Source organism: Chloroflexota bacterium (assembly GCA_016219275.1).
Lineage (GTDB): Bacteria > Chloroflexota > Anaerolineae > UBA4142 > UBA4142 > JACRBM01.
In genome coordinates, this window is record JACRBM010000003.1 from 1 (window position 1) to 48,852 (window position 48,852).

Genomic DNA, 48,852 nt, shown 5'->3' on the forward strand with positions numbered 1-48,852 from the left:
AGGACGTGGCAAAATGTGGCAACACCGGTCTCGTCTTGCCATACGGGCTATTTCATTTTGCGTGTGATGCCAAGCTCGATGGCTTTTGATTCCACCGCGCTGACCGTGCGATTGAGTTGGGCGGCGATCTCGCGGTGAACGACTTTGTGGTACAACTTCTTCAACTGGGCGACTTCTTGTTTCGTCCAGGGTTTGTTGTGCTGGCTAAGTTTTGGCATGGAAACCTCTCCTGTTAGTATTTGGTTCCTAGTATAACACATTTTCCTGGGCTTGGCGAATGGCACATGGCGAATAGCGCGACCTAGGCGACGGGCTACTCTGGTTGACCCAGCCCGATGCGTGCGCGTTCGGCGTCCACAGCGAGAACAATCACGTCAATCACATCGCCGACGGTCAACGATGCTGCGCCGCGGCGCATTTGATTCCGGTGCAACAAGCCGTCGTGCTTGACGCCAATATCCACGAACGCGCCAAAATCCACCACGTTGCGCACCGTGCCCTTGAGCCGCATCCCCGTTTGCAAATCTTCGAGCTTGAGCACATCGCGTCGCAGAATCGGCTTGGGCAATTCATCGCGCGGGTCGCGTCCTGGACGCGCGAGTTGATCGAAAATGTCGGCGAGCGTCGGCTCACCGCAACCCAGGATTTGCGCGATGTCGCCGAGCGCATTGTGTTGACGAAATGCCGCGAGCCGCGCCGGCACATCGCGCGCGGCGCTGGGTGCGTCCATCAGCGTGAATAGATTGCGGACGACGGGGTACGATTCAGGATGGATCGCCGTGTTGTCGAGCGGTTCATCGCCGTCGCTCACCCGCAAAAAACCGGCGGCTTGCTCGAACGCTTTGGGACCCAACCCTTTGACCTTGCGGAGCGCCGCGCGATTCCAAAACGCGCCGTTCGCTTCGCGGTGCGCGACGATGGCTCCTGCCAATTTCGGACCAACGCCGGCGACGTAACGCAACAGCGCGGGCGATGCCGTGTTCACATCCACGCCGACCGCGTTCACGACCGATTCCACGACCGCGTCAAGCGCATCGCTCAATTGTTTTTCTTCGAGGTCGTGCTGATACAAGCCGACGCCAATCGAGCGCGCGTCAATCTTGACCAGCTCGGCGAGCGGGTCGAGCACGCGCCGCGCGATGGAAACCGCGCCGCGCAACGTCACGTCGAGGTCGGGCAGTTCTGCGCGCGCGAGCGACGACGCGGAATAGACCGACGCGCCTTGTTCGCTGACGATGAGATATTCGGCGCGCGCGCCCTCCGCAATCGTTTCGGCGACGAGTTGTTCGGTTTCGCGCGACGCCGTGCCGTTGCCAATCGCGTACAAGTCCGCGCCGGTTTTTTCGACGAGCCGTCGCAGAATCGCTTTGCTTTCGCTCCACTGCTTTTGCGGCTCGTGCGGATAGATCGTTCCCGTCGTGACCACTTTACCGGTCGCATCCACCACCGCGATTTTGCAACCCGTCCGAAAACCTGGGTCGAGTCCGATGATCGTGTGTCCGCGAATCGGGGGTTGCAACAAGAGCGCACGCACGTTCTCCGCGAACAGGCGCGTCGCGTGGGCGTTCGCTTCGTCCGTCACCATCCGCCGCACATCGCGTTCGACCGCCGGAAGCAGGAGGCGTTCACACGCGTCTTGGGTCGCGCGCGTCAGTTGTTCCGCGAGCGGCGACGCCGATTGTGCGCGATATTTTTGCGCGAGTCGCGCGAGAATCTCGCCGTCGGGCAAGGCGAATTGAACCTTGAGCGCGCCGGCTTGCTCGCCGCGATTGAGCGCGAGGATTTGGTGCGGACGCGCGCGCGGCAACGGCATCGTGAATTCATAGTACTGCGCGAAAACCTTGCGCGGGTCTTGCGCGGCATCCGCGCGCGCGCTGGTGATCGCGCTCCGCGCGCGCGCGATTGTTCGCGCCGCGCCGCGCAATTCGGGATCATCCGAAATCACTTCGGCGACGATGTCGCGCGCGCCTGCCCATGCTTGATCGGCGTCGGCAACGTCCGCGGACAAGAACGGCGCGGCGAGTTTCGCCAACGAATCGCGCGTGAGCGTCTGCGCGAGAATCAGCTGGGCGAGTGGTTCCAAGCCGCGTTCGCGCGCGATCATCGCGCGGGTGCGGCGTTTGGGTTTGAACGGCAGGTAGATGTCTTCGACGGTTTGCAGCGTCTCGGCAGATTCAATCGCGGTTTGCAGTGCGGGTGTAAGTTTGCCTTGTTCGGTGAGCGACGCGAGCACGCTCGTCTTGCGCTCGGCAAGGTTTCGCAAATAGGCGAGTCGTTCGGCAATCTGGCGCAGTTGCTCTTCGTCGAGCGCAGCGGTGACTTCTTTGCGATAGCGCGCGATGAACGGAATCGTGTTGCCGTCGTCGAGCAATGTGATGGCGGCTTGAACCTGGGTCAGGCGAAGTTTTAGTTCGTGGGCGAGTGTCGAGTCAATGTTCATAGGTGAGTGCGAGTATAGCATGGAGTTGGGAGACCGACAACCTGGCGCGAATTGATTTGCATGTCGCACCGCGCTGTATTATACTTGCCACGATTCAGCAAATCGCGCTGAAACCCAAGCGGCGTTGGATTTCGGTAGGAGTATCGGCACCTTCACAATCGTCATCATTGTAGATGTACGCCAGATATTCCTGCCGACGAATAGACGGTGATGCGATGCGATTTCCCTTTTTCACAAAGAAATTCTGGGGCTGTTGCCTGGTGCTATTGGCAATCATCGGGTTGAGTAATTGGACTCCGCCTCCTCCCAGGGTTGCCGTCGCGGCTTCAGGCAGCACGCTCTATTTGCCTCTGGCGCAGAAAAATATCATCACGAGCGCGCCGCTGTCCGGACCCATCGCGAATGCTCCCTACTTTGCGACTGCTTCGGTGACGCAAGATCGTTTCAGCGAAATGGGAATTTTTTGGTTCGGACGCGTGAGGCAACCGGAGAATTTTGTGGACGTACGAGTTGGCTACAACGACACGGACGTGTACATTTACTGGGCGATCTTCGATCAGTATTTTTGGTACAACCCATCGCCAACGCCCGCCGACCTCACGAACTGGGATGCGACGACGCTGTACCTCGACCTGAATGGAAACGGCAACACGCTTCCTGGGACAACGGCGTATCAATTTGTCAGTCAATTTAGTCAGCCGAGCACCAATCCGCAACCGACGCAATATCAGGCAAGTTATCGTGGTAATGGGTCGGTCTGGCAATCGGCGTCGGTACCCTTTGTAACGACGATCGGCGCGATGGGCGAAGGCGCGCCGAATAGTGGTAATTCCAGTCGCGGGTGGGCGGCATCGTACCGCATTCCATTCGCCAGTCTGGGATTGAGCGGCAAGCCGACAACGGGCACAATTTGGCGGATGGCGTTGATACAACACGACCGCGATGACGCGGCAGGCGCGACCAGAAATCAGCAGATTTGGTTCGACACCCAAGCGCCCGATAACTCGCGCACATGGGGACGTTTGCGATTCGGCGTGCCAACGTACACACCGCCCGCGTCAACGGGCGGCGCGACCGTTACGATTCGACATCGCTTGAACAACGCGGTGGTGCCTGACCTCGACATGGGCGGCGCGAATGATTGCGGCGACGGCTACGACTATTGGACGCAGTGGGGTGATCGAGTCCGTCCGAACGACGGTGATCTGGCGAGCGCCAATCAATCGAACATCGCCGATTGGCCCTGCTTCGGCAAAATCTACGTCACGTTTCCGCTCGATCAAGTGCCGACCAACTCGGTGATCGTCTCGGCGACGTTGACGCTCTATCAATTCGGCAACTCGGGCGATCTCAACTCGCCCAATCCGAATGATCGTCCGCAACCTTCGCCGATCCAGGTGCTCACCGTCGCGCAAGATTGGAATGACCAGACGCTAAGTTGGAACAACGCGCCGCGCGCCGTGGAAAATTTTAGCTACACCTGGGTGCCTGGACTAGCCGCGCTCCCAGGTTGGCCCGGTGTGCCGCGCGTGTGGGATGTGAGTTTGCCGGTCGCGCAGGCGCGCGCTGCCGGCGCGCCACTGCGACTGGCGATCTACACCGCGGACGGCAACTATCACACCGGGCGATACTTTGTTTCATCGGATACCGGCGATTGGAATGCAACCGGGCGTCCGACGTTACACGTGACGTGGGGAAATCCGCAATAGTTTCCGTCAGAATCAAATCAGCTACTGGTTGGGCGTGTACTTGGTCAATGTCAAACTTTGGTATTTCGCTACAGAACCACACGGAATTTCACAGAAATTTTTTATCCTTCTGTGTGTTTCTGTGGATATAAAAGAAATGCGACATTGCCAAAGTAGTAACCTGGTTTGACGTCATTCATATTTCCAAAACAGGAGATCACCCGAATGCCATCCAATTCCTCGGAACGTACGGACGACTCGATTTCTGCTGGCGCGGTCGAAATCAGATCGGTGACTCTATCGCCGACCACGCTCGACGCGGGCGGCGTGCTCAATATAGAGATCACGGTCTTTAACGGCACGACTGAAACACTGACCACGCAAGGTCCGAACCCAGGTTTTATTTACGATGAAGGCGACACGTTTCGCTCGCGCGGATTCACCGAAACGCCCGGCGTGTTTCGCGTTGGAATTGATTTTGATGGACGCGCCGGCGTTGACCATCCGTACCGCTGGGGGCTAGGGTCGCCGCTCGCGCCGGGACAAACCGTGACGATCACCGGCGCGATTCGATTGCGAACCGCGCGCACGATTCAGTACTGGGCGGGACTCGTGCATGAACTCGTCGCGTGGTTGCAGGACCGGCGGGGCGAGCAGACTATCGCGGTGAATCCTGGGGGAACCGTGACGATCACCAACGCGACGCTCGCGCCGACGATGGTAAGCGCGGGCGGATTGCTCAACGTCAGCATCATCGTTCGCAACGACTCGACCGAGACGCTGCAAACGCAGGGTCCCGAACCTGGGTTTATTTACGAGGAAGGCGATACATTTCGTTCGCGCGGATTCACCGAAACGCCCGCTACGTTCCGCGTTGGCATTGATTTCGATGGACGCGCCGGCGTTGACCATCCGTACCGTTGGGGCTTGGGCGCGCCGCTCGCGCCGGGACAAACCGCGACGATCACCGGCGCGATTCGATTGCGAACCGCGCGCACGATCCAGTACTGGGCGGGACTCGTCCACGAACTCGTCGCGTGGTTGCAGGATCGGCAAGGCGCGCAAACGATTACCGTGAGCATCAGCGGTGTGACGATCACGGATGTGACGCTCACACCAACCGCGCTCAGCGCGAATGGGTTGCTGAATGTGAGTTTGGTCGTTCACAACGATTCGCTGGAAACGCTTCAGACCCAGGGTCCTGAACCTGGATTCGTTTACGATGAAGGCGACACATTTCGTTCGCGCGGTTTCACTGAGACGAAAGACGCGTTTCGCGTCGGAATTGATTTCGATGGACGCGCCGGCGTTGACCATCCATACCGCTGGGGTTTAGGCGCGCCGCTCGCGCCGGGACAAACCGCGACAATCACCGGCGCGATTCGTTTGCAGACCGCGCGCGCGATCAACTATTGGTGCGGTTTGGTGCGCGAGCAAGTCGCCTGGCTGGCCGATCGCCAAGGCGCGCGCCTTGTCACCGTCACACCCGCGCCGACGATTTCGTTCAGCGCGACACCGGCTTCGATTTCGATCGGCGAATCGGCGATGTTGCAATGGCTCGTCACCGATGCCAGCGCGGTTTCGCTCGACGGCGAATCTGTCCAACCGGCTGGCTCGCGCGTTGTCACACCTCAGCAGACGACGACGTATGTAATGCGCGTTGATTTCCCCGATGGCACATCGCGCGACCTTGGCGCGAGCATCACTGTCACGCCGGTAAAAATCGCTTCGTTCAACGTCACTCCGAACACGATCACACCCGGCACATCGGCAGTATTGAATTGGAGTACGCAAGACGCCGACCAAGTAATGTTGGACGGCGAAAGCATCCCCGTTTCCGGCTCGCGCGTGGTCACGCCAGCGCAAACGACGGCGTACACGCTGCACGTGGTTTTCTCGGACGGGATTATCAAGGACTATACCGCGACGTTGGCGGTCGAGCAGAACGCGCTCGCGACGATGCTCCAATTCGAACGTTTACCTTTTCTCCGGTTCAACACGCTTGCCGGCGGACAATCGAGTTATGATCGAACTGGAGGCAATCAAGATTGGAACAATTTTCTCGCGCTGGATTCGCATGCAGACAATGTCCTGTTGGACTTGGCAGGGGTGGGCACGGTTTATCGCATTTGGGTAACCGGGAATGATCTCGACGCGGCGCGCATCAAATTTTATTTCGACGGCGAGACGACCCCGCGCGTGAATATGATGATGCGCGATTTGTTCGACGGCAAGACCGCGCCCTTTCTCGCGCCACTCGTTGGGAACGACGCCGTATCGAGTGGAGGTTATTATTGTTACGTTCCCATGTCGTTCAATCGCGGCATCAAGATTACGGCAAACGGTACGCGCGGCACGAATTTCTACTATAACATTGGCTATCATGTTTTCACTCCGGACACATCCGTCACAACGTGGACGACAACGGAAGACAGCTCGGCGGTGCGCGCGCTCTGGAATAAAGCGGGGCAAGACCCCAAGCGCGACAGCGACAACACGCGCGTTTCCGGATTCATCAACCTGGGCACCGGCGCGACCCAGACCATCTTCGATGTTTCAGGCGCGCGTTCCATTTCCTCGATTCGACTTGGCATTCCTGGGGTTGTGGCGCGTCCGTCTTCCGACGTGTACGATATTTTGAACGGTATTTTGATCCGGATTTATTGGGATGACGAATCGAATCCCAGTGTGTCCGCTCCTCTGGGTTCGTTCTTTGCGCTTGGGCAATTCGGAACCTGGCTGACGCGCGCGCTCGCGGCGGGCTTGGATGGTTCCAACACCTTGTACATGTACTTTCCGATGCCGTTTGAAAAACGCGCGCGCATCGAGTTGTTCAACTCGCGCGGCATTCCCACCAACGGCATCGCGTACGAGATCAAGCACAAGCCATTCGTCCTGCCCTTTTCCCAGGTCGGGTATTTCAAAACCCAGTTCGTCAACCAGATTCATACTTCGGGCGACGGCACGGATGTGAATTGTCTCAACATCGAAGGGACTGGACACCTTGTCGGCGTCGTGATCTCGATTCGCGGCGAAGCGAATCGTCTGTTCCTGGAAGGCGACGAACGAATCTACATTGATGATAGTCGAACGCCGGCGATTCACGGTACGGGGACGGAAGATTTTTTCAATGGCGGCTGGTATTTTCGGAGCGGCACCTTTTCGTTGCCGTTGCATGGACTGAGCGCCGATCTGCGGGATAGCAGTTTTGAAAGGATCGGCATGTATCGTTTGTTCTTGCAAGACGCGATCCCGTTCAACAAACATCTGACGGTCGGCGTCGAGCATGGTCCGATTAACGACGCAGACGAAGAAGCGTGGGCGCTCGCGTATTATTATCACAAACCAAAAGTCAGGGCGGTGCTGACCGACATCGTGGATGTTGGAAACGCCGCGAGCGAACAGAGCCACGCGTACGTGATCCATGATGCGACCTGGAACGGCGAGCGTTCTTTTTCGTATGAAGGTGTGAACGATGGAGTCAGTATTGGCGATACCGGGCGCGCGCATACCGGCTCCAGTCAATTTGAGTTGGCGATTCTACCCTCGAACGAAGGCGTCGTCTTGCGACGACGCATGGACTATGGTGTTGCCAATCAAAGTGCGGATGTGTTTGTGGATGGGGTGCGCGTGGGCACGTGGCATCGCGCCGGCAGCAACGGAATCCGTCGTTGGCGGGATGATGATTTTATGATTCCCGCGTCGCTGACCCAGGGGAAAAGCAAAATACTTGTTCGTATCGTTTTCAATTCGTCGGACGGCGATTGGAATGAATTCAATTACAGCGCCTATTCGTGGATCGCGCTGTGAGAGACTTTACCTTCACCAAAATGATTTCACCCCCTCAGACTTGCAAAGTTTTCAGAAACTTTGCAAGTCTGAGTAAACCGACGCGCGTGCGTCATCTTGCACTTGCTCCGCGTGTTCCGCCAGCCGCGCCAGACTCCGCAAGAATTTTTCCGCGCCACGCGACGCGCCGTGGTAAAATCCAATTAGCGTAGATTTCGGGCGCGAGATCGTCGCGGTACAGCTCAATCGCGTTCCGCCGCGCGGTCAAGTCATCGCTCGCCGCGAGTCGTTCGAATTCCCGGGCATCTACCCAGAGGTCAGCGCCTATGCGTAGCGCAATACACCCTTCCACAATCTCCAGCCAAGTGTCAATCGGCGGAGGAACATACGCGGCGTAGAGATTTGGAATACAAAACCATTTGCTCCATTCCTCCGTAAAATCCGGTAGATACCTTTCTTCGTTTCAGAATCACAGCAAACACAGCGGGCTACTTTACCAATGCGCGCACGCGCGATCACCCTTGAGAGAAATTAGCACAGAGTCGTCAGGCATGGTGTTCACCACCATGGATGAAAACAGCGCGGACTGACCTTCCAGGTTTCGCGCATGCGCCTGGAAAGTCTCGATAACCTATTTTCAATTCGGAAAGGAGGGATGTCTTTAAGAAGTGCCAAGAGTTTGCGTTGTGTCACGTTTTCAACTCGTGACGCAATTTGCGAATCACAGTAAAGGCAAATTGCGTCATTCACATACGGAAGGAGAAATTCGGATGTCTGCACGAACAATCCTGGCTCCCCTTTTCATTCTTGCGCTTGCCGTGCTATTGATTGCATCGAGCAGTCCAGTCGCGGCGGATGAAGGGCGCTCACTCAAAACGAAACTCACGGGCGCGGCAGAGGCGCCGACACCCGGCGACCCCGACGGCAAAGGCAAGGCAAAGGTCGTACTCAATTCGGACGATCAGACGGTCTGCTTTGATATCAAGGTCAAAAAGGTCGCGCCGATCACTGCCGCACATATCCACATCGCGCCTGTTGGCGTCGCCGGTCCCGTGGTCGTGAGCTTTAACGTCCCGGTGAACGGACTCGAAGGTTGTGTGGGCGGCGTTTCACCCACTCTGATCAATGCGATCCGTCAGAACCCATCGGCGTACTATGTCAACGTCCACAATGCCGATTTTCCGGGAGGGGCATTGCGCGGTCAACTTGGCAGAGAGGATGATGACGATTAATTGAGACAAGACCTTTCAGGTCCACAGAACCTGAAAGGTCTTGCTTTTTTCTTGCTTGACACCACGAGTTGATAACTGGAGAGACACTTGGTCGGCTATCAAAACCTGGTGTTGGGGCAACCCAGTCGGTTTGATTCCGACACAGTGAAATACGAGACCTCAAAAAAATGGACGCGGTTAAATTTCAACCGCGTTCGTTCCCTACTTTGCCGTCCACTTGCCGATGCGTGCTTTCCACGCGGCTTGCCAATCGTACTGCTTGACGCGCCACGTGCCGACGATGCCATACGGCACGAACAACACGAGCAAGATGTAGATCAAGCCGAACACCAACTGCCACACCGAGCCGAGCCACAGGTTGAGAAAGTATCCGAGCAGTTGCAAAACGCCCGCGCCCAACATCGGTCCGATGATCGTGCCGGATCCGCCGATGATCGCCATCAACAACGCGTTGATCGTCGTGCCCACTTCCATCGTCAGCGGCGTCGCGCTCTGATTCCACATCGCGTTCAACGCGCCGGCGAGCGCGGCGATGATGCCGGAGATGATCGTCGCTTGCACCTTGAAGACGAGCGTGTTGTAGCCAATCGAAGTCGCGCGCGCTTCGTTCTCGCGGATCGCCGCCCACACGCGACCCGACGGCGAATCCACAAACAGTTTCACGAGCAAAAAGATCGCGACTGCAAACGCGAGCGAGAGGAAATAAAATTCAGTGCGATGCAAAGTCGGGCTGATCGCATCGGGAATTGGAATGCCGTGCAGACCATCCTCTGCGCCCGTCCATTGTTTGAAATCGGTCGCCTCGACCAGGATGAACGCGACCGTCGCGAACGCGAGTGTGACCATCGCAAAGTAGACGCCGTGCACGCGCAACGACAACACGCCGATGATGAAACTTTCCACCGCGGCGATGACGATGACGGCGAAAATCGCAGCGGGCAACGACCACTGCGCGTACTTGACCAAGATGCCGAGCGCGTACGCGCCGGTGCCAAAAAATAAGGCGTGCCCGAATGACAGAATACCGGTGTGCCCCATTAAAATGTCATAACTCAACGCGAACACGGCAAGAATAAAGACCTGGATCATCAACCCTTGACTGAACAGCGGCATGCCCTTGTTCAACGGTTCGCCGGTCAGGAACGCGATGGCGAACGGAAACGCGATGAGAGCAGCGAGGAGGATGAACAAACCAATGTGGCTTTTCAGAATTTTTTGCATGGTGCCTCTATGGAAATGAGGGAAATGAGGGAAATGAAGGAAATGAGGTAAGTTTCTTCATTTCCTTCATTCCCCTTTTTTCCTTTTTTGCTTCCTTTCTTCAATCTTTCTTTCCAAAAATACCGGTCGGTTTCAAGAACAGCACGATCGCCATGATCAACACGGTGGAGGCGCGCGCAATTGCCGGCGAACCAGAAATCGAATCACTCATCCACGGCAGTTGAATGCCGGCGAGCACGATGTGATCGCCGTACGCGCGCGCGAGTCCGACGAGCAACGCGCCAATCGCCGCGCCCGGAATACTGCCCAAGCCGCCAATCACGACGACGATGAACGCTTGCAAGAGAAATTCCATCGCCATCCCAGGATACACGCCCAGGAACGGCGCGGCGACGACGCCGCCCAAGCCGGCGAGCGCCGCGCCAATCCCAAAAACGAGCGTGAACACGCGGCGCACATTGATGCCGAGCGCCTCGACCATCTCGCTGTCTTGCACGCCTGCGCGAATAATCATGCCAAAGCGCGTGCGTTGCAGCAAGAGCGCAATCGCCAGCACCATGATGACGCCAATCAGGATGATGAACAAGCGATAACTGGGGAACGGTCGCCCCATCACAAAAACCGAATCGCAGTGTTGCGAAAACCACATCAGCAAATTATCGGATGGGCAATCCTTGCTCGCCGTGTTGAACCATTTCGGAATCTCCATGAACGCGCCGGCGGGTCCCCACACGAATCGCACGACTTGATCGAATACAAACGTCAACCCGAGCGTCAACAAAATTTGGTAGATCGGTCGCGCGTAGAGCGGGCGAATCAAACCCCACTCCATCAACGCGCCGAGCGCGCCGCCCGTCGCCGCGCCGACGACAATCGCCAGCAGAAATCGCCAGTTGCTGTCGGTGTTCAAAATGATTTGCTCGCCCGCATCGCGCGCGAACAAGACGATCAACGCGGCGATGCCGAGTCCAACGACGAGCAACAGCGACTGCCGCGCCGGCGCTTGCAAGCGTTCGGCGGAACGCGTGGATGCGCCCGCGCTGGCAACGACGCCCGCCGCAAACACGCCGGCGATTCGCATGAGCATCGTCCCGAGCGGCTCTTGCGCTTCGGCAGTCGGAATGACCTTGCCTGTCATCGTCATGCCCATCGCGACGAGTTTGTCAATCGGAAAATCGCGCGCCGCGATCATCGCGATGACGAACGCGATGAGAAACGCCAGCCAACGCCCCCAACGCGGCAACGCGATGAATCGCGCGAGGATTGGACTGAGCGCGAAACCGGCGACGAGCGCGAACAAGAGCGGTCCCGTGTTGAAGAGCAAACGCGGATTGGTGTAGAACGTCCAGCCCGCGTACGCGCCCAGCATAAAGAGCGAGCCGTGCGCGAAATTCAACACATCCATCAAGCCAAAGATCAGCGACACGCCCGACGCGACGAGAAAGTACAACGCGGCGAGGGTGACGCCGGAGAGAATGATGCTCGACGCGGTCGGTCCACTCATTCCATTGAACATGAGCGCGAGGACGAGCACGACGATGAGTGCCGTGATTAACGTGTTTCGATTTTGTGTGATTAAAGTCATGGTTGGCTCACTGAACGATTCGTGATTCGTGGCACGTAAAATCACGAATTACGAATTACGCATTTACGCTTGCGCCGCGCCGAGGTAGCGCTGAATCGTCGCGCGGTCTTGTACCAATTCTTTCATCGCGCCGTGTTGAACCGACTTGCCGTCGTCAATCAAATAGTACGAATCGGCAAGCTGGCTCGCCATCCGAAAATTTTGCTCGACGAGCAAGATCGTCGTGTGCGCGCTGAGCCGGCGAATGGATTCCATCAACTGTTCGATCAAGATCGGCGCGAGACCTTCGCTCGGTTCGTCAATCAGCAACAAACGATTGTCCGGCACGAGCGCGCGCGCAATCGCGAGCATTTGCTGTTGCCCGCCCGATAATTGTCCCGCCGGTAGTTTCGTAAATTTCTTGAGATCGGGGAACAAGCCGAAAATCATGTCGCCGCGTTGCGCGAGGTCGCCTTTTTTGCGCTCGGCGATTTTCAAGTTTTCTTCGACGGTCAGCGCGCGAAAAATCGCGCGATTCTCCGGCACGTACCCGATGCCAAGCGCGGCAATGTCGTACGGGCGGCGTCCGCGAATATCCGCGCCGGCAAAGACCACCTTGCCTTCGCGCGGCGGGCGCAAGCCGATGATGGATTTCAGCGTCGTCGTCTTGCCCGCGCCGTTGCGACCCAGGAGCGCGGTGATGCTTCCTTCGGCAACCGACAACGTGATGCCTTCGAGAATGTGAAACTGACCGATGAAAGTTTGGATGGTGTCTAGTTCGAGAATGTTGGGCATTAGTGATACAACTCCCCCAAATACGCCTTCTGCACTTGCTCATTCGCGCCAATTTCCGTCGGCGTTCCTTCCGCCAGCACCTTGCCATAGTGCATCACCGTGATCGCGTCGGAGACATTCATCACGACATCCATGTTGTGCTCGACGAGAAGAATCGTCTTGTTGCCTTGTTGGCGAACCTCGGCAATGAGCGCCATGAGTTGCGGCACCTGTTCGGATGCCATGCCCGCGGTCGGCTCATCGAGCAAGAGCACCTGGGGATCCGAGGCAAGCAGGATGCCCAGTTCGAGTTTGCGTTTATCACCGTGCGGCAAAACACTCGCGAGCAAATCGCCTTTGCCTTTCAAGCCAACTTGTTCGACGATTCGCCACGCGCGCTCGGCGTACTTTTTGAAACTCGCCGCGGGCGCAAACAGATTCAGGTTATCGCGTCCCATCGCTTGCGCGGCAAGGCGAACATTTTCAAACACCGAGAGATTGGGAAAGACATTCGTGATTTGATACGAGCGACCGATGCCAAGATGCGCGATGCGATGCGGCGGTTGCGCCGTGATGTCGCGTCCGCGATAAATCACGCGCCCGGCGCTGGGCTTGAACACACCGCTCAACAAATTGAACAGCGTCGTCTTCCCCGCGCCATTCGGTCCGATGATCGAATGGAGCGAACCGGCGCGCACCTTGAGCGACACATCTTCGACGGCGACCAACCCGCCGAAATCTTTGCGGAGATGTTCTGCTTCGAGAATGATTGGATCGTCCATAGTAAATCCACAAGGATGAGGATGAAGGATGAAGGATGATACAATTCATCCTTCATCCTTCTGACTTTATCCTTTATTTTTTGGGACAGCGACTGGCGTACTCGCCTTCGAGCGTACAGGTCGGCGCGGTCTCTTCCGGTTTCAGATCGGACAAGAGTTCAAAGAATTTGAAATCGGCATCGGTCACATTGGTGAGTTTCGCGACGTACATATTTTGCAACATGACGTGATCGTAATCGCGTACGGTGTACTTGCCTTTTGGTCCGTCGAAACTCAGTTTCTCAAGCACCGGGATCAATTTGTCCGCCGTGGCATCGCCGTTCGTCGCCTTCAAGCCGGCGACGAGCATTTGCGCGGCAGTGAAACCGCCTTCGGTGAACAGGTCCGGCGCCGATTTGAATTTCTCTTTGTGTTTCTGGACGAGCCAATCGTTGATCGGATTTTTCGGCATGGTGTAGTGATAGACGATCAACCCTGACGCACCGGTCGCATTCGCGTAACCCGCTTTGAGCGTTTGATTATCGCCCATGCCGGTGTACACTTGCATCGTCTTGAACACGCCGAGTTGTTGCATCTGCGTAAAGAGCGGAACGAAACCTGCGCCCGCCCAAGTGACGATGAGCACTTCGGCTTTCGTGTCCAACACTTTTTGCAGATACGGCGTAAAGTCTTTGGCATCCTGCGGGATGTAGATCGCGCCGGCTTTGTCTTTCGAATCGTTGATCGCGAATGTACCGCCGTTCGCCTTCACGACATCGTAGAAACCGCCCGCCGAGCCATAGCCGAACGCATAGTCGGGCGCGATTTGTACATACGTCTTGCCGAGTTTCTTGAGCGCCGCGCCGCTGGCGAGCGCGTCTTGTACGCTCGTGCGCGATGTGCGGAAGACGTACGGATTGAAATTCTTGCCGGTCAAATCCGGCGACGCCGCCGGTTGCGCGATGTAAATCTTTTTGTTCTGCTTGGCGAGTTCCGCTACCGCCAGCGCGACGCCGGAACTGGGCACGCCGACGAGAACATCCACACCCTCTTTTTCGATCAGGTCACGCGCGACCTGGGTGCCGACATCGGTCTTGGACGCGGTGTCTTTGGTGATGATTTGAATCGGACGACCCGCGACATTGTTCTTGCCTTCGGTCGCGTATTCGAGACCGAGCGCAAAACCGTTCTCAAGCAACGGACCATAGATCGCAAGCGCGCCGGATTGATCGGTGAGCAAACCGATTTTGAGCGGCTTGGCTTCGGGGGCTTTGGTTGGTTCCGGCGCTTTAGTCGCGGCGGGCACGGCGGTCGCGACCGGCGCCTTGGTCGGTTCAACCGCGGCTTTGGTCGGTTGCGCCGGTACGGCGGTCGGTGCGGGTGGCTTGGTCGGCTCGGGCGTTGGTGAAGCGCACGCGACGACGATGAATGCCAGCGCGATGAGCGCGAGCAGTGTAAACTTTTTCATTTCTTCTCCTCCAGTTTTGGAAATTGGAAATTGGAAATTGGAAATTGGAAATTGGCTGATGCTTGTAATCACCTCCTCACTCACGATGCTGGGATAAAAATCCGAGAACGAGACTGTTGAACGTTTGCGCTTGTTCCCACATCACCGAGTGTCCCGCGCGCGGAATGATCGCGTACTCGGCGTGCGGAATTTCTACCGCGATTTTGTCCGCATAGCGACGCGGTTTCAATCCATCGTCTTCGCCGACGATCAACAAGGTTGGCGCGGTGATGCGATGCAGTTCCAACGTGATGTTCAAGTTGAGAAACGCTTGCGTGAGATTGACGACTGCATCGAAATCGAGACGCGCGTACCGCGCGCGCGCCTGTTCCAGCGCGGGCGCGTTGTCCGCGATCCAGCGCGCGCTAAAGTTGAACGGATACGTCACGCGAAAGAACAAGTCTGGGTCGTGACGCTTCGCCGCGTCGAGCCACATCTCGCCGATACCGCGCAGGACCGCGTCAATTTCGCTCACCGTCGCGGCGACGATCAGATTCGCCGTTTTCTGCGGATACCTGTACGCAAAAATCAAACTAATCTCCGCGCCGTACGATACGCCGCCGATGTGAGCGCGCGCGACGCCGAGCGCGTCGAGCAACGCGGCAAGATCGTCCGCGTGTTGCTCCATCGAGTATGGCTCGCGCGGATGATCCGATTGCCATTGCCCGCGACAATCGTACAGCAACACGCGGTACTGTTTCGCAAACGCCGATGTCTGGAATGCCCAACTTGCGGTGCTCATCAAAATCCCGTTCGACAAGATGAGCACCTCCGCGTTTTCCGGTCCGTGCCACTCGTAATAAAATTCGATTCCGTTCGCGTGAATCTTTGGCATAAGATATTTTTATCCCGCGAATCTCCGCCACTGTAGAGTCGCAACCGAGAATCTGGAATTCACCGCAGGCGCGGAGAACGCGGAGTTTTTTACATCAATTTCTCTGCGACCTCTGCGCTCTCGGCGACTCTGCGTAAAATTTTCGCAGCGAATTTATGTTACGCCACATCCTTGACGAGTACCAACGCTTCGCCCTCACACACACTTTCACCGCGCGCATTGATGCACATGGTCCGCAGATTCACCAACTCTTTGTCGGAGCGCACGCGCACGATCTCCACCGTCGCGGTGATTTCTTCGCCAACGTGCGCGGGCGCGGGAAACGCGAGTTTTTGTTTCAGCCAATTCGTGCCGCGTCCCGGCAACTCCGTGCCCATCAAACACGAGAACATGCCACTGAGCAAGGGACCTGGGATGGACGATACCTCGTTCGCCGCGATGCCCGCGAGCGACGCATACTCGGCGAGATCGTTTGCCGTGAATGTGCGTCGCAACGCCGCCGCTTGTCCGATTTGAAAATTCTTCATGGTGTTTCTTTGGTTTGTCATGGCGAGGGCGATTTTTGCCCGAAGCAATCCCCAACCCCACCCCGCCCTCCCCTTTGCAAGGGGAGGGTGAGGGAGGGGTCAACGTTTCTGCAAAAACTCCGCTATGCCTTGTTGCGCTTCGGGCGTCACGATTTGTTGAACGAATTCGCGCCGTTCCGCTTCCAGTCGCGCGGCGAGCGCGTTGACATCGCCCCATAGCAAGCATTTCGTCCGCTGGATGCTTCCCAGTTTTTTCGCGGCAATATCGTTTGCCACCGCGCGCGCTTCGTCACGGATTTTTTCGCTCGGCACGATTCCGTTCGCGATGCCCCATGCGACTGCCTGCTCGGACGTGATCGTTTCATTTCGCATCAACACGCGTGCGGCGCGCGGCGCGCCGATCTTGTTCGGCAACAGCGCGGTCCAGCCGCCGTCGGGGCTGAAACCGACGACGGAATAGTACGGCGTGAAACTCGCTTGCGGCGCGAGCAGAACCACATCGCACGCGAGCACGAGACCTACTGAGCCCCCGGTGACGATGCCGTGCACCGCGCCGACAATTGGTTGCGGCAGTGCGATCATCGCGACAATCACTTGATTGAGCGCGCCGACGATCTCGTTCGCGTACGGTTCGATGTTGTCGCGATGGTCGTAAAACGCCTGCACGTCGCCGCCAGTCGAAAACGAGCGACCGTTCGCCTGCAGAATCATCACGCGCGCGTCCGACTGTTTGATGTCATCAATCGCGGACAACATCGCGCGCAAAAATTCCGGCACAAGACTGTTGTGTCGTTCCATGCGATTCAGTGTTAGCGTTGCAATCGCGCCATCACGTTCAAGAAGAACATTCATCGGCATAATTATTTTCGCCCACGAAGGACACGAAGAGACACGAAATTATTTTTCGTGAACTTGGTGATCTTCGTGGGAAATTATTTTTTCCACGCGCCAGACCGCTTCGCCCTGCACGCCGAGTTCGCCGCTCGCTTTCGTCACCGTCGTCTCAAAGCGAATTGTGTCATTTTGGATTTCGAGCACACGTGCGCGAATCGTCACCTCTTCGCCGACGAGCGACGGCGCGGGAAACATCAACTCCTGGCTGACCTGGGTCGCGCCGGGAAATTGTTTAACGATGACGCCGCAGATCAAACTGTAGAGATACATTCCGTGCGCGACCGGTTTGCCAAAGCGCGTGCGCGCCGAAAATTCCGCGTCCACGTGAATCGGATTGTCGTCGCCGCTCAACGCCGCAAAGCGATTGAATGCGTCTTGAGTGAGTGTTTGCGTACTCGTTAGTGTTTGTCCAACTTGAATCATTGTTACATACCAGTGTTCACTGTTCACTGTTTACTGTTCACTGTTTACGGATCACCGTTCACTGTTCACTGTTTACGGATCACCGTTCACTGCCCACTGTATTTCTCCTTCAACTCGCCCCGACTCACCTTGCCCAGTGTGTTCCGCGGGAGCGCGTCCACAAACACGACGCGCTGCGGAATTTTGTAACGCGCCAGTTGTCCATCGCAAAACGCGATCAGGTCTTCGGCGGACGCAGTTGCGCCGGGCTTGAGCGCGACAATCGCGCGACCGACTTCGTTCCATTTTGGATCGGGCACGCCGATGACGCACACTTCCTTAATCGCGGAATGCGTCGCGAGCACAGCTTCGACTTCGGCAGGATACACGTTCAGCCCGCCGCTCTTGAACATTTCTTTCGAGCGACCGACAACAAACGTCAAGCCATTTTCGTCGTGCGTCGCCAGATCGCCGGTGTGGAACCAACCATCGGTGATGACCTCGGCGTTCGCATCGGGACGATTCCAATAACCGCCGAACACATTTCCGCCGCGCAGCCAAATCTCGCCGACCTCGCCGGGCGGCACGTCCTTGCCCTCGGAATTCACATAGCGCGCCTCGTTGAAAAACGCCGGCTTGCCGATGAATCCTAGTTTCGATGTGCCTTGTACAAAATCTTCCGGTTCGAGCATGAACGCGGTTGGCGATGTCTCGGTCAAACCGTACCCGCCGCCGAACGGCAACCCCTTTTCGCGGAACGCTTGCACGACGTTGAGCGGACAGCGGTCGCCGCCGTTGTAAAACATCCGCACGGACAACGCGTTCGTTTTACCAAACCGCGGCGAGGCGATGAACATTTGCCAAATCGCCGGCACGCCCATCACGACGGTCACTTTTTCTTTTTCGATCAAGCGCCACGCTTCGTCCGCATCGAACTTGCGCGGCATGACGACCTTCGCGCCGAGTAACAACGCGGGCAAGGTGAACAAGCCGACGCCGCCCACGTGAACGAGCGGGAGGATCGTAAGCATCGTGTCGTCGGCAGTCAAGCGCAACGGGATGATGTCGTTCATCGCGTTCCAGAATTGATTCGCGTGCGTGAGCACCGCGCCTTTCGGTTTGCCTGTCGTGCCAGACGTGTACACGGTGAGCAAACCTTTATCCCAGGAAATCGGCTCGCCCGGTTCGGCATCCGATTGATGCGCGGTGAAATCCGCGTACGTGCCGCACCCGGTGGGCGCATTGCCTTCGAGCACAAAAACTTTCTCGACCTGGGTCTGCGTTTGCAACGCGGGAATGTGCGCGGCTTGCTCCGCGCCGACGAACAACACACGCACGCGGCTGTCTTGCATTTGAAACGCGATTTCCGGCGCACTGAGCCGATAGTTGAGCGACACATTGACAACGCCCAGTTTGCCGGCGCCGAACAAGAGCGCGAGAAATTGCGGATAGTTCATGCACAAGACGCCGATGCGGTCGCCCTCTTTGACACCCAGGTTTTTAAGCGCGTGTGCGACCTGGTTCGCTTCGCGGTTCAAATCGCCGTACGTGTACGTTTTTTCCGGCGTCACAAGCGCGACGCGCTGGGGATGAAGTTGCGCGTGCTTGGTCAGCCAATAACCGATGCCGTACATGTTGATGCTCCTCATTGATATGTCATTGCGAGGAGGCGGTTTTTGCCGACGAAGCAATCCCCGCGCAACAGGTTGGGGATTGGTTCGCATAAACCGCTCGCAATGACCGCGCGCGTTTAATTCGCCGGCGTAAACGCGAGAAATGTTTGCTTCGCGTCGCCTTCGCCGCGATCCAAGAACTCGACGCGCATTGGCGTACCGATTTTGATGTTCGCCGGATTCTTCGCGTCCACGCCGGTCAACCGCGCACTGATCTTGACGCCCTCATCGAGTTCAACGATGCCGGTCGCGTACGGATTGTTACGGTCGAATCCTTCCGCGTTCATAAATGTCGGACCCACGTACACCGATGTGAACGCGGCGAGCGTACCCTTGCCCGAAGTCTCGACCCATTCCATTTGATCGCTGTGACAGTTCGGGCAGATCGCGCGCGGCGGTAAAAAAGTTTGCTTGCATTGCGTACAGCGCGACGCCATCAATTTATGCTCGCCGAGAAATTGATTGAACGAAGCAGCTGTGAATGGATGAACCATAAGTCTCCTTATCCATTTCCCTCATTTCCTTTATTTCCTTCAGTTCCCTTGTATCCGTTCGAGGGAACTGAAGGAAATGAAGGAACTATTTTCGTTCGTACACATGCACGACTGCCGTTTGCCCCGTGCCGCCAACGTTGTGTGTGAGCGCGAGCGGCACATCGCGATTGACCTGGCGCGCGCCGGCTTGTCCGCGCATCTGCTTCCACACCTCGACCGCTTGCCCCACACCCGACGCGCCGACGGGATGCCCTTTCGACTTCAATCCGCCCGACGTGTTGATCGGTTGCGCACCATCGCGCGCGGTCACGCCGTCTTCCGCCATCTTGAATCCCGTCCCTGGTTCGAAAAATCCCAGGTCTTCGGTCGCGATGATTTCGGCAATCGTGAAACAATCGTGCACTTCGGCGATGCGGATGTCGCGCGCGGTGACCCCTGCCATCGCGTACGCGTCTTGCGCGGCGATGTGCGCGGCGCGCAACGCGGTGAGATCGGCGCGATCATGCAACGCCGCATCCGATGCTTGCCCCGAACCGATAATGTGAATCGGCGTGTCGGTGAATTCGCGCGCGCGTTCTTCCGCGACGAGCAACACGCACGCCGCGCCGTCCGTGATCGGCGAGCAATCGAACAAGCGGAGCGGATACGCGATCATCGGGTTTGCCGCGTCGTCGTGCAGAAAATCGGATTCGTTCTTCCAGGTCGGCGCGGGCTTGCCTTTTTTGAGCGCGGCTTGGATGCGTTGTTGCATCCAATCGCGAATCGTCACGCCGAACTGTGCTTTTGGATTGAGCGCGCCGTTGTCGTGATTCTTCTTCGCGACGTTCATCAAGTGTTCCGGCAGCATACCGTACTTGTGCATGTACGCGGATGCCATCGCCGCGTAAAAACCGGGGAAGGTGAATCCCGCCGGAATTTCAAACAGCGTATCGCCCGCCGCGCCGAGCGTGTCGGTCACTTCAGCCGTCGGCAGTTTCGTCATGCGTTCCGTGCCGCCAACAAGCACGACATCGTACAGCCCGGACGCAATCGCCATCACGCCTTGCCGCAACGCGACGCCGCCGCTCGCGCACGCATCCTCGATGCGCGTCGCCGGGCGCGGCGTGAGACCGACCACATCCGCCATGATCGGCGCGGTATGTCCCTGGTGTTCGAAGAGATCGCTCGAAAAGTTGCCGATGTAAATATTCTCGATCACGTTCGGATCGAATCCCTGATCCACCGATGCGCGCATTTCTTGAAACGCCTCGACGAACAAATCGCGGCTCGACTTGTCGGCGAACGCGCCGAACTTGCACATGCCCGCGCCGACCATCGCGACGCCGCGTCCTAATTTTCGATTTGACATTTATTCCTCCTAACTTCACTGCACCAACAACACCGCTTCGCCTTCGATCACGACCGCGCCGCTTTGGTTCGTACACGTCGTCGCGAGCGTGACGATGGGCTTGTCCGCCCGGATCGCGCGCACCTCGACCATCACCGTGATCGTATCGCCAAGAAAAACCGGTGCTTTGAATTTGAGATTCTGACCCAGGTACACGCTCCCCGGTCCGGGCAATTCACTCGCCAGCGCCGCCGAGATCAATCCAGCGACCAACATACCGTGCGCGATGCGTTTGCCAAAGCGCGTCGTCGCCGCGTACGCCTCGTCGAGATGAACCGGATTCTTGTCGCCGATGAGACCGGCGTACTCATCCACCATCGCGCCGGTGATCGTGCGTGTAATCGCCGCGCGTTGACCAATTTGCAAATTCATCGTGACCTCTTTACGCGTACTTTTCTTTCAACTCGCGTTTCAAAATTTTGCCCGCCGATGAAATCGGCAGTGCATCGAGAAACACAACCGACTTTGGCACTTTGTAACCCGCGAGATTCGCGCGACAGTGCGCGAGCAAATCCGCTTCGGTCGTTTGCGACCCAGGTTTCAGAACGACAAACGCTTTGCCGACCTCGCCCCATTTCGGATCGGGCACGCCGACGACCGCGCACATGTGAACCGCCGGATGTTGATACAACGTTTTTTCGATTTCGACTGGATAGACATTTTCGCCGCCGCTGAGGAACATGTCCTTTTTGCGATCCACGATGTAAAAGTACCACTCGTCGTCGTACTTCGCCAGATCGCCGGTGTGAAACCACCCGTCCGCGTCCACCGCGTCTTTGCTCGCTTCGGGATTGTTGAAATAGCCGGACGAGTACGACGGTCCTTTCAACACCAGTTCGCCGACCTGGTTCGCGCCCAGCGGCTGATTGTCGTCGTCCACGATACGCGCGTCCACGAAAAAGTTGGGGCGACCAATCGAACCGGCTTTGCGGATCGCGTCTTCGGGCGCAAGCGCGAAAATCCCCGGTCCGAATTCGGTCATGCCGAAACCTTGTTTGAAACGAATCCCTTTTTCGCGCGTGTACTTTTCGACGAGCGGGACGGGCAACGGCGCGCCGCCGCTCGTGCAAAACCGCAACGACGCTAAATTCGCTTGCGCCCAGTTCGGCGCTTGCGTCATCGCTTGATACATTGTCGGCACGCCGCCGAACACCGTCACCTTTTCGCGCTCGATGAGCGTCAACACCAGGGCGGGATCGAATTGGCGAATCAAAATCGTTGTGCCACCGAAAATCACTTGCGGCAAAGTGTAAACGAACAAACCGCCGGTGTGGAACATTGGAAACACGTTGAGATAAATATCGTCGTGCGTGATGTCGTGCACGACCGTGTTGAGCGTGTTCCACGCAATCATCCGATGCGACACTTGCGCCGCTTTCGATAGCCCCGTTGTGCCGCCGGTAAAAATCAGCGCGGCGATGTCTTCAGCTTGCAGCGATTCACACGTGACCGGCGAGTTTGCGCGCGATTGCAAAACCGTCTCGTAATGTTGACTGTCCGGAATCCCATCGCCTTCGAGATGAAGATAGTGTAATTCGTAATTCGTAATTCGTAATTCGCGATCAATCTCTGCGATGATGGACTTGAACTCGTCAGAATAAATTACAACCTTCGGCGTCGTGTTCTCGATGATGCTCACTGCTTCGCGCCAGTGCAAGCGCCAGTTGAGCGCGGTGTGAATCGCGCCGAGCTTCGCGCACGCGAAAAACGTGTCGAGGTGCTCGATGCCATCGCGCGCGAAAATCGCCACGCGGTCGCCCTTGCCGATGCCGATGCGCTTGAAATAGTTCGCCAGTTTGTTCGCGCGTTCGTTCATCTGACGATACGTCAAACGCCATGCCGGATTTTTGCCGGCATCCACAATCGCGAGTTTGTCCGGCGAATAAATTTCGCGTCGTCCCAGGTAGTCACCGATGTACATCGAAAAACCTCGACATCAGGGAATCGAGGGAAAGAAGGGAAGGAAGGGAACTCATTTCCCTCATTTCCTTCATTTCCCTTCTTTCCTTTTTACACCGTCCACTTCCACACACACGCCGCCATCGCCATGCCGCCGCCGGTCGCGCAGAAAACAACATTGTCGCCGGGTTGCGGTCCCTTGCCGCGTTCGATCGCATCGTCGAGCGCAACGGGGATGCACGCCGAACCCAGGTAGCCCCACTTGTCCATGATCCAATGCGTCTTGCTCATCGGCTGACCCAGGTTTTGCATCACGAATTCAATCGTGCGGAGATTGAGTTGTGTGAACAAGAAAAAGGATATATCGTCGAGCGTCAACCCCGCCTTGGCGACGACCGCGCGCACGAGCGGGGGCCAATGGTCCGAGTTGAACGTCGCCGGAAATTTTTTGACGAATTGCACGCGCGGCTTGCCGAGTTCGTTCACGATCTCTGGCGTCGCGGGACGATACGTGCCGCCGGAGTAAATGCCCATCGCGTCGTGATACTGTCCGCGCGCGAGCAACTTGCCGGCGAGAAAGCCGGGCGCGTCGCCCGTGCGCACGATGACTACGCCCGCGCCGTCGGCGAAGAGCGTTGCGGTGTACTTGTCGCGCCAATCAATGAACTTGGTCATCCCGTATCCGCCCGCGACGAGAATGCGGCGATAATCCGAATCGGTCGCGATATAACGCGCCGCCATATCCAACCCGGTCACCCATGCCGCGCACGCGCAGTTGATGTCGTACGTCCCGGCGTTCGTCGCGCCCAGTTTCGCTTGCACAACGGACGCCGTTGCCGGCGAAATGTAGTCCGGTGTGTCGGTCGCGACGATAATCAAATCGAGATCGCTTGGCGCGAGATTTGCGCGCTGCAGTGCTTGTTGCGACGCGGCGACGATCATATCCGAAGTCGTTTCGCTCTCCGCCATCACGTGTCGCTCGCCAATCCCGACGTTTGCGACGAGCCAATCGCCGACGTTCTCGCCGAGCATCGCATCGAGATCGGCGTTCGTAATAATTTTTTCCGGGATGTAACGACCGGTGGAAATAATTTGCGCGTGTTTCATAGTTTGATAGTTGGATCGTTGGTCAGCCAACTAACCAACGATTCAACTAGCCAACCAAGAACTCTTTGATCACATTCACGGTTGCAGTCGGATCTTCAATCGGAAAGATGTGTCCGACGCCGGGCAAGATCACGACGCGCGCATCCACGATTTTGCGCGCCATCAATTCGGCATTTCCCGGTGGCACCACCCGGTCAAACTCGCCAAATAAAATCAGCGTCGGCGCTTGGATCGCGCGCATACGCGCGTTGACGATTTCATCGGTGTACGCCATCGTCCCCGCGCCCGCGGCGACCTGCGCGGCGTACTGCGCGGGCGGCACCGGATTCGTGAAACGATACTGGAGCAATTCTTGCGCGGTCTGTGTTTGACGTTCCGCAAATCCTGGCGCCGTCGCCAGTGCGATGCCACGCTTGACCAACTCGGCGGGATCGCCCGAACGATCCGTCAACACCCTCATCGCTTCGGGCGTGATCGGAATGACCTGGCTCCCGCCAAAATTCGTGCTCGCCAAAATCAATTTGGCAACCAGGTCGGGACGCGTGACCATCAACTCTTGCGCGATGAATCCACCGAGCGAATGTCCCAGCACATTCGCGCGCGTGATGTCGAGCGCGTCGAGCAAGCCCGCGGTGTCCGCGCCCATTTGCGCGATGGTGTACGGTCCAGCCGGTTTGTCGCTTTCACCCGCACCGCGATTATCGAACGTGATCACTTGAAAATGTTTGGCGAGACCAGGGACAATCTTATGCCAGAACCAGTTGCCATAGCCGACGCCGGCGATGAGCACGAGCGGCGTGCCAGCTCCGTGAATTTCATAGTAAAGGTCTATTCCGTTCGCGTGGATTTTTGGCATGGTGAACTCTAGTATTCAGTATTCAGTGTTCAGTGAGACTGGATGCGGAACACTGAATACCGATTACCGCAAATACTTTTCTTTCAGTTTGATTTTCTCAATCTTGCCGTACGGCGAGTACGGGAACGCATCGGCAACAATCACGTGCTTGGGAATTTTGAATCGCGCAAGTTTGCCATCGCAGAATTTCAACAATTCTTCTTCGGTCGCGTACTGACCTGGCTTGAGCAAGACGATCATCACGCCGACTTCATCCCACTTGGGATCGGGTTTGCCGATGAGCGCGGCATCCTGCACCGCGGGATGATCGCGAAAAATATTTTCGACTTCGGCGGCGTACACATTTTCGCTGCCGCTCTTGATCATATCCTTGAAACGACCGATGATGTAAAAAAAACCGTCTTCGTCGCGTCGCGCCATATCGCCGGTGTGAAACCAGCCATCGGTGATCGAATCGGCGGTCGCTGGCGGGTTGTGCCAGTACCCCGCGCACACGTGCGGTCCCCAGATCAGCAATTCGCCCGGTTCGTTCGCGCCAACTTCGCGCCCAGTTTCCGGATGGACGAGTCGCATCTGGCTGTGAAAAATTGGTTTGCCCACCGAGCCGCGTTTGCGCGCGGATTCTTCGTCGGTCATGCTGAAACAATTCGGACCGACTTCGGTGAGACCATACCCTTGGCGAAACACGCCGCCCTTGGCTTGCGTCCACGCGTCCATCAACGGCACGGGAATCGTCGCGCCGCCGTTGATCCAAAATCGCACGCGTGAAAAATCGGCTTGCTGAAAGTACGGCGTATTGTACCACATTTGAAAGAGCGTCGGCACACCGAGCACGACCGTGCATTTTTCGGCGATGATAATTTTTAGCGATTGCTCCGCATCGAATTTGCGCGTCAGAACGATGCGCCCACCGATGTAGAAAATCGGCGTGAGGAACGCGAACAAGCCGCCGGTGTGGAACATCGGCGTGAACACCGGCGACACATCCTCTTCGCGCAAGCCCCAACTGACAACGGTGTTGATGCAGTTCCACAATATTTGACGATGCGGCAACATCGCGCCTTTCGGTTTGCCGGTTGTGCCTGAGGTGTAGAGGATGCACAGCGGATCGTCGTCACTCAACGCGGGACGCGCTGGCTCGGCATCGGACGCGCGCGCGATTTCATTTTCGTACACCAATGCGTTATCGAGCGCCGCGTTTTCAACGCTCACGATTTTCGCGTCGCCCAATTCGCCGCGCATCTCATTCAGCGTCGCGACAAATTCCGGACCGCACAGAATCGCTTTGGGATCGCAATCGCCGACGATGTACGACAGTTCGCGCGCGGTGAGTCGCCAATTGAGCGGCGCAAAGATCGCGCCAATTTTCGCCAAGCCGTACAAGAGATCGAGATAGACGACACTGTTGTGCGCGAGGATCGAAACGCGGTCGCCCTGGTTCACACCGAGCGCGCGCAGAAAATTCGCCGCACGATTCGCGCGCGCGTTCAGTTGAGCGTACGTGAATCGTTCGCCGGTGTGCGTGTACAATATTGCTTCGCGGTTGGGTGTGAGCCGCGCGCGGGAAGTGAGTAGATCAGCGGCGTGCATGTAAACTCCAGTAGGTCAGTGAACAGTGAACAGTAAACAGTGGGACAGTGGTGCCGAATCAAACGCGTGTGTAAAGAGTATATACTCTATCCGTTATCCACTTGGGAATTCGCGCTGTTTTCAGTTGCTTGATCGCTTCAGCTCCGTATTCAGATAAAGCTTTTTTGAAAGCCAATTTGAATTTGCTGTCAAGTGTGAATGGTGGGGGTGGATAGTACCTCAAAGTCCAAACTTGTATTGCTTGGTATGGATAAGCTCTTACGTAAGCTTTCTTGTCTTTTGGGGAAACTTTGGTGACGAAATCAACGGTGCGCCATTCTATTTCTGTTGGTCGATCTGTAACCAACCCAAAGGTTAACAGCCAATCGCCAGTACGATAGTCAGTTGCGTTGCATACAAGCATCTCCTCCGGTTCTGCAACTCCATACCTTTGTTTAGAAATGTTCTTGGCAGTCTGGGCTATTGCACCTTCTGCATCCCACCATCCCAGTTTCCACTCTCGGTGGTCGGGTAATTCATACCAGGTCTGAAAATTGATTCGAGAGCCTTGTGCCGATTTCTTAGCGGTTCTTCGCACTGCGATTTCGATTTCACGACTCTGTTTGTCAAGCCAGGATAAGTCTTCCTTTTCCAAAGTCCGTGGTTGGACAGAACGTATGACTCGGTCAATATTCAGCGAATCGGAAGGTACAAGAATTCCAATTTCCTGCAGATTGCCAGAGCCCAGAGCATTCATTGAAAGATTGGCTGAGGTAATCACTGCTCCTCTGCCTTCGGCCCAGTATACTTTCATGTGCATACTGTCCGCCAAGGAGATTTTGGCTCCTCGTTTCTTAAGATCACGCAAACTGTCCGCGCTTGTAGAACCAGGTTTCGCCCAACAAATAAGCTCTAATCCTTTTGGATTGGGTAGGAAAGACTCAGCTCCTTCGCCAACAAATGCAACGACCGCAACGCGTCGAACCGTCGAGTCTGAAAATAAATCCGTTACGGTTTTCCGAATTTCGCTCGTCGTGTAGAGAATCTTCATAGTATCCTCGGTTTCGCTTTTGGGCGGTGAACACTTCCCAACCCCAGCCCACTGTTCACTGTTCACTGTTCACTGCCCTCTGTCTTCTGACTACTGACTTCTGACTACTGAATTCTACGTCCCCACCACAATCCCGCCATCCACGCGCAACACTTCGCCGGTGATGAAACTCGCATCGTCGGAGGCGAGGAAGAGGTACGCGTTCGCAATGTCGCGCGGCTGTCCCATACGTCCGAGCGGCGTGCGCGCTTTCATCCCCTCGATCACCTTGTCCGGCATCGTCTTGATAATGTCCGTCGCGGTAAAGCCGGGCGCAACCGCATTCACGCGCACGTTGTAGCGACCCAGTTCGCGCGCCCACACCTTGGTCATCCCAATCACCGCCGATTTCGTCGCGACGTAATTCGTCTGCCCAAAGTTGCCATCAAGTCCGACGACCGAACTCGCGTTGAGGATCACGCCGCCGCCCTGCTTGATCATGTACGGCGCGACGGCTTGCGCGCAGTTGAACACGCCCTTGAGGTTCACCGAAATCACTAAATCGAAATCCGCTTCCGGCATTTGCCCGGTGAGTACGCCCTCTTTCACCTTGACGAGTTGATTATCGCGCAAAATGCCCGCGTTGTTGACCAAGACATCAATGCGACCATACTTGGCGAACACATCGTCTACCCAGGATTGCACCTCTTGACGATTCGCGACATTCACTTTGTAAAACGCCGCGTTCGTGCCAAGTGCTTGCGCGGTTGCTCGTCCAACTTGTTCCATCACATCGGCGATGACAACGATCGCGCCTTCCTCGATGAACCGCTCCGCCGTTGCCTTGCCAATCCCAGCCGCGCCGCCAGTAACTAAACACACCTTGTCTTGCAGTCGCATCGCATCCTCCCAGTTTGTTAGTTTGCTGGTTTGTTGATTGGATAGTTTGCCAGTCTGCCATCCAACTATCGCACTATCGCACTATCGCACTATCGCACTACCGCACTATCGCATTACCGCACTACCTTTCCCCACTGCACAACACCCGCCGCCCACACGTACCCAATGCCCGCCGCGACGATCACCATCAAATCGCCGTCCTTCAAGCGCCCTTGCTTCAACGCTCCGACAATCGAGAACATGGCGTCTTGCTCGCCGGTGTGTCCGTACTCGGACAGGTACACCGATTGGTCTTCACGCAGACCCAGGCGTTCGAGCATCTCGCGGTGCGCCGAGGGTTTGATGAGCAAGATGTTTGCGAAACCCAGGTCGGCGCGCGTGTACGGCGTGCCACCCGGTTTCGTCCCGCTCTTGCGTAACGCCTCGTCCACACACTTGAGCCAATTATCCATCGAGACTGCGTTCAAGCGATTCTTCATCGCGTCCGGTTCGACCAAATCGAAATAGAACAATCCTTGCTCGCGCGATGAATCAGTCGGCGGTTGCACCGTGCCGCTCGCCGGGACAATCGCGTGCTTGCTCATAAAGCCGTCCGCGATCAAATGCGTGCCGAGCACATGATTGCGCTCCCAGTTTTTGCGCAGGAGCATTGCGCCGCCGCCCGCGCCAATGTTCCACATGAACGACGTGCGCGCGTTACGCAGATTGATGAAATCGGACACCTTGTAGCCGCCCGCGATCAAAATCGTGTTGATTTCCGGATCGGCGATCATCATATCCTTGGCAAGTTTCAGCGCGTTGACCGTCGTCGCGCAACGCGTGTGCAGGTCCATCGCCCACGCGCGTGTCGCGCCGATTTGGTATGCGAGGTCAATGCCGGCGGTCCAGAGCAAATACTCTTTCCACTCTTCGGTCGTGCACAGCACCACGTCAATTTCTTCGGGCGGGATATTTGTTTGTGCCAAGCAATCGAACGCCGCCTTGATGCCCATTTCGTTCGGGTGCTCGTTTTCATCGCCGATGAATTTGCGGTGAATGCCCATCTTGTCGCGAATGACCGCTTCGGGCACGCCGCTGATTTCCGCGATCTCTTTCGACGTGATAAATTTTTTCGGCGAGTACGTGCCGACGCTGACGATGCCGACGGTGGGTTGGTTCTGTGTCATACTAACTCGTCTCAACCACAGAGCGCACAGAGAACACGGAGAAATTCTATTTTTTCTCTGTGCCCTTTGTGCGCTCGGTGGTGAAAATAAAATTGCCGACAGGCACATAGCGCGCGATAAACGCTACGGCGTCGGCAAAATCCGTGAAATTGATTTCCGTATTCGATTGAACGTGAACGACCACCCCGCGCCACGCGTGCGCATCCGGCGATGCGCCGTCATCCGGCGTATCGTGCACAAAACGCAACACGAACGATTCCACCCGCGGGCTTTCGAACGACAACGCTGTCCTCCTGCGCTAATCAATAGCACAGGACGGTTACAAATGAGTTACAACTTATGACGAACGTCACGGCGCGCCGATGACGCCTAGCACTGCCGCCGCGCGCCGAGTCGCCGTAAAATGCGAGTGAAAGCGAGGCGAGCGATGGCAAACCAACTTATCGAAATCGAGCATTTGGTGAAGGATTATTCAACCGGCGCGGGTTCGGTACGCGTGCTCAACGATGTATCACTGAGCGTCAACACCGGCGAGTTCGTCGCCGTCGTCGGACCGAGCGGGTCGGGCAAGTCCACACTCATCAACATGCTCACCGGCATTGACCGCCCGACGAGCGGCACGATCACCGTCGCCGGGACGCGCGTCAACGCGATGAGCGAGAATCAAATGGCGCGTTGGCGCGGACGTAACATCGGCGTCATCTTCCAGTTCTTTCAACTTTTGCCAACACTCACGATTCTGGAAAATGTGATGCTGCCGATGGATTTCTGCAACGCGTATCCGTTGCGCGAACGTAAACCGCGCGCGTTGGATTTACTCGCGCAAGTCGGGCTTGCCGACCAAGCATACAAACTGCCGAGCGCGGTCAGCGGCGGACAACAACAACGCGCCGCGATTGCGCGTGCGCTCGCGAACGATCCGCCGCTCCTCGTCGGCGACGAACCGACCGGCAACCTCGACAGCAAAACCGCCGACCAGGTCTTTGCGCTGTTTGGCGATTTGACCGCGCGCGGCAAGACGCTCGTGATGATCACGCACGACCGCGAGTTGGCGAAGCGCATTCCGCGCGTCGTGCGCGTGCAGGACGGGCGTGTGATCAACGCGTAATGACCCCACCCTACCCTCCCCTTGCCAAGGGGAGGGAAAGGGAGGGGTGATTCCGAAGGAAGTACAAAATGCTAGACTCACTCCACACCATCCGCTTCAAAACACTGCGCGACCTCTGGGGCAATCGCGGTCGCACGCTCCTCGTCGCGCTGTCCATCGCGATTGGCGTCATCGGCATCGGCATGATCATCGCGACCTGGGACGTGCTCACGTCGGACATTCGACGACGGTACGGCGACATCAATCCCGCACACATCGAACTAGTCGTACCAAAGGGTGTGACCCAGGACGGCATCGAAAACCTCGCGAAAATGCCGGGCGTCACCGCGGCGCAAGGACGCGCGGTGTTCAGCGGACGTTATCGCCACGCGGACGAAAGCGCGTGGCGCACGATCGAGTTCATCGCGTTCAACGATCCGAACGCGCAGACCGTCAACAAGATCGTACCCGAGAGCGGAACGTTTCCGCCGGCGCGTTGGCAACTCGTCGCGGAACGCGCATCGCTCGACGAGATGGACGCGCGCGTTGGCGACACGATCATCGTGGATGCGATGGGGCACGAGCACACGATCCAAATCGTCGGCACGGCGCACCAACAAGATGACGTGATGGCGTCGGTGAAAGGCAATCCCATCGTCATCGTCAGTCTCGAAACGATGCAACAATTACAAGGCAATGACCGGTTCAACACGATTTACTTGACCGTCAACGATTTCGATCAACGCGCCGTCATCGCGGATGCCGCGCGTGCGCGGCTGGAAAAATCTGGCTACACGGTGAGCCGCGTCACCTTGCACGACCCGGCGATTCATCCGACCCAGGATGTGCTCGATGTGTTGCTGTTGGTGATGGGCATTCTCGGCGTGCTGAGTTTGTTGTTAAGCGGCTTGCTCGTGACGAACACGATCGGCGCGCTCGTCACGCAACAGATCAAACAGATCGGCGTGATGAAAGCGCTCGGCGCGGACACCTGGCTCGTGATCCGCGCGTACGCGCTGACCGTGCTCGCGTTCGGTTTGCTCGGCACGTTGCTCGGCTCGCCGATTGCGGAACGCACCGGGTATCAACTCGCGAAATATCTCGCCGGCAAAATCAACGTAGACTTGTACGCGTATCGTCCATCCACACCGGCGATGATGACGATGGCGCTCGTCGGCTTGCTCGTCCCGTTCATCGCGGCGGCGAAACCCTTGTGGGAAGGCGCGGGCATCACCGTGCGGCAAGCCATCAGCGACTATGGGCTAGGCGGCGGCAACGGTGATAATGCGTTGAGCCGCATCCTGGGTCGCGTACAAAATTTGCCGCGCGAGTGGGCGCTCGCGTTACGCAACGCGGTGCGCGTGCCGGACCGCCTCGCGCTCACGCTCGCCACGCTCGCGCTCGGCGGCGCGATTTTTATCGCGGTGCTGTCCGTGGACGCGTCGTTTAGTAACACGATTGATAATCTGCTCGAAGGGCAGTACGGCATGGACACGTTGATCGCGTTCAACAAGCAACAACGTTCGAGCAAGGTCGTCGAACTCGCGCAAACGCATCCGGAGGTGAAACGCGCCGAGGCGTGGTACTTTGCGCAAGCGACGATGAAACTCGCGTCGGGGCAACAAGTGCAGGTGCTCGTCGAAGCGGGACCGGACAACACCCAGTTTTACACGCCGCGTCTCGTCGCCGGGCGCTGGCTCGCGCCGAACGACACGAACGCGATTGTCGTCAATCGCAAGTGGGCGGAACAAGAGGGCGTGAAACTCGGCGATGTCGTGATTCTCGATCTGGGCGACGCGTACTCCGAGACCGAGTGGGTCGTCGTCGGCGTCAATCAAGATTTGGTGCAAAAGCAGACGAGCGTGTTCGTCTCGCTCGACGAATTGGATCGCGTGATGAAACGCACCGACCGCACGTACACGCTCGAGGTCGCGTACACGCAACACGACGCGGCGTCGCAAAAACGCATCACGAACGAACTGGTGACGCTGTTCGCGCAAAACGGCGTGGATGTTTTTTCGACCCAGATTCTCGGCGAGATCAAACGCCAGGTCACGTCGCTGTATCAGATTCTCGTCGTGTTCCTGCTTGTGATGTCGTTTCTCATCGCGCTCGTCGGCGGCATCGGGTTGATGGGGATGATGAGCATCAACGTGCTCGAACGCAGCAAGGAAATCGGCGTGATGCGCGCGGTCGGCGCGGACACGCGCGCGATCGTGCAAATCTTTTGGGGCGAGAGCATCGTCGTCACGCTGATGAGTTTCGTCGTCGCGCTCGCGTTGAGCGTACCGCTCGCGCGCGGCATGTCGCGCGCGGTCGGGATGGCGTTCATCCAAACGCCGCTCGATTTCGCGTACGCGTGGCATGGCATCGCGTACTGGTTCGTCATCGTAATGATCGTCGGCACGCTTGCGAGCATCGCGCCCGCGCTGAACGCGGCGAACCTGAGCGTGCGGCAGAGTTTGAGTTATGAGTAGGGAAACCACAGCTTAGAACATTTCCATTTGGCTTTACGGTTGGTATTGTTGAGACGTTCGCGAAGCGTGCAACGTCTCTACAATACCGCGAAATCCGCGTAATCTGTGGTTCAAAAATCGCCCACGCGTTTGAGCGTGCTAGGTGTTTGTGCTATAATCCGCCCAACATTCTTCGGCTGGAGGTTGGCAGTGGCAGTCAAACTAACGTGGTACGGTCATGCGTGCTGGCTCATCGAAACACCCAAAGGCACGCTCCTCATTGACCCATTTCTCGCCGGCAACCCCGTTGCGCCGGTCACCCCCGATCAAGTCAAACCCGATTTCATTCTCGTCTCGCACGGACATAGCGATCACCTCGGCGATGCGGTGGCGATTTCCAAACGCACCGGCGCGCTCATTCTCAGTAATTACGAAATCGCGTCGTACTGCCAGGGACAAGGTTGCAAAGCGCATCCGCTCCACATCGGGGGCAGTCGCGAGTTTCCCTTCGGTCGCCTCAAACTGACGATCGCGCATCACGGTTCGTCGTTTCCCGATGGACGCTATGCGGGCAACCCCGCCGGCTTTTTGCTCACGCTCGGCAAAACGAAAATCTACGATGCCGGGGACACCGGCTTGTTCTACGATATGAAACTGATCGGCGAAGACGGCATTGATGTCGCACTCTTGCCGATTGGCGACAACTTTACGATGGGTCCCGACGACGCGATTCGCGCGACCAAACTCATCAAGCCCAAGGTGTTGATCCCGATGCACTATAACACGTTCGATATGATCGCGCAGGATGGCAAGTCGTTCGCCGCGCGCGTCAAGCGCGCCGCGCCCAAAACTAAGGTCGTCGTGCTCAAACCCGGCGAATCGTTCAGCATCTAAATTCGTTAGCCACGGAATCACACAGAAGCACACGAAAAAAAATTCTGTGTGATCCCGTGTGGTTCTGTGGCAACAAAGAGAAAACAGTTGTGCGCCTTGATCATCGTCGCAACAACGAACTGCGCCCGGTGAAAATCACACCGGGCTATCTTGATTATCCCGCCGGCAGTGTGCTCATCGAAGCCGGCAAGACGCGCGTGCTCTGTGCGGTGACCGTGCAACCCGGCGTGCCGAGATGGCTCGAAGGACGCGCCCAGGGTTGGCTCACCGCCGAGTACGCAATGCTCCCCGCGTCCACGAACACGCGCACGCCACGCGAAACGACGCCGAGCGCGCGTTCGCAAGAAATTCGTCGCCTCATCGGTCGCTCGCTCCGCGCGGCGGTAGACCTGGGACTGATCGGCGAGCACACGATCACGATTGACTGCGATGTGATTCAAGCCGACGGCGGCACGCGCACCGCGTCCATCACTGGCGCGTACGTTGCGCTGGCGATGGCGCTCCGCAAAATGATCAAGGACAAGACCGCGTCGCCGCGTGCGCTCAAGGCGAACGTCGCGGCGGTGAGTGTCGGCATTGTGAACGGCGAAGAGATGCTCGACCTGTGTTACGCCGAAGACTCGCGCGCGGAAGTGGATTTCAACATCGTGATGACCGGCGAAGGCAAATTCATCGAAGTGCAAGGCACCGCCGAAGGCGAACCGTTCGCGCGCGACGCGATGGATCGCTTGGTCAATCTCGCGCGCGAGGGGATTGGCGAATTGATGAAGATTCAAAATGCGGTAATCAGTGGACAGTGAACAGTAAACAGTGTTCAGTGTTCAGCAATCAGATGACCCATGCGAAAACCTCTCCCAGCAAAATCCAAACGAGCCACCACCCGCAAACGCGAACCGAAACTGTACGGCGAACTCGCGCCGTGGTGGCATCTGCTTTCCGATCCGGCGGATTATGCGGACGAGGCGAAATTCGTTCGCCGCGTTCTGCGCGAGTCGTGCGTCAACCCGCCGCGCACCGTCCTCGAACTGGGCTGCGGCGGCGGCAACAACGCGTCGCACCTCAAACGCTTTTTCCAGATGACGCTCGTGGATCGCTCGCGCGAAATGTTGCGCGTGAGCCGCAAACTCAATCCCGAATGCGAGCACATCTTCGGCGACATGCGAACGATTCGGCTCAAGCGAACATTCGACGCGGTGTTCATCCATGACGCAATCATGTATATCACGACCGAGCGCGATTTGCTCAAGGTGATGAAGACCGCGTTCGCGCATTGCAAACCCGGCGGCGCGGTCGTGATCGTGCCGGACTGCACGCGCGAAACATTCCAACCCGGCACCAAGCACGGCGGACATGACCGCGACGCGCGCGGGATGCGTTATCTCGAATGGACGTACGACCCCGACCCGAACGACAACACGTACATCACAGATTTTGTCTATCTCTTGCGGGAGGCAAACGGCACGGTGCGCGCCGAAGAGGATCGCCACACCGAGGGTCTATTCCCGCACGCGACCTGGGTGCGCTTGCTCGAGCAAGCCGGGTTTGCGCCAGGCACGACGACCGATCAGTACGGACGCGTGGTGTTCGTCGGCATCAAACGCGAGAGCGAGTGAGGTGGAAAATGCCAACCCAAACGAAATCACGTGCCATGCCCAAGTTCCGCAAACCACCCGAGGAACTGGTCGCGTTTTTTACGCAGGCAACCGCACCAATGCCTGGCGTCACGCCGCGCAAAATGTTCGGTTGCCCGTGCGCGTTCGTCAACGATAACATGTTTGCCGGTGTGTTCAACGAGAGCGTATTCCTGCGCCTCTCGCCGGACGATTTGGCGAAATTTGCAAAGACCGGCGCGCAACACTTTGAGCCGGTCCCAGGACGACCGATGCGCGAGTACGCTGTCGTGCCGCCCGCGATTCTGAAATCGAAAACGCGCTTTAACGCGTGGCTCGAAAAATCGTACGCGTACGCCGCGACTCTGCCACCCAAAGCGCGGAAGAAAAAGTGAACCTTTTTTCTTTCAGTGTCATGGTGAGCAAAGCGAAGCCGCATACGCGTCCAAGCCACTCGGAGATTGCTTCGTCGCATAGAACGCTCCTCGCAATGACATTCGGCGCGCTCATCCTCGCGGCGTGTTCATCCTCTGCCAGCGAAATCCCAGTTTCGCCTCCACCAACTGAAACTCCAACTGCGCGCGCGATTATCGCGCTGTCGCCAACTCCGTCGCGCGCATCACCTAGTTCCCCAGTTCCCTCAGTTCCCTCAGTTCCTACCCCCATCGCGCGTTCCGGCGAAATCGAACTCGACGCAACCGGTGCGCCGCTCATCGCGCCAAACACGAACACGATTTACACGGCGTACGATTTCTTGCGCGGCTATTTCACGAATCGCACGCACGCGATTATCGTCGAGAGCAAACCCTGGACGAACAGCACGGTCAATGTCAAACAGTACCAGGAAGAACTTGGCGGCGTGACGTATTGGGATTTCTTCAGCGAACTCGAAAATTGGGACTCGCCGTTTTTTATGTGGCAAGACGACGACGGACAATGGCAGCCGTATCGCAAAGAGACGATTCGTAATTCGCCCGCGTACTTGATCGTTGACCGCAAAGGTCCGGGCGCGATGGATAAACTCTGGTTCACCCAGGACGCAGTGTGGATGCTCGCGACCGAAGAATCGAAACGCAACGTCGGACCGATTCGCAACCTGGACGAATTGATCGAGTGGGGCAATCTCGATAAACTCGGCAACTTGCGGATCGAAGTGGACGACCGCATCGCGTACGACGGCGCGATTGTAGATTGGTTTTCCGGCAAGGCGCTCGGCATGACGCCCGACCTCGCACGCGCGCTAACGTGGCGACATCGCGAATTTGGCTCGATCGGAAGCATCGTGCCGGTGCTGTACCAAAAACATTTGCGCGTGCTGACATACGGCGGAACGAAAAAACCAAAGTGGTTTCTCGCAACCGGCGTGCGCTTGCCGGACAACACACGTGTCAGATCGTTCGCGGGCAACGTGGATTTTCCGCGCGAGGAAACCGCGCGTAACGTGAGCGAACCTGACAAGTACATTGACACGTTCGATCACGTGCGCGCGTTCGATGCACAAATTGTTGCGGGCAAACCGGCGACGATTCAGTTGAATGGCGCGGGTACGCTTGCCGCGCTCCAATTCCGCATCGCGAAGAAATTTGATCCAAAGCAATTGACCCTACGCGTCAAGTACGGAGATCAAGTCGGCATCGCGTTGCCGCTCATCGCGTTCTTCGGCGACCACAAGCAAATCGTCGCGCATCGTTCGACGCCGCTCGGTATCATCGTCGAAAACGACGCGTACGTGTTTTACAGCAATCTGCCGATGCCGTTCCAAAATGGAATGACGCTCGAACTCACGAGTCCAACCGCGCTTGGCGTGAACGTTCGTCTCGCAGCTGCATCGGACACGCCGAACACGCAACTGCGCGCGACCTTTCGCGCCGGTGAAAAACTCGCGGCATTCGGTCCCGATTTTCAGGTGGCGCTCCCGGGCGATGGCAAACTCGTTGGACTCGTGCTGGTGACGGACGAGCAAGCGTTCGATAAAATTCCGAAAGTGTTTTTGCCAGGCAAACCGAATGTGGAAGACCCGGAAAAGAAACCGTGGACGAACGGTTATCTTGAAGGCAATCTCACCTTGCGCGATGGATCGGGCGCGACGCGCGTGTACGCCGGACACGAGGACTGGGCGGATGGCGGGTTTTATTTCAATCGCGGTTACACCGAACCAGCCGGCGGATCGAACCGCGCGTTTGGCGGCATCTTGCGCTACCAAAATGGCAAGGACGGGTACGCGACGATCTTTCGCTATTTCAACGATCTGTCCGCGTTTCGTTTCAAGAACGGTTTGCACATGAGTTTCGGTCACGGCACGTGGAAGAATAATTTTCCCGTCACGTTTGGCGCGACTGTGTTTTACTATCGCGAAATGCCGAGCGCGAATACCATATCGTAGCACGGTTTAGGCGCATCGGAAAATACCGCGCCGTGCGCCGGGTGTGCGTCAAGTTTTTGGGTGGTGAAAAAACCTTGCGAAGGTTGAACGGTTATCATATTTGATTTGTCGTCAAAACCTTCGCAAGGTTGAGTGTTCCAAAATTTTGACGCACACCCCCGTACGCCAATGCGTTTGTAAAGGAAAAAAATCTGCGGTATAATCCGCCGCGTTGGAAACCCGTTTCCTCCTCAGAGCTTGTTTAACAATTCGGCGAAAAGCCTTGCGAAGGTTGATTAGAAACGTGTCGCTTAATGACACGCCTGCTGCCTGCAAACCACACTTGTTTGGTCGGCAAAACCTTCGCAAGGTTGGCTGAATTCCTAAACAACCTCTCAGAGAAAACGGGTTTCGCTTGCAATCATACATTGAGGAGTCGTTCGTCTTGAAATGGCAAACTTTGCGACATAACGGCGTCGCGTTTCCGCCGTCGTACGATTATCGTGGTCTGACCGTCCGCCTCCAAGGTCAGCCGATCAAATTGAATCCGGAACAAGAAGAAATGTTGATGGCGTGGGCGAAGAAAAAAGACACGCCGTACGTTCACGATGCCGTGTTTCAGAAAAACTTTTTGGACGATTTCAAAACCACGCTCGCACCCGAACTGCAAACGATTACGCTCGACGAGATGGATTGGCGCGAACTGCACGCGATTGCCGATCGCGAAAAAACCGCGAATCTATCCGACGAAGAAAAAAAACGACGCGCCGCCGAGCGCAAAGCCACGCGCGATGAACTGAAAGCGCAATACGGTATGGCGGTGATTGACGGCATCGCGACCGAGATCGGCGCGTATCTGGTCGAGCCGCCGGGAATTTTGATGGGACGCGGCGCACATCCCTTGCGCGGCAAGTGGAAAGGACGCGTGCAACCGGAAGAGGTGACGCTCAATCTCGACGAGGACGCGCCTGTGCCGCCCGCGCCGGCTGGACACGCGTGGGGCAAAATCGTTCACGAGCACGATTCGATGTGGATCGCGTCGTGGTACGATAAACTGTCGGACAAACGCAAGTACGTCTGGCTCGCCGATTCGTCGCACCTGCGGCAGGAACGCGACAAGGAAAAGTATCTCAAAGCCGCGAAACTCGAATCGAGCGTCGAACGCGTGCGCGATGAGATTCGCAAATTGATGGCATTCGAAGACACGCGCGGTCGCGCGAGCATCGAACGCGAAGCAAGCAAATTGCGCGCCGAAATCAAATCGCGCGAAGAAAAAATTTTGCGCGCGAACCAGGTGGGCGACACCGATGGACGCCGCCAAGCGGAAAACGAACTGGCGCGCGCGCGTCAAGCGTTGGAGAAAGTCGAAAAGCGACGCGAGCAGTTGCATCACGCCGAAATGCAGAAACGCCAACTCGCGACGGTGTGTTATTTGATTGATCGGCTCGCGATGCGCGTCGGCGACGAAAAAGACGAAGACGAAGCGGACACCGTCGGCGCGTCCACTCTGCGCGTGGAGCACGTGCGCGTCGAAGCGGAGCGGATTGATTTCAACTTTCTCGGCAAGGATAGCGTGCTGTGGGAGAAATCTATTGCGCGCGACGAGACAGAAGAAGCGCTCGCCCGCAACTTGCTCGATCTATCGCGCGGCAAGCAACCCGGCGAACAGATCTTTGACAAGGTGGACTCAACGCACATCAACCGCTTTCTCAGCGGCATCGTGCCGGGCTTGACGGCGAAGGTGTTTCGCACGTACCACGCGACGACCGCCGTACGAACCAAGTTGCTGGAGCAAACCGTCAGTGCGGACGCGCCGATGCACCAGAAGGATTACGCCGCGCGCTTGGCGAACTTGAATGCGGCAATCGTGTGCAACCACAAACGCACGCCGCCGAAAAACTGGGAAGAGACGCTCGCCAAACGCGAGATCGAAACCGAAAAATTGCGCGCGGCAAAACCGGACGCGCGTAAACTTCACGCGCAGATTCTGGCGCGCGAGCGCGCGTTGGAAAAATTATTGTCCGCCAAGCCCGATCCAGAAAAATTGGCGGCGCAGGTCAAGGCGCGCGAAGAAGCGTTGGCGAAACTACGCGCGCAACAAGCCGCGTTGCCGCAACTCGCGGAGCAGGTCAAGGCGCGCCAAACCGCGCTCGAGCATTTGCTGTCCGCGCAGAAACCGGTGGAAGCCGCCGCGCACGTCGCGCTGAAGAAAAAGCAAGCCGCACTCGACGCGCTCGCAAAGAAAAAACCTCCGAAAAATAAAAAGGCGTTGGCGCAACACGAGAAACGCGTGCGCGCCGCGCGCAAGGCGCTTGCTGAAACAAAAAAGACGCACGACACAAAACTCAAGCGGCTCAAAGAACGTATTTCCTCGGCGCGCAAAGTGTTCGACGCCGCGACCAAGAATCAGCGCGCCAAAACGCGCGGGATAAACAAGCGACTCACGCAAGCGCAAGCCGCGCTCAAACGCGCGCAACACGATCTTGCGACCGGTCCGGCGCGTTACGCCGAACGCGTCGCCAAGGCGCAAGCCGTGCTCGAACAGGCGCGCCAAGCGCCGCTCGTCGCGCAAGAAAACTACGAAGAACGCGTCGAACGCGCGTCCCTGCAACTCGACCTGGCAAAAAGGACGCGCGATTACAACCTGGGCACGTCGCTCAAAAATTATATTGACCCGCGCGTGTACAAATCCTGGGGCGATCACGTCGGGTACGATTGGAAGCGGCTTTACACGAGCGCGCTCCAACGAAAATTTGCCTGGGTCGAAAAAGAACGATCCAAGTGGAAGGAATGAATCAACCTGACCGGTTCGCGTGTCGAAAACCGGTCAGTTCTTTTTTGCGTAAGAACATCAGAACCAGAACATTCGTATCTACAGCCCATCCTTGCGAAGGTTATCAATCACTTATCCGCGGAATCGCGCGACGATAACAAATCCGATTCCTGGAGAATGACGCCTTCAAACCTTCGCAAGGTTGAGGAATCACGAACATTCACAACCGAAAAGGAGGAGATTGTGTTTCGATATCTAGTGCGATTGAGCGCGCTCGCGCTTGGCGTGGCGTTGCTCGCCGCGTGCGCCGCGCCGTCAACGCCCACGCCGACACCCATGCCGCCGACCGCGACGCCGGTTCCGCCGACGAGTACGCCAATTCCGCCGACCGCAACGCCGGTTCCACCGACGAGTACGCCAATCCCGCCGACCGCGACGCGCGTACCGCCAACCAACACTCCCGCGCCGACTGCCACTGCGACGCGCGCCGCCGCGCAACCAACTACTGCATCTGTCGCCGATAGCAAAGGCGACCCGGCGAATGGCGCGAAATTATTTACTCAAAAACCGATCGAGTGCAACGCGTGCCACTATCCCGACCGCGATACACCGGGAGCCGGCGAAGACACCGCGCCGAACCTGGGAAACATCGCGGTCGTCGCCGAGCAAATCATCAAATCGCCGGCGTACACCGGCAAAGCGAAAACCGTCGCCGACTATCTGCGCGAATCCATTCTGACGCCGAATGTGTTCATCGTGCCCGGCAACGATAATTTTCGCGAGAAAGACGGCGCGAGCGCGATGGAACAAAATTTTGCCAAGCTGTTGACGCCGCAACAAGTGGATGACCTCGTCGCGTACTTGTTGACGCTGAAAGGTTCAACAGCGCCAGTTGCGACGGGCGCGCTCAAAGGCGATGCGGCAAACGGCGCGAAATTGTTCGGCGTGCCCAAGATCGAGTGCAACTCGTGTCATTACCCGGATCGTCCATCGCCCGGACCAGGCGAAGACTCGGGTCCGAACCTGGGAAACGCGGTGACGTTGGCGGAGCAAGTGCTCAAGTCGCCCGCGTACACTGGCAAAGCGAAAACCGTCGCCGAGTATTTTCGCGAGTCCATCGTCAGTCCGGACATTTACATCGTGCCCGGCAACGATGCGTTTCGCGGCAAAGATGGCAACAGCGCGATGGATCAAACCTTTGGGCAAACGCTCACGCCGCAACAACTCGAGGACTTGATCGCGTATATGCTGACACTCAAATAAAAAAACACCTCCCAGGTTTGCAAACCTGGGAGGTGTTTTTTTATTTGATTATTTTAGATCACCGCACGATACGTACTTGGCGGCTTCAGCGGCAGATTTGTGCGCGTTGATCGCGAATCCACCCTTGAGCAGATCGGCGAGCGCGGCATCCACCGAGGTCTTGGATTTGCCTTCCGCGATGTTCGTCAACGGATATTTGACCGCGCCGGGAACCGGGCACGCGCCTTCGTGAATGTGCGCGGGTTGCGGCACACCGGGCGACGGTTTGATGAACACGTTCACTTCGGTCTTGGCGCCTTGCGCGAGCAAGACGGCAGTGCCGGGTTGATCGCCATCGCGACCTTTATCAAGTTTGACGATCGCGCCTTGCGGCACGTTACCGCACGCGACATACATGCCGGCTTCGGCGGCAGATTTGTGCGCGTTGATCGCGAATCCACCCTTGAGCAGATCGGCGAGCGTCACATCGAGCGAGGTCGTAGATCGTCCGTCAACGACGTTAGTGAGCGGGTACTTGACCGCGCCGGGCGCCGGGCACACACCTTCGTGAATGTGCGCGGGTTGCGCCACGCCTTGCGGACCGGGTTTGATGTTGATCGAAACATCGGTCTTGGCGCCGCGCGAAGTCAACGTCGCCGTGCCATTTTGATCGCCATCACGTCCCGCGCCGAGCGGAACCTGAATCGCGACGGTGACCGGCGCTGTGATGATTCCGCCGTCCGCGGTCATCACCCACCAGATATCGCCGACGCCTTGACCCAGCACATCGCCGGGGTTGCGATCGCGATTCCAAAAGTACAGGGGCCAGCCGTTGTACGTAACCTGGGTCGTGCCATCTTTGCGCGTCGTCGTGCCGACCAAGGACGCGGTCAGATCTGTGCCCTTTAGTTCCGGCTTGCCCGCCGTGAGCAGCGGGGGCCACGCGCGCGCACACGAGTCGTAACAATTGCTCGTGCTGGGTTCGCGCGTGTCCGGCGGATACATGTAGAGCGACATGCCATTGCCATCGGTAATGATTTTGCCGAGACTCGTTTGATTGAGCGCCAAGGTCGCGGGCTTGGTGACCGGCGTTGGGCTAGGCGGAACGGTGGTTGCCGTTGCCGCCGGTGGCTGGGTTGGCGGAACCGCCGTAGGTGGCACGGCGGTCGGTGGCACGGTGGTCGGTGGTACCGCCGTCGGCGGGACCGGCGTGTTGGTTGGTGGCACACGCGTAGCAGTGGGCGGCACCGGCGTTGGCACGGGCGTGGGCGTCGGCGGAGCGGCGCACGCCGCCAGTACGATTAGCGCAACGATGAGAAGCGTGACGAGACGAACAGTTTTCATTTCTTCCCTCCTAGAATTTAGTGGTCTATGCAGGAATACGCAATCATCCCAGTGGTGTATTTGCGCGGCGCTCGAATTTGAATAAGAAAATCGTTAAGGATATTTGCGAGTCGGCGACGTGATTTGTCCCAAGCATAATCCAGGAGGATCTCTCCACTGAGATGCGCCGGACAAATTTGTCCGGCGCATTCCTGGGTTAAGTATGCCTGCCGAAAAACGATCACAATCGCGATATCTTCGCCAAACGGTTAGCGCGTAAAAAAGAATCCAGGTTTATCGAAGAAACCTGGATTCTGACAAAGGCGTTCAATCGCAAAGATAATCTCGTTGCAACTCTACCGCGTTATGGATTTATCGGCAGACAAAAAACTTGCGCCGGCAATCGCCGGCGCAAGTTTCAGTTTTCATTCCTCGTCATCTTCATCCTCGTCGTCGTCTTCGTTGTCCGCGTCATCGTCGAACTCGTCGTCGTCTAGTTCGATCGGTTCGTCGTCCGGTTCCGGCGGTTCGTCGTCAATCGCTTCGTCCGAATCCGCGGCGACTTGTTCCGGCGTGCCCACTGCTTCATCGTCCGGCTCCGCATCGGCGTCTTCGACTTCATGCGCCGCGAGCAACTCTTCGAATTCTTCCGCTTCGGCGAGTTCTTCATCTTCGAGACGAATGTCCTCGCTCAAGCGATGCCCGCGCTTGGCGATTACGGCGAGCGCGTGCGCGGAAATCGGCTTGCGACGGCGAAAGCCCGTGCCTGCCGGAATCAGTTTGCCGATGATGACGTTTTCCTTCAAACCGTACAAATCGTCGCGACGTCCGCCGATGGCGGCTTCGGACAACACGTTGACCGTGTGCTGAAAACTCGACGCGCTGAGGAACGACTCGGTGTTGAGCGATGCTTTCGTTACGCCGAGCAATATCGGTTGCGCCGCCGCCGGCACGCCGCCGCGCGCGAGAACATGGACGTTCGTATCGTCGAACGTGAGCCGATCCACCATTTGCCCCGGCAACAGCGACGTGTCGCCGGTCGCCTTGACGCGCACAAGCCGGAACATTTGCCGCAGAATCATCTCGATGTGCTTGTCGTGAATGTTGACGCCTTGCGAACGGTACACCGTTTGCACTTGTTCGAGCAAATACAACTGCGCGGCTTCGCGACCCAGGATTTGCAAAACGCGATGCGGATTGCACGACCCTTCGGTCAGTTGCGCGCCCGCGCGAACCTTGTTGCCATCCTCGACGCGCAGACGCGCGTTCGCCGGCACGTCGTACTCGCGTTCTTCTTTTTGCTGATAGCGGATGACGAGGTGATGATTTTCGCGAATCACTTCGCCGCCCTTTTGCGCGATGATCTCATCGCCGTTTGGAGCTTTAATGATGATCGTGCCGTCGGCGATCTTGTCGCCGTCGCGCACAGCGGCGCGCGCTTTGGCTGGAATCGCGTACTCGTCGCGCTGCACGTGCGACGACGTGATCTTGAGTTTGCGATGTCCTTCGTTGTCTGCCAATCGCACCGTGCCGTCAATCTCCGCGAGAATCGCTTCGCCTTTGGGATCGCGCGCCTCGAACAATTCTTCGACGCGCGGTAGACCGTGCGTAATGTCTTCGACGCCCGCGACGCCGCCCGTGTGGAACGTACGCAACGTCAACTGCGTCCCAGGTTCGCCGATGGATTGCGCCGCGATAATCCCGACCGCTTCGCCCATGTGAATCACGCCGCCGCGCGCCAGATCGCGCCCGTAGCATTTCGCGCACAACCCGTGCCGCGACTCACACGTCAACGGCGAGCGCAGGTACGCCTTGTCCACTTTGGCGGCTTCGGCTTGCGCCCACAATTCTTCGGTGACGAGTTCGCCCGTCGGCACAATCGTTTCGCCGGTGCGCGGATGTTTGATGTCCGCCGCGGCAACGCGTCCGACGACGCGCTCGGCAAGCGTTTCGCCGGTGCGTTCCTTGGAGGTCGCATCCAGCCAGATGCCCGCGCGCGTTCCGCAATCATGTTCGGTGATAATGACTTCTTGCGCGACATCCACAAGCCGCCGCGTGAGATAGCCCGCGTCCGCGGTACGCAACGCGGTGTCCGCCAGACCTTTGCGCGCGCCGTGCGTCGAAATAAAATATTCGAGCGCGGTCAACCCTTCGCGGAAATTCGATTTGATCGGCAACGCGATGATGCGCCCGGCGGGGTCTGCCATCAAGCCGCGCATCCCGGCGAGTTGGCGAATCGGTTGGAAACCGCCTTTCGTCGCGCCGCTGTTCGCCATCACGCGAATCGGCGAATGCGGATTCATGCCTTTCGCGACCGCGTCGGTCACTTGCTCGGTCGCTTCGGTCCACAACTCGACCGTCTTGACGTACTGCTCGTCCTCGGTGATGAGACCGCGCCGATACTGCTGTTCGACTTCGGCGACGCGCGTGCTGATGCGATCAATGATCGCGCGTTTTTCGCCGGGCACGTTAATGTCGTCAATCGCGATCGTCAAGCCGCTGCGCGTCGCGAAACGAAAGCCGAGGTCTTTGACGCGGTCGGCGATCTCCGCCGTCTCGAGCGAGCCGAGGCGTTGATGCACCGCCGCGATAAATTCCTTTAGTTTTTTCTTGTCGAGCGTGTCGTTGACGTACGGCACGCCGGGCGGGACGATCTGATTGAAGATCACACGTCCGACCGTCGTCTCGAACAATTCGGTTTTCTTTTTGACGACGCGCGGCAATTTGATTTTTGCGTGCAAGTCTACGTGACCCAGGTCGTACGCGAAAATTACCTCGTCCACCGACGCAAAGACCTTGCCTTCGCCTTTCGCGCCGTCCTCTTGCATCGTCAAATAGTACACGCCGAGCACCATGTCTTTGGTCGGCTCGACGATCGGTTCGCCGGACGCGGGCTTGAGCAGGTTCGACGACGAGAGCATCAACTCGCGCGCCTCTTTTTTCGCGTGGACGGAAAGCGGTACGTGCACCGCCATCTGGTCGCCGTCAAAATCCGCGTTGAACGCCGCGCACACGAGCGGATGAATTTGAATCGCGCTCCCTTCGACGAGAATCACTTCGAATGCCTGGATGCCGAGTCGGTGCAACGTCGGCGCGCGGTTCAGCAATACTGGGTGATCCTTGATGATCTCTTCGAGCACATCCCAGATTTCGGACGATTGGCGGTCCACGAGACGTTTGGCGGATTTGATGTTGTGCGCGTACTTGCTCTCGACGAGCTTGTGCATCACGAACGGCTTGAAGAGTTCGAGCGCCATGCTCTTGGGCAGACCGCACTGATTCAATTTCAAATGCGGACCGACGACGATGACGGAACGTCCGGAATAATCCACGCGCTTGCCGAGCAAATTTTTGCGGAAGCGACCTTGCTTGCCTTTGAGCAAATCGGAAAGCGATTTGAGTTTGCGCTGTCCGCGCGCGGAAACCGCCTTGCCTTTTTGCGCGTTGTCAATCAACGAGTCCACGGCTTCTTGCAACATCCGTTTCTCGTTGTTGACGATGACTTCGGGCGCGCCGAGTTCGAGCAGACGCTTGAGCCGATTGTTGCGATTGATGACGCGGCGATATAAATCGTTCAGGTCGCTCGTCGCGAACCGACCGCCATCCAATTGCACCATCGGGCGGAGTTCCGGCGGAATGACCGGCAGGACGGTGAGGATCATCCACTCGGGGCGGTTGTTCGCGCGGCGGAGCGATTCGACGATGCGAAGTTGCTTGATCGCTTTTTTGCGGAGTTGCTTGGAGCGCGTCGCGCGAATGTTGTGGCGCAAGTCGCGCGCCATCACCTCGAGGTCCATGCGTTTGAGCACGTCGTACACCGCTTCCGCGCCCATCGCGGCTTGGAACACGTTCGCCCAGCGATCCGCGAGTTCGCGATAGCGCACCTCGGACAAGAATTCGCGTTCGGCGAGACTCTTCAATTCTTCGATCCGGGGTTCCATCGCCTGTTCGAGCGCGGCGAGTTTCTCATCGCGCGCTTGCTTTAGCTCGCCGAGTTGTCCTTCGAGCGCGTGCTTCTTTTGATCGCGCTCGGCTTGGAACAATAATTTCTTGTCTTTTTGTTTCGCGCGAATTTCTTTTTCGATTTCGGCGAGGCGCGCTTCGATCAGCTCGCGCAATTTTTTGCGATGCTTGGACGCGATCTCTTCGCCTTCCGCGACGATCGTTTCGCCGGTCGGCTCGAACACCACTGCTTTGCGTACCTCGCGTCCCGATTCTTCCAAGCGTCGTTCGAGTGCCTTGCCCGCGCTGACGATCTCGTCGGTCTCGGCGTTCAACTGGTCTTCGAGTTTCGCAATCGCCGTGTCGGTGCGCTTGCTCAGTTTCTCCACGTCCTCCTCGTACTCGAGTTCGAGCCGATCAATTTTGTCTTGCGCGATTTTCTGTTCGCGTTCGATTTTCGTCGCGAGTTCTTCTTCGAGCCGATGCTGGGCGCGTTGGCGCGCGGCTTCATCCACGCGCGTAATCATGTACTGCGCGAAGTACAACACGCGGTCGAGGTTGCGGCGCGTCACATCGAGCAGCAAACCGACGTACGAGGGCACGCGCCGCGTGTACCACACGTGCGCGACCGGCGCGGCGAGTTCGATGTGCCCCATGCGTTCGCGGCGCACGCGCGCCGGCGCGACTTCGACGCCGCACTTTTCGCAGATGACGCCTTTGAAGCGCACTTTTTTGTACTTGCCGCAGTAGCATTCCCAATCGCGCGTCGGTCCGAAAATGCGTTCGTCGAACAAACCATCGCGTTCGGGACGCAAGCGCCGATAGTTGATCGTTTCTGGCTTGAGCACTTCGCCGTACGACCAGGCGCGGATTTGTTCGGGTGAGGCAAGACTCACGCGCACCGCGCTCATGTCTTTAATTTCCATGCACCCTCCGTACGTGACGGATTGTTGGAGCGATCAGTGAGGAATCAGCAGATGGCGGGTAAGCGGAAGGAAATCCCGGAGAACGATGGGAAATGCTAGAACGGATGTTTGAGGGAAAAATGACCTGCAAAGTGACTCCCGCTAGCGGAGCAACTAACCCAGTTTTGCCGTCTGTGAGTCGAATTATACGCAGGCAAAGTGCGGTGTCAAGTGGGTTGCATAAGACGCGATTGGACCGCTGCCGACCTACAGCAGACCACCGAATAAATGGCTCATTGGGAATTGCCGTGATCCGTTTTTGGTAGGGGCAATCCTTGTGGTTGCCCGGACGGGCAGGCACAAGACTGCCCTACGTCACGGTAATTCTCGGAGAACCGAAAATCTGGTTCATTGGGAATTGCCGTGATAAGCGACACATCTAGTGGTGCGTCGAGCAAACAGGCGATAGCCTTCTAAATCCAGAAAAATGCGTTGGAACAGATGCTCCACATTGAGCAGACCATAGCACCGTCGCTTGAGGAC

General features: G+C 57.4%; 38 protein-coding genes. 12 read left to right on the forward strand and 26 right to left on the reverse strand.

Annotated elements, in window-relative coordinates; genetic code table 11:
• Positions 1 to 47: 47 nt before the first annotated feature.
• Both HY868_00290 and HY868_00295 read right to left on the reverse strand, forming a co-directional pair.
• On the reverse strand, positions 48 to 218 hold the full coding sequence (locus HY868_00290) for a hypothetical protein (protein ID MBI5300544.1): 171 nt from the start codon (positions 216 to 218) through the stop codon (positions 48 to 50).
• Between the two features lie 95 nt (positions 219 to 313).
• Positions 314 to 2,440, reverse strand: coding sequence for an RNA-binding transcriptional accessory protein (locus HY868_00295; GenBank protein MBI5300545.1), 2,127 nt, complete (start codon positions 2,438 to 2,440; stop codon positions 314 to 316).
• 215 nt (positions 2,441 to 2,655) lie between these two features.
• Here HY868_00295 and HY868_00300 point away from each other — a divergent pair, with 215 nt between their 5' ends.
• Both HY868_00300 and HY868_00305 read left to right on the forward strand, forming a co-directional pair.
• Complete coding sequence (locus tag HY868_00300) at positions 2,656 to 4,149, forward strand: DNRLRE domain-containing protein (protein MBI5300546.1); 1,494 nt, start codon at positions 2,656 to 2,658, stop codon at positions 4,147 to 4,149.
• A 204-nt stretch (positions 4,150 to 4,353) separates the two neighbouring features.
• Positions 4,354 to 7,938 (forward strand): DUF2961 domain-containing protein, encoded by a 3,585-nt coding sequence (locus HY868_00305; GenBank protein MBI5300547.1) that lies wholly within the window; start codon positions 4,354 to 4,356, stop codon positions 7,936 to 7,938.
• Positions 7,939 to 7,989: 51 nt separating this feature from the next.
• Here HY868_00305 and HY868_00310 read toward each other — a convergent pair whose 3' ends face one another.
• Positions 7,990 to 8,163, reverse strand: coding sequence for a hypothetical protein (locus tag HY868_00310; protein MBI5300548.1), 174 nt, complete (start codon positions 8,161 to 8,163; stop codon positions 7,990 to 7,992).
• A 524-nt stretch (positions 8,164 to 8,687) separates the two neighbouring features.
• On the opposite strand from HY868_00310, the gene HY868_00315 reads away from it, so the two are divergent.
• Positions 8,688 to 9,149 (forward strand): CHRD domain-containing protein, encoded by a 462-nt coding sequence (locus HY868_00315; protein MBI5300549.1) that lies wholly within the window; start codon positions 8,688 to 8,690, stop codon positions 9,147 to 9,149.
• A gap of 201 nt (positions 9,150 to 9,350) precedes the next feature.
• On the opposite strand, the gene HY868_00320 is transcribed toward HY868_00315, so the two are convergent.
• From HY868_00320 to HY868_00420, 21 genes are all read right to left on the reverse strand, one after another.
• Positions 9,351 to 10,370 (reverse strand): branched-chain amino acid ABC transporter permease, encoded by a 1,020-nt coding sequence (locus tag HY868_00320; GenBank protein MBI5300550.1) that lies wholly within the window; start codon positions 10,368 to 10,370, stop codon positions 9,351 to 9,353.
• 100 nt (positions 10,371 to 10,470) lie between these two features.
• Positions 10,471 to 11,955, reverse strand: coding sequence for a branched-chain amino acid ABC transporter permease (locus HY868_00325; GenBank protein ID MBI5300551.1), 1,485 nt, complete (start codon positions 11,953 to 11,955; stop codon positions 10,471 to 10,473).
• Between the two features lie 63 nt (positions 11,956 to 12,018).
• Positions 12,019 to 12,729, reverse strand: coding sequence for an ABC transporter ATP-binding protein (locus HY868_00330; GenBank protein ID MBI5300552.1), 711 nt, complete (start codon positions 12,727 to 12,729; stop codon positions 12,019 to 12,021).
• Positions 12,729 to 13,490: an ABC transporter ATP-binding protein gene (locus tag HY868_00335; protein MBI5300553.1), complete on the reverse strand. Its 762-nt coding sequence runs from the start codon at positions 13,488 to 13,490 to the stop codon at positions 12,729 to 12,731. The genes HY868_00330 and HY868_00335 overlap by 1 nt, the downstream gene beginning before the upstream one ends.
• A 73-nt stretch (positions 13,491 to 13,563) precedes the next feature.
• Positions 13,564 to 14,937, reverse strand: coding sequence for an ABC transporter substrate-binding protein (locus HY868_00340; protein ID MBI5300554.1), 1,374 nt, complete (start codon positions 14,935 to 14,937; stop codon positions 13,564 to 13,566).
• 76 nt (positions 14,938 to 15,013) lie between these two features.
• A complete protein-coding gene (locus HY868_00345) occupies positions 15,014 to 15,811 on the reverse strand; it encodes an alpha/beta fold hydrolase (GenBank protein MBI5300555.1) in 798 nt (265 codons plus the stop codon).
• Between the two features lie 158 nt (positions 15,812 to 15,969).
• Entirely contained in the window at positions 15,970 to 16,338 is a 369-nt protein-coding gene (locus HY868_00350) for a phosphate acetyltransferase (protein ID MBI5300556.1), read from the reverse strand.
• 99 nt (positions 16,339 to 16,437) lie between these two features.
• Complete coding sequence (locus HY868_00355) at positions 16,438 to 17,196, reverse strand: enoyl-CoA hydratase/isomerase family protein (protein ID MBI5300557.1); 759 nt, start codon at positions 17,194 to 17,196, stop codon at positions 16,438 to 16,440.
• A gap of 39 nt (positions 17,197 to 17,235) precedes the next feature.
• Positions 17,236 to 17,655, reverse strand: a complete 420-nt coding sequence (locus HY868_00360) for a MaoC family dehydratase N-terminal domain-containing protein (GenBank protein MBI5300558.1) — start codon at positions 17,653 to 17,655, stop codon at positions 17,236 to 17,238.
• Between the two features lie 86 nt (positions 17,656 to 17,741).
• Entirely contained in the window at positions 17,742 to 19,268 is a 1,527-nt protein-coding gene (locus tag HY868_00365; protein MBI5300559.1) for a long-chain-fatty-acid--CoA ligase, read from the reverse strand.
• A 116-nt stretch (positions 19,269 to 19,384) separates the two neighbouring features.
• Entirely contained in the window at positions 19,385 to 19,801 is a 417-nt protein-coding gene (locus HY868_00370) for a Zn-ribbon domain-containing OB-fold protein (GenBank protein ID MBI5300560.1), read from the reverse strand.
• 85 nt (positions 19,802 to 19,886) lie between these two features.
• Positions 19,887 to 21,149: a hypothetical protein gene (locus HY868_00375; protein MBI5300561.1), complete on the reverse strand. Its 1,263-nt coding sequence runs from the start codon at positions 21,147 to 21,149 to the stop codon at positions 19,887 to 19,889.
• 15 nt (positions 21,150 to 21,164) lie between these two features.
• A complete protein-coding gene (locus tag HY868_00380; GenBank protein ID MBI5300562.1) occupies positions 21,165 to 21,560 on the reverse strand; it encodes a MaoC family dehydratase in 396 nt (131 codons plus the stop codon).
• Positions 21,561 to 21,570: 10 nt separating this feature from the next.
• On the reverse strand, positions 21,571 to 23,109 hold the full coding sequence (locus tag HY868_00385; protein MBI5300563.1) for a long-chain fatty acid--CoA ligase: 1,539 nt from the start codon (positions 23,107 to 23,109) through the stop codon (positions 21,571 to 21,573).
• Positions 23,110 to 23,198: 89 nt separating this feature from the next.
• Positions 23,199 to 24,194: a ketoacyl-ACP synthase III gene (locus HY868_00390; GenBank protein MBI5300564.1), complete on the reverse strand. Its 996-nt coding sequence runs from the start codon at positions 24,192 to 24,194 to the stop codon at positions 23,199 to 23,201.
• Positions 24,195 to 24,240: 46 nt separating this feature from the next.
• Positions 24,241 to 25,050: an alpha/beta fold hydrolase gene (locus HY868_00395; GenBank protein ID MBI5300565.1), complete on the reverse strand. Its 810-nt coding sequence runs from the start codon at positions 25,048 to 25,050 to the stop codon at positions 24,241 to 24,243.
• 63 nt (positions 25,051 to 25,113) lie between these two features.
• Entirely contained in the window at positions 25,114 to 26,640 is a 1,527-nt protein-coding gene (locus HY868_00400) for a long-chain fatty acid--CoA ligase (GenBank protein MBI5300566.1), read from the reverse strand.
• Positions 26,641 to 26,698: 58 nt separating this feature from the next.
• Positions 26,699 to 27,670, reverse strand: coding sequence for a phosphatidylserine/phosphatidylglycerophosphate/cardiolipin synthase family protein (locus tag HY868_00405; GenBank protein MBI5300567.1), 972 nt, complete (start codon positions 27,668 to 27,670; stop codon positions 26,699 to 26,701).
• 114 nt (positions 27,671 to 27,784) lie between these two features.
• Entirely contained in the window at positions 27,785 to 28,549 is a 765-nt protein-coding gene (locus HY868_00410) for a glucose 1-dehydrogenase (GenBank protein ID MBI5300568.1), read from the reverse strand.
• Between the two features lie 113 nt (positions 28,550 to 28,662).
• Positions 28,663 to 29,715, reverse strand: a complete 1,053-nt coding sequence (locus HY868_00415; GenBank protein ID MBI5300569.1) for a 3-oxoacyl-ACP synthase — start codon at positions 29,713 to 29,715, stop codon at positions 28,663 to 28,665.
• Positions 29,716 to 29,761: 46 nt separating this feature from the next.
• Positions 29,762 to 29,998: a hypothetical protein gene (locus tag HY868_00420; protein ID MBI5300570.1), complete on the reverse strand. Its 237-nt coding sequence runs from the start codon at positions 29,996 to 29,998 to the stop codon at positions 29,762 to 29,764.
• A 144-nt stretch (positions 29,999 to 30,142) separates the two neighbouring features.
• On the opposite strand from HY868_00420, the gene HY868_00425 reads away from it, so the two are divergent.
• The 9 genes from HY868_00425 to HY868_00465 all read left to right on the forward strand — a co-directional run bounded on the left by HY868_00425 (position 30,143) and on the right by HY868_00465 (position 42,160).
• Positions 30,143 to 30,823, forward strand: coding sequence for an ABC transporter ATP-binding protein (locus HY868_00425; GenBank protein ID MBI5300571.1), 681 nt, complete (start codon positions 30,143 to 30,145; stop codon positions 30,821 to 30,823).
• 68 nt (positions 30,824 to 30,891) lie between these two features.
• The gene (locus tag HY868_00430) at positions 30,892 to 33,279 is read left to right on the forward strand and encodes an ABC transporter permease (GenBank protein ID MBI5300572.1); all 2,388 of its coding nucleotides are present in this window, start codon (positions 30,892 to 30,894) and stop codon (positions 33,277 to 33,279) included.
• A 189-nt stretch (positions 33,280 to 33,468) separates the two neighbouring features.
• Positions 33,469 to 34,152, forward strand: coding sequence for a metal-dependent hydrolase (locus tag HY868_00435; protein MBI5300573.1), 684 nt, complete (start codon positions 33,469 to 33,471; stop codon positions 34,150 to 34,152).
• 89 nt (positions 34,153 to 34,241) lie between these two features.
• Positions 34,242 to 34,952, forward strand: coding sequence for a ribonuclease PH (gene rph, locus HY868_00440; GenBank protein ID MBI5300574.1), 711 nt, complete (start codon positions 34,242 to 34,244; stop codon positions 34,950 to 34,952).
• Between the two features lie 39 nt (positions 34,953 to 34,991).
• Positions 34,992 to 35,765 carry a class I SAM-dependent methyltransferase gene (locus HY868_00445; protein MBI5300575.1) on the forward strand — a complete coding sequence of 258 codons (774 nt, stop codon included), beginning with the start codon at positions 34,992 to 34,994 and terminating at the stop codon, positions 35,763 to 35,765.
• 8 nt (positions 35,766 to 35,773) lie between these two features.
• On the forward strand, positions 35,774 to 36,157 hold the full coding sequence (locus HY868_00450; GenBank protein ID MBI5300576.1) for a TfoX/Sxy family protein: 384 nt from the start codon (positions 35,774 to 35,776) through the stop codon (positions 36,155 to 36,157).
• A complete protein-coding gene (locus HY868_00455; protein MBI5300577.1) occupies positions 36,154 to 38,145 on the forward strand; it encodes a DUF2961 domain-containing protein in 1,992 nt (663 codons plus the stop codon). Before HY868_00450 ends, HY868_00455 begins: the two co-directional genes overlap by 4 nt.
• Before the next feature lie 424 nt (positions 38,146 to 38,569).
• Entirely contained in the window at positions 38,570 to 40,918 is a 2,349-nt protein-coding gene (locus HY868_00460) for a hypothetical protein (protein MBI5300578.1), read from the forward strand.
• A 222-nt stretch (positions 40,919 to 41,140) separates the two neighbouring features.
• Positions 41,141 to 42,160, forward strand: a complete 1,020-nt coding sequence (locus HY868_00465; GenBank protein MBI5300579.1) for a cytochrome c — start codon at positions 41,141 to 41,143, stop codon at positions 42,158 to 42,160.
• Positions 42,161 to 42,208: 48 nt separating this feature from the next.
• Here the strand turns inward: HY868_00465 and HY868_00470 are convergent, their stop codons facing one another.
• Both HY868_00470 and rpoC read right to left on the reverse strand, forming a co-directional pair.
• A complete protein-coding gene (locus HY868_00470) occupies positions 42,209 to 43,483 on the reverse strand; it encodes a hypothetical protein (GenBank protein MBI5300580.1) in 1,275 nt (424 codons plus the stop codon).
• A 404-nt stretch (positions 43,484 to 43,887) separates the two neighbouring features.
• Positions 43,888 to 48,330: a DNA-directed RNA polymerase subunit beta' gene (gene rpoC, locus HY868_00475; GenBank protein ID MBI5300581.1), complete on the reverse strand. Its 4,443-nt coding sequence runs from the start codon at positions 48,328 to 48,330 to the stop codon at positions 43,888 to 43,890.
• Positions 48,331 to 48,852 lie beyond the last annotated feature (522 nt).

What these genes read in the sequence shown, in the direction of transcription:
- HY868_00290 (MBI5300544.1), bottom strand. Translation starts at nt 218, where the DNA reads ATGCCAAAACTTAGCCAGCACAACAAACCCTGGACGAAACAAGAAGTC.
- HY868_00295 (MBI5300545.1), bottom strand. Translation starts at nt 2,440, where the DNA reads ATGAACATTGACTCGACACTCGCCCACGAACTAAAACTTCGCCTGACC.
- HY868_00300 (MBI5300546.1), top strand. Translation starts at nt 2,656, where the DNA reads ATGCGATTTCCCTTTTTCACAAAGAAATTCTGGGGCTGTTGCCTGGTG.
- HY868_00305 (MBI5300547.1), top strand. Translation starts at nt 4,354, where the DNA reads ATGCCATCCAATTCCTCGGAACGTACGGACGACTCGATTTCTGCTGGC.
- HY868_00315 (MBI5300549.1), top strand. Translation starts at nt 8,688, where the DNA reads ATGTCTGCACGAACAATCCTGGCTCCCCTTTTCATTCTTGCGCTTGCC.
- HY868_00320 (MBI5300550.1), bottom strand. Translation starts at nt 10,370, where the DNA reads ATGCAAAAAATTCTGAAAAGCCACATTGGTTTGTTCATCCTCCTCGCT.
- HY868_00325 (MBI5300551.1), bottom strand. Translation starts at nt 11,955, where the DNA reads ATGACTTTAATCACACAAAATCGAAACACGTTAATCACGGCACTCATC.
- HY868_00330 (MBI5300552.1), bottom strand. Translation starts at nt 12,729, where the DNA reads ATGCCCAACATTCTCGAACTAGACACCATCCAAACTTTCATCGGTCAG.
- HY868_00335 (MBI5300553.1), bottom strand. Translation starts at nt 13,490, where the DNA reads ATGGACGATCCAATCATTCTCGAAGCAGAACATCTCCGCAAAGATTTC.
- HY868_00340 (MBI5300554.1), bottom strand. Translation starts at nt 14,937, where the DNA reads ATGAAAAAGTTTACACTGCTCGCGCTCATCGCGCTGGCATTCATCGTC.
- HY868_00345 (MBI5300555.1), bottom strand. Translation starts at nt 15,811, where the DNA reads ATGCCAAAGATTCACGCGAACGGAATCGAATTTTATTACGAGTGGCAC.
- HY868_00350 (MBI5300556.1), bottom strand. Translation starts at nt 16,338, where the DNA reads ATGAAGAATTTTCAAATCGGACAAGCGGCGGCGTTGCGACGCACATTC.
- HY868_00355 (MBI5300557.1), bottom strand. Translation starts at nt 17,196, where the DNA reads ATGCCGATGAATGTTCTTCTTGAACGTGATGGCGCGATTGCAACGCTA.
- HY868_00360 (MBI5300558.1), bottom strand. Translation starts at nt 17,655, where the DNA reads ATGATTCAAGTTGGACAAACACTAACGAGTACGCAAACACTCACTCAA.
- HY868_00365 (MBI5300559.1), bottom strand. Translation starts at nt 19,268, where the DNA reads ATGTACGGCATCGGTTATTGGCTGACCAAGCACGCGCAACTTCATCCC.
- HY868_00370 (MBI5300560.1), bottom strand. Translation starts at nt 19,801, where the DNA reads ATGGTTCATCCATTCACAGCTGCTTCGTTCAATCAATTTCTCGGCGAG.
- HY868_00375 (MBI5300561.1), bottom strand. Translation starts at nt 21,149, where the DNA reads ATGTCAAATCGAAAATTAGGACGCGGCGTCGCGATGGTCGGCGCGGGC.
- HY868_00380 (MBI5300562.1), bottom strand. Translation starts at nt 21,560, where the DNA reads ATGAATTTGCAAATTGGTCAACGCGCGGCGATTACACGCACGATCACC.
- HY868_00385 (MBI5300563.1), bottom strand. Translation starts at nt 23,109, where the DNA reads ATGTACATCGGTGACTACCTGGGACGACGCGAAATTTATTCGCCGGAC.
- HY868_00390 (MBI5300564.1), bottom strand. Translation starts at nt 24,194, where the DNA reads ATGAAACACGCGCAAATTATTTCCACCGGTCGTTACATCCCGGAAAAA.
- HY868_00395 (MBI5300565.1), bottom strand. Translation starts at nt 25,050, where the DNA reads ATGCCAAAAATCCACGCGAACGGAATAGACCTTTACTATGAAATTCAC.
- HY868_00400 (MBI5300566.1), bottom strand. Translation starts at nt 26,640, where the DNA reads ATGCACGCCGCTGATCTACTCACTTCCCGCGCGCGGCTCACACCCAAC.
- HY868_00405 (MBI5300567.1), bottom strand. Translation starts at nt 27,670, where the DNA reads ATGAAGATTCTCTACACGACGAGCGAAATTCGGAAAACCGTAACGGAT.
- HY868_00410 (MBI5300568.1), bottom strand. Translation starts at nt 28,549, where the DNA reads ATGCGACTGCAAGACAAGGTGTGTTTAGTTACTGGCGGCGCGGCTGGG.
- HY868_00415 (MBI5300569.1), bottom strand. Translation starts at nt 29,715, where the DNA reads ATGACACAGAACCAACCCACCGTCGGCATCGTCAGCGTCGGCACGTAC.
- HY868_00425 (MBI5300571.1), top strand. Translation starts at nt 30,143, where the DNA reads ATGGCAAACCAACTTATCGAAATCGAGCATTTGGTGAAGGATTATTCA.
- HY868_00430 (MBI5300572.1), top strand. Translation starts at nt 30,892, where the DNA reads ATGCTAGACTCACTCCACACCATCCGCTTCAAAACACTGCGCGACCTC.
- HY868_00445 (MBI5300575.1), top strand. Translation starts at nt 34,992, where the DNA reads ATGCGAAAACCTCTCCCAGCAAAATCCAAACGAGCCACCACCCGCAAA.
- HY868_00450 (MBI5300576.1), top strand. Translation starts at nt 35,774, where the DNA reads ATGCCAACCCAAACGAAATCACGTGCCATGCCCAAGTTCCGCAAACCA.
- HY868_00470 (MBI5300580.1), bottom strand. Translation starts at nt 43,483, where the DNA reads ATGAAAACTGTTCGTCTCGTCACGCTTCTCATCGTTGCGCTAATCGTA.
- rpoC (MBI5300581.1), bottom strand. Translation starts at nt 48,330, where the DNA reads ATGGAAATTAAAGACATGAGCGCGGTGCGCGTGAGTCTTGCCTCACCC.